At 64.5% G+C, this 54718-nt stretch carries 54 protein-coding genes and 4 tRNA genes (2 of these 58 running past the window's edge); 39 read left to right on the forward strand and 19 right to left on the reverse strand.

Going from position 1 to position 54718, the window contains the following annotated elements:
* Both ACSX1D_RS07800 and ACSX1D_RS07805 read right to left on the reverse strand, forming a co-directional pair.
* Nucleotides 1–293, reverse strand: the 5' portion of a protein-coding gene (locus tag ACSX1D_RS07800) for a glutathione S-transferase family protein (RefSeq protein ID WP_439861702.1). Its footprint begins 370 nt before the window's first position; only the first 293 of its 663 coding nucleotides appear in the window; it begins with the start codon at nt 291–293; its stop codon lies beyond the left edge, outside the window.
* A 40-nt stretch (nt 294–333) separates the two neighbouring features.
* Nucleotides 334–1095 carry a hypothetical protein gene (locus ACSX1D_RS07805; RefSeq protein WP_439861703.1) on the reverse strand — a complete coding sequence of 254 codons (762 nt, stop codon included), beginning with the start codon at nt 1093–1095 and terminating at the stop codon, nt 334–336.
* 222 nt (nt 1096–1317) lie between these two features.
* On the opposite strand from ACSX1D_RS07805, the gene ACSX1D_RS07810 reads away from it, so the two are divergent.
* From ACSX1D_RS07810 to ACSX1D_RS07825, 4 genes are all read left to right on the forward strand, one after another.
* A tRNA-Glu gene (locus ACSX1D_RS07810) sits at nt 1318–1393 on the forward strand.
* 29 nt (nt 1394–1422) lie between these two features.
* Nucleotides 1423–1498: transfer RNA gene (locus ACSX1D_RS07815), tRNA-Gly, on the forward strand.
* A 75-nt stretch (nt 1499–1573) separates the two neighbouring features.
* Nucleotides 1574–1649, forward strand: a tRNA-Glu gene (locus ACSX1D_RS07820).
* Between the two features lie 16 nt (nt 1650–1665).
* A tRNA-Gly gene (locus ACSX1D_RS07825) sits at nt 1666–1741 on the forward strand.
* 125 nt (nt 1742–1866) lie between these two features.
* Here ACSX1D_RS07825 and ACSX1D_RS07830 read toward each other — a convergent pair.
* Both ACSX1D_RS07830 and ACSX1D_RS07835 read right to left on the reverse strand, forming a co-directional pair.
* On the reverse strand, nt 1867–2277 hold the full coding sequence (locus ACSX1D_RS07830) for a PA2817 family protein (protein ID WP_208709412.1): 411 nt from the start codon (nt 2275–2277) through the stop codon (nt 1867–1869).
* 62 nt (nt 2278–2339) lie between these two features.
* Nucleotides 2340–4787, reverse strand: coding sequence for an acyl-CoA dehydrogenase (locus tag ACSX1D_RS07835; protein ID WP_439861704.1), 2448 nt, complete (start codon nt 4785–4787; stop codon nt 2340–2342).
* A gap of 428 nt (nt 4788–5215) precedes the next feature.
* Here ACSX1D_RS07835 and ACSX1D_RS07840 point away from each other — a divergent pair, with 428 nt between their 5' ends.
* The 4 genes from ACSX1D_RS07840 to ACSX1D_RS07855 all read left to right on the forward strand — a co-directional run bounded on the left by ACSX1D_RS07840 (nt 5216) and on the right by ACSX1D_RS07855 (nt 11114).
* Nucleotides 5216–6151: an ABC transporter ATP-binding protein gene (locus tag ACSX1D_RS07840; RefSeq protein ID WP_208709416.1), complete on the forward strand. Its 936-nt coding sequence runs from the start codon at nt 5216–5218 to the stop codon at nt 6149–6151.
* On the forward strand, nt 6148–6942 hold the full coding sequence (locus tag ACSX1D_RS07845) for an ABC transporter permease (protein ID WP_208709418.1): 795 nt from the start codon (nt 6148–6150) through the stop codon (nt 6940–6942). Before ACSX1D_RS07840 ends, ACSX1D_RS07845 begins: the two co-directional genes overlap by 4 nt.
* 84 nt (nt 6943–7026) lie before the next feature.
* On the forward strand, nt 7027–8058 hold the full coding sequence (locus ACSX1D_RS07850; RefSeq protein WP_439861705.1) for an efflux RND transporter periplasmic adaptor subunit: 1032 nt from the start codon (nt 7027–7029) through the stop codon (nt 8056–8058).
* Nucleotides 8055–11114: an efflux RND transporter permease subunit gene (locus ACSX1D_RS07855; protein ID WP_439861706.1), complete on the forward strand. Its 3060-nt coding sequence runs from the start codon at nt 8055–8057 to the stop codon at nt 11112–11114. The genes ACSX1D_RS07850 and ACSX1D_RS07855 overlap by 4 nt, the downstream gene beginning before the upstream one ends.
* A 122-nt stretch (nt 11115–11236) precedes the next feature.
* On the opposite strand, the gene ACSX1D_RS07860 is transcribed toward ACSX1D_RS07855, so the two are convergent.
* Nucleotides 11237–12142 carry a LysR substrate-binding domain-containing protein gene (locus ACSX1D_RS07860; RefSeq protein ID WP_439861707.1) on the reverse strand — a complete coding sequence of 302 codons (906 nt, stop codon included), beginning with the start codon at nt 12140–12142 and terminating at the stop codon, nt 11237–11239.
* Between the two features lie 140 nt (nt 12143–12282).
* Here ACSX1D_RS07860 and ACSX1D_RS07865 point away from each other — a divergent pair, with 140 nt between their 5' ends.
* The 10 genes from ACSX1D_RS07865 to ACSX1D_RS07910 all read left to right on the forward strand — a co-directional run bounded on the left by ACSX1D_RS07865 (nt 12283) and on the right by ACSX1D_RS07910 (nt 23052).
* Nucleotides 12283–13293 (forward strand): D-cysteine desulfhydrase, encoded by a 1011-nt coding sequence (locus ACSX1D_RS07865; protein ID WP_439861708.1) that lies wholly within the window; start codon nt 12283–12285, stop codon nt 13291–13293.
* 22 nt (nt 13294–13315) lie between these two features.
* On the forward strand, nt 13316–14338 hold the full coding sequence (locus ACSX1D_RS07870; protein ID WP_439861709.1) for a YeiH family protein: 1023 nt from the start codon (nt 13316–13318) through the stop codon (nt 14336–14338).
* 38 nt (nt 14339–14376) lie between these two features.
* Complete coding sequence (gene hisD, locus ACSX1D_RS07875) at nt 14377–15690, forward strand: histidinol dehydrogenase (RefSeq protein ID WP_439861710.1); 1314 nt, start codon at nt 14377–14379, stop codon at nt 15688–15690.
* 45 nt (nt 15691–15735) lie between these two features.
* Complete coding sequence (locus ACSX1D_RS07880) at nt 15736–16929, forward strand: DegT/DnrJ/EryC1/StrS family aminotransferase (protein WP_439861711.1); 1194 nt, start codon at nt 15736–15738, stop codon at nt 16927–16929.
* A 109-nt stretch (nt 16930–17038) separates the two neighbouring features.
* On the forward strand, nt 17039–18025 hold the full coding sequence (locus ACSX1D_RS07885) for a TRAP transporter substrate-binding protein (protein WP_439861712.1): 987 nt from the start codon (nt 17039–17041) through the stop codon (nt 18023–18025).
* 103 nt (nt 18026–18128) lie between these two features.
* Nucleotides 18129–18710: a TRAP transporter small permease gene (locus ACSX1D_RS07890; protein ID WP_439861713.1), complete on the forward strand. Its 582-nt coding sequence runs from the start codon at nt 18129–18131 to the stop codon at nt 18708–18710.
* Nucleotides 18711–18748: 38 nt separating this feature from the next.
* Nucleotides 18749–20029: a TRAP transporter large permease gene (locus ACSX1D_RS07895; RefSeq protein WP_439861714.1), complete on the forward strand. Its 1281-nt coding sequence runs from the start codon at nt 18749–18751 to the stop codon at nt 20027–20029.
* 136 nt (nt 20030–20165) lie between these two features.
* Nucleotides 20166–20864 carry an aspartate/glutamate racemase family protein gene (locus ACSX1D_RS07900; protein WP_439861715.1) on the forward strand — a complete coding sequence of 233 codons (699 nt, stop codon included), beginning with the start codon at nt 20166–20168 and terminating at the stop codon, nt 20862–20864.
* 385 nt (nt 20865–21249) lie between these two features.
* Nucleotides 21250–22011, forward strand: a complete 762-nt coding sequence (locus ACSX1D_RS07905; RefSeq protein ID WP_439861716.1) for an SDR family oxidoreductase — start codon at nt 21250–21252, stop codon at nt 22009–22011.
* A 153-nt stretch (nt 22012–22164) separates the two neighbouring features.
* The gene (locus ACSX1D_RS07910; protein WP_439861717.1) at nt 22165–23052 is read left to right on the forward strand and encodes a bile acid:sodium symporter family protein; all 888 of its coding nucleotides are present in this window, start codon (nt 22165–22167) and stop codon (nt 23050–23052) included.
* A gap of 48 nt (nt 23053–23100) precedes the next feature.
* Here the strand turns inward: ACSX1D_RS07910 and ACSX1D_RS07915 are convergent, their stop codons facing one another.
* From ACSX1D_RS07915 to ACSX1D_RS07925, 3 genes are all read right to left on the reverse strand, one after another.
* Complete coding sequence (locus ACSX1D_RS07915) at nt 23101–24294, reverse strand: benzoate/H(+) symporter BenE family transporter (protein ID WP_439861718.1); 1194 nt, start codon at nt 24292–24294, stop codon at nt 23101–23103.
* Nucleotides 24294–24908, reverse strand: coding sequence for a LysE family translocator (locus ACSX1D_RS07920; protein WP_439861719.1), 615 nt, complete (start codon nt 24906–24908; stop codon nt 24294–24296). Before ACSX1D_RS07920 ends, ACSX1D_RS07915 begins: the two co-directional genes overlap by 1 nt.
* Nucleotides 24909–24995: 87 nt before the next feature.
* Nucleotides 24996–25463, reverse strand: a complete 468-nt coding sequence (locus ACSX1D_RS07925) for a MarR family winged helix-turn-helix transcriptional regulator (protein WP_439861720.1) — start codon at nt 25461–25463, stop codon at nt 24996–24998.
* Between the two features lie 82 nt (nt 25464–25545).
* Here ACSX1D_RS07925 and ACSX1D_RS07930 point away from each other — a divergent pair, with 82 nt between their 5' ends.
* The 3 genes from ACSX1D_RS07930 (at nt 25546) to ACSX1D_RS07940 (ending at nt 28472) form a co-directional block, all read left to right on the forward strand.
* The gene (locus ACSX1D_RS07930) at nt 25546–26712 is read left to right on the forward strand and encodes a PLP-dependent aminotransferase family protein (RefSeq protein WP_439861721.1); all 1167 of its coding nucleotides are present in this window, start codon (nt 25546–25548) and stop codon (nt 26710–26712) included.
* 359 nt (nt 26713–27071) lie between these two features.
* On the forward strand, nt 27072–27416 hold the full coding sequence (locus ACSX1D_RS07935; RefSeq protein WP_439861722.1) for a hypothetical protein: 345 nt from the start codon (nt 27072–27074) through the stop codon (nt 27414–27416).
* Between the two features lie 399 nt (nt 27417–27815).
* Nucleotides 27816–28472, forward strand: a complete 657-nt coding sequence (locus ACSX1D_RS07940) for a transglutaminase-like cysteine peptidase (protein WP_439861723.1) — start codon at nt 27816–27818, stop codon at nt 28470–28472.
* Nucleotides 28473–28615: 143 nt separating this feature from the next.
* Here the strand turns inward: ACSX1D_RS07940 and ACSX1D_RS07945 are convergent, their stop codons facing one another.
* A complete protein-coding gene (locus ACSX1D_RS07945; protein ID WP_439861724.1) occupies nt 28616–28987 on the reverse strand; it encodes a glutathione S-transferase N-terminal domain-containing protein in 372 nt (123 codons plus the stop codon).
* Nucleotides 28988–29157: 170 nt separating this feature from the next.
* Here ACSX1D_RS07945 and ACSX1D_RS07950 point away from each other — a divergent pair, with 170 nt between their 5' ends.
* Nucleotides 29158–29379: a DUF3820 family protein gene (locus ACSX1D_RS07950; protein WP_439861725.1), complete on the forward strand. Its 222-nt coding sequence runs from the start codon at nt 29158–29160 to the stop codon at nt 29377–29379.
* Between the two features lie 53 nt (nt 29380–29432).
* On the opposite strand, the gene folE is transcribed toward ACSX1D_RS07950, so the two are convergent.
* The 5 genes from folE to nhaD form a co-directional block, all read right to left on the reverse strand.
* Nucleotides 29433–29981, reverse strand: a complete 549-nt coding sequence (gene folE, locus ACSX1D_RS07955; protein WP_208709443.1) for a GTP cyclohydrolase I FolE — start codon at nt 29979–29981, stop codon at nt 29433–29435.
* Between the two features lie 82 nt (nt 29982–30063).
* Complete coding sequence (locus ACSX1D_RS07960; protein WP_439861726.1) at nt 30064–30621, reverse strand: Smr/MutS family protein; 558 nt, start codon at nt 30619–30621, stop codon at nt 30064–30066.
* 58 nt (nt 30622–30679) lie between these two features.
* The gene (locus ACSX1D_RS07965) at nt 30680–31000 is read right to left on the reverse strand and encodes a hypothetical protein (RefSeq protein WP_208709446.1); all 321 of its coding nucleotides are present in this window, start codon (nt 30998–31000) and stop codon (nt 30680–30682) included.
* Nucleotides 31001–31138: 138 nt separating this feature from the next.
* Entirely contained in the window at nt 31139–31735 is a 597-nt protein-coding gene (locus ACSX1D_RS07970; RefSeq protein ID WP_439861727.1) for a cysteine hydrolase family protein, read from the reverse strand.
* Nucleotides 31736–31910: 175 nt separating this feature from the next.
* Nucleotides 31911–33107 (reverse strand): sodium:proton antiporter NhaD, encoded by a 1197-nt coding sequence (gene nhaD, locus ACSX1D_RS07975; RefSeq protein WP_439861728.1) that lies wholly within the window; start codon nt 33105–33107, stop codon nt 31911–31913.
* A gap of 269 nt (nt 33108–33376) precedes the next feature.
* On the opposite strand from nhaD, the gene prmB reads away from it, so the two are divergent.
* Nucleotides 33377–34309, forward strand: a complete 933-nt coding sequence (gene prmB, locus ACSX1D_RS07980) for a 50S ribosomal protein L3 N(5)-glutamine methyltransferase (RefSeq protein ID WP_439861729.1) — start codon at nt 33377–33379, stop codon at nt 34307–34309.
* 19 nt (nt 34310–34328) lie between these two features.
* Here the strand turns inward: prmB and ACSX1D_RS07985 are convergent, their stop codons facing one another.
* A complete protein-coding gene (locus ACSX1D_RS07985; RefSeq protein ID WP_439861730.1) occupies nt 34329–35126 on the reverse strand; it encodes a hypothetical protein in 798 nt (265 codons plus the stop codon).
* Nucleotides 35127–35424: 298 nt separating this feature from the next.
* On the opposite strand from ACSX1D_RS07985, the gene aroC reads away from it, so the two are divergent.
* From aroC to ACSX1D_RS08020, 7 genes are all read left to right on the forward strand, one after another.
* Nucleotides 35425–36516, forward strand: a complete 1092-nt coding sequence (gene aroC / locus ACSX1D_RS07990) for a chorismate synthase (RefSeq protein WP_439861731.1) — start codon at nt 35425–35427, stop codon at nt 36514–36516.
* Between the two features lie 88 nt (nt 36517–36604).
* Nucleotides 36605–37756: an MFS transporter gene (locus tag ACSX1D_RS07995; protein WP_439861732.1), complete on the forward strand. Its 1152-nt coding sequence runs from the start codon at nt 36605–36607 to the stop codon at nt 37754–37756.
* Nucleotides 37753–38373, forward strand: coding sequence for a methylthioribulose 1-phosphate dehydratase (locus tag ACSX1D_RS08000; RefSeq protein ID WP_439861733.1), 621 nt, complete (start codon nt 37753–37755; stop codon nt 38371–38373). Before ACSX1D_RS07995 ends, ACSX1D_RS08000 begins: the two co-directional genes overlap by 4 nt.
* Before the next feature lie 34 nt (nt 38374–38407).
* Nucleotides 38408–38953 carry a 1,2-dihydroxy-3-keto-5-methylthiopentene dioxygenase gene (locus tag ACSX1D_RS08005; RefSeq protein ID WP_439861734.1) on the forward strand — a complete coding sequence of 182 codons (546 nt, stop codon included), beginning with the start codon at nt 38408–38410 and terminating at the stop codon, nt 38951–38953.
* 81 nt (nt 38954–39034) lie between these two features.
* Nucleotides 39035–39718, forward strand: a complete 684-nt coding sequence (gene mtnC, locus ACSX1D_RS08010; protein WP_439861735.1) for an acireductone synthase — start codon at nt 39035–39037, stop codon at nt 39716–39718.
* A gap of 83 nt (nt 39719–39801) precedes the next feature.
* On the forward strand, nt 39802–39993 hold the full coding sequence (locus tag ACSX1D_RS08015) for a PLD nuclease N-terminal domain-containing protein (protein ID WP_439861736.1): 192 nt from the start codon (nt 39802–39804) through the stop codon (nt 39991–39993).
* A gap of 3 nt (nt 39994–39996) precedes the next feature.
* A complete protein-coding gene (locus ACSX1D_RS08020) occupies nt 39997–40560 on the forward strand; it encodes a histidine phosphatase family protein (protein ID WP_439861737.1) in 564 nt (187 codons plus the stop codon).
* A gap of 10 nt (nt 40561–40570) precedes the next feature.
* Here ACSX1D_RS08020 and ACSX1D_RS08025 read toward each other — a convergent pair whose 3' ends face one another.
* The 4 genes from ACSX1D_RS08025 to ACSX1D_RS08040 all read right to left on the reverse strand — a co-directional run bounded on the left by ACSX1D_RS08025 (nt 40571) and on the right by ACSX1D_RS08040 (nt 43664).
* Nucleotides 40571–41101 (reverse strand): hypothetical protein, encoded by a 531-nt coding sequence (locus ACSX1D_RS08025; protein WP_439861738.1) that lies wholly within the window; start codon nt 41099–41101, stop codon nt 40571–40573.
* Nucleotides 41091–42146: a DUF3179 domain-containing protein gene (locus ACSX1D_RS08030; RefSeq protein WP_439861739.1), complete on the reverse strand. Its 1056-nt coding sequence runs from the start codon at nt 42144–42146 to the stop codon at nt 41091–41093. The genes ACSX1D_RS08025 and ACSX1D_RS08030 overlap by 11 nt, the downstream gene beginning before the upstream one ends.
* Before the next feature lie 132 nt (nt 42147–42278).
* Nucleotides 42279–42773 carry a methylated-DNA--[protein]-cysteine S-methyltransferase gene (locus ACSX1D_RS08035; RefSeq protein ID WP_439861740.1) on the reverse strand — a complete coding sequence of 165 codons (495 nt, stop codon included), beginning with the start codon at nt 42771–42773 and terminating at the stop codon, nt 42279–42281.
* Nucleotides 42774–42776: 3 nt separating this feature from the next.
* Nucleotides 42777–43664, reverse strand: a complete 888-nt coding sequence (locus tag ACSX1D_RS08040) for a DNA-3-methyladenine glycosylase family protein (RefSeq protein ID WP_439861741.1) — start codon at nt 43662–43664, stop codon at nt 42777–42779.
* A gap of 170 nt (nt 43665–43834) precedes the next feature.
* On the opposite strand from ACSX1D_RS08040, the gene speE reads away from it, so the two are divergent.
* The 9 genes from speE to ACSX1D_RS08085 form a co-directional block, all read left to right on the forward strand.
* Entirely contained in the window at nt 43835–44695 is an 861-nt protein-coding gene (speE, locus tag ACSX1D_RS08045) for a polyamine aminopropyltransferase (RefSeq protein WP_439861742.1), read from the forward strand.
* Between the two features lie 157 nt (nt 44696–44852).
* On the forward strand, nt 44853–45713 hold the full coding sequence (locus ACSX1D_RS08050) for a hypothetical protein (protein WP_439861743.1): 861 nt from the start codon (nt 44853–44855) through the stop codon (nt 45711–45713).
* Between the two features lie 5 nt (nt 45714–45718).
* Complete coding sequence (locus ACSX1D_RS08055; protein ID WP_439861744.1) at nt 45719–47794, forward strand: LTA synthase family protein; 2076 nt, start codon at nt 45719–45721, stop codon at nt 47792–47794.
* Between the two features lie 174 nt (nt 47795–47968).
* A complete protein-coding gene (locus ACSX1D_RS08060) occupies nt 47969–49333 on the forward strand; it encodes a pyridoxal-phosphate dependent enzyme (protein WP_439861745.1) in 1365 nt (454 codons plus the stop codon).
* 29 nt (nt 49334–49362) lie between these two features.
* Complete coding sequence (locus ACSX1D_RS08065) at nt 49363–50520, forward strand: trans-sulfuration enzyme family protein (protein ID WP_439861746.1); 1158 nt, start codon at nt 49363–49365, stop codon at nt 50518–50520.
* 229 nt (nt 50521–50749) lie between these two features.
* Nucleotides 50750–51409 carry a hypothetical protein gene (locus tag ACSX1D_RS08070; protein ID WP_439861747.1) on the forward strand — a complete coding sequence of 220 codons (660 nt, stop codon included), beginning with the start codon at nt 50750–50752 and terminating at the stop codon, nt 51407–51409.
* 7 nt (nt 51410–51416) lie between these two features.
* Entirely contained in the window at nt 51417–52472 is a 1056-nt protein-coding gene (locus ACSX1D_RS08075; protein WP_439861748.1) for a hypothetical protein, read from the forward strand.
* A 35-nt stretch (nt 52473–52507) separates the two neighbouring features.
* A complete protein-coding gene (locus ACSX1D_RS08080) occupies nt 52508–54130 on the forward strand; it encodes an ABC transporter transmembrane domain-containing protein (RefSeq protein ID WP_439861749.1) in 1623 nt (540 codons plus the stop codon).
* Nucleotides 54117–54718, forward strand: partial view of an alpha/beta hydrolase gene (locus ACSX1D_RS08085; protein ID WP_439861750.1) — the 5' portion only. The gene runs 169 nt beyond the window's last position; the window shows 602 of its 771 coding nt (coding positions 1–602); the start codon lies at nt 54117–54119; the stop codon falls past the right edge of the window. The genes ACSX1D_RS08080 and ACSX1D_RS08085 overlap by 14 nt, the downstream gene beginning before the upstream one ends.

The following is a 54718-nucleotide window of genomic DNA, read 5'->3' on the forward strand; positions in this document are numbered from 1 at the left end:
TATTTCTCCAGCCAGTTCACCTGTGCCCGCTGTTCGGCACCAGCGCCGATCAATTCGGCAACTTCAGGGTATTTGTCGCTCAGGTAATGGCAGATGACGCTGGAGTCGGCGAGGCTGAAGTCGCCGTCCTTGAGCGCCGGAATACGGCCAAGCGGATTGAGGTCGTAGTACCAGGCCGGCTGGCCGAAGGGCAGGACGATCTCCAGTTGATAGTCCAGGCCGCCTTCCAGCAGAAACAGGCGGACTTTGCGTACGAATGGCGAGAGTGGCGCGCCATAGACAGTCAGGCTCATCGGTTGTGCCTATCGGGTGGGGAGAAAGCGTGGCGACTGCTTAGTCGTAGATGTTCTTCTTCTTCCAGTCATCGTCCAGCTCCTCGAGGCCCTGGGTCAACTCGCTGGCCTCATCGCTGGCCGGCTTGACGGTTTCCAGCACCATGGCATTGGCGCGGGCGAGCTGGTTTTCCAGTTGCTTCAGCTGGGCCTGGTAGCGACCCGGGTCCGTTTGTTTGCGCAGATACTGCACGCCGCGCTCGAAGGCCAGGCGCGCCTGACCAGGATGGTTCTGCTGCAAGGCCTGCTGGCCCAGGTTGTTGAAGAATTCGATATGCAACTGGGCGAGCATGTGGCGGACTTCGTTCAGCCAGTGCTTGCCTTCGTTGCTATTGAGAATGCCTTCTTTGGCGCAACGGCTGATCTGGCCATGCAGGTTTTCCAGCTGAAAACGGACTTCCTTGGCCTTGGCCTCATTGAGCACCGGTTGCGGAGGGTTGCGCACCGCGATCGACTCGCCGAGGGCAGTCAGCTGTCGCAGCTCGTCGACGCGGGTTCGGCTGGCGGCACTCTTGTCCAGCGCCAGCAGGTGTTCGCTGAAATGCAACTGCAGGCGGCTGAGCAGCAGCTTCAGTTGGGGTGTCATCAGCTGCCCCGGCATGGATTCCGACAGGTCGGCGCAGCGCCGCAGGCGGTCATTGAGATCGGCCTTGAGGCGCGCCTTCTTGAGCTTGCTCTGCTCGACCATGTGATTGATGTAGGCAATAGCGATCAAAATGAAGATGCCGCCGACAATCAGCAAGGTAATCACCAGGGGGGACATAGTTTCTATCTCTCGGCGGCCTGAAATTCGCCCGAGTGTAGTGCCTTGGCCGTCAAGCTCATAGACGTTCATCAGCTTCTGGACTGAAGTCGTTGATTTTAAAAAAAAATTACAGAGAGGTTGACGATCCCCGAAAGGCTCCCTAGAATGCGCGCCACTTCCAGGGCAATGCCGATAGGCAGGGCCAGGAAGCCGGAAAGTCTGTTGTAGGTTCCGGTCTGGGTCCCCTTCGTCTAGTGGCCTAGGACACCGCCCTTTCACGGCGGTAACAGGGGTTCGAGTCCCCTAGGGGACGCCACTTTCCCAGTGGAAGTGCGTTGCAGTAATGCGGGAATAGCTCAGTTGGTAGAGCACGACCTTGCCAAGGTCGGGGTCGCGAGTTCGAGTCTCGTTTCCCGCTCCAAATTTCAACGAATATCGCTCGTAGGGCGCTGTTCGGGTCGGGCGTCTGGCAACGCCGCGACAGGTAGAGTTCCAGGTCCCCTTCGTCTAGTGGCCTAGGACACCGCCCTTTCACGGCGGTAACAGGGGTTCGAGTCCCCTAGGGGACGCCAATTTGTTGTAGCAAATGCGGGAATAGCTCAGTTGGTAGAGCACGACCTTGCCAAGGTCGGGGTCGCGAGTTCGAGTCTCGTTTCCCGCTCCAAATACACGAAAACGCCGCTCATCGAGCGGCGTTTTCGTTTGCGCCGTGCTGGCGCTCATGAAAAAGCCCGCCGGCGATGCCGAGCGGGCTTTTTTCGTTTCTGGCGTCCCTTGGGTGACTCGCGCTCAGTGCTTGCTGCTCTGCGGCGGCAGGGCCAGTAGCTGCTTTTCCTGGTTCCAGTCGAAGGGTTCGTCGTTCTGCTCGGCTTCGAAGCGGCGCTCGTCGAGGCGCTGGAACAGTTCGATCTCCTCGTCCGGCATGAAGTGCAGGCAGTCGCCACCGAAGAACCACAGCAGGTCGCGCGGCACCAGGTGGGCGATCTGCGGGTAGCGGTGGAAGATCTGGCTGATCAGGTCCTGGCCGAGGTAGAGGCTGGCTTCCGGGTCTTGCGGCAGTTCCCTGAGCAGTTCATCGAAGCGTTCGAGGAACAGTGCATGGCTGTCGTCGAGAATCTGCTCGGCCTCGCCCAGGGCGACCAGGATGCCGCGCAGGTGTGCGAGCAGGGCGAGGTGGTGATCGAGGTAGGCGCTGGCCATGAGGTGGGTCCTATCAGTGAAACGGGCGCGGGAGTATAGAGCTCCCGGCGCCCGCTGTCCCGTCAGCGCACCTTGCCGCGGCTGAGCTTCAGCTCGTCCGCGGCGAAGTCGTCGACATCGATCACCGCCCGCCGCGCGGCTTGCGCCTGTTCCAGTTGTCGCGCCTCCTCGTCGCTCAGCAGGTCGGCACTGCGCGCCGCATCGAACAGGTTCTGTCCGGGGGCCTCGCGCAGCTGTCCGGACTTGAGCGCCCGGTCCAGTTTTTCCTGGGCCGCTCGAGTGCTGTCGCGCAGGTCCATGGCGTGTTGCAGGGCGGCCACCGGGTCCTTCTCGCCCCGCGGCCGGTAGCAGCCTTCGAGCAGCTCCTCCAGGGCCGCATCACCGCTGTTGCGACCGATGATTGCCGCCACCTGGGCATCCAGCTCGTCGCTCGGTCCCTTGTGGCGGCGACCGAAGGGCAGCACCAGGGCGCGCAGGGCATAGCCGAGCAGGCGATTGGGGAAGTTGCCAAGCAGCTCCTCCAGCGCCTGTTCTGCCTGTGCCAGGCATTCCTCCTGGGCCCAGCTCAGCAGGGCGCGCGAGTGTTCCGGGCAGCCCAGGTCGTGGTAGCGCTTGAGCGCCGCCGAGGCCAGGTAGAGGTAGCTGAGCACATCGCCCAGGCGCGCCGAGAGGCGCTCGCGGCGTTTCAATTCGCCGCCCAGCAGCATCATGCTCAGGTCGGCGAGCAGGGCGAAGGCGGCGGCCAGGCGGTTCAACGCGCGGAAGTACGGTTGGCTGAGGCTGTCGCCGGGCACCTGGCCGAACAGGCCGAGGCTCAGGCTCAGCAGCAGGCTGCTGGCGGCATTGCTGACGGCGAAGCCGATGTGCTGCAGCAGCAACCCATCGAACTCCTCGAGCGCCTCCTCGCTGTCTTCGCGGGTGGCCAGGGCCATTTCCTTGAGCACGTAAGGATGGCAGCGGATCGCCCCCTGGCCGAAGATCATCAGGTTGCGCGAGAGGATGTTGGCGCCTTCCACGGTGATGAAGATCGGCGCGCCTTGCCAGGAGCGCGCCAGGTAGTTGTTTGGCCCCATGATGATGCCCTTGCCGCCGTGCACGTCCATGGCGTGGCGGATGCACTCGCGGCCACGCTCGGTGAGGTGGTACTTGAGCACCGCCGAGAGCACCGAGGGCTTCTCGCCCAGGTCCACCGCGTTGGCGGTGAGAATGCGGGCGCTGTCCATCAGCCAGGCGTTGCCGGCGATGCGCGCCAGGACCTCCTCGATGCCCTCGAATGCCGCCAGGGGCACGCCGAACTGCTCGCGCAGCTGGCTGTACTGGCCGCTGGTGAGGCTGGTGAACTTGGCCGCGCCGGTGCCGACTGCTGGCAGGGAAATGGAGCGGCCCACCGACAGGCAGTTCATCAGCATCATCCAGCCCTTGCCGAGCATTTCCTGGCCGCCGATCAGGTAATCCAGCGGGATGAACACGTCCTTGCCGGAGTTCGGGCCGTTCATGAAGGCGGCGCCGAGGGGCAGGTGGCGGCGGCCGATCTCCACCCCGGGGGTGTCGGTGGGCACCAAGGCCAGGCTGATGCCCAGGTCCTTCTCCTCGCCGAGCAGGTGGTCGGGGTCATAGGCCTTGAAAGCCAGGCCGAGCAGGGTGGCCACCGGCCCCAGGGTGATATAGCGCTTCTCCCAGGTCAGGCGCAGGCCGAGGACCTCCTCGCCGTTCCACTGACCCTTGCAGACGATGCCGCTGTCCGGCATGGCGCCGGCGTCGGAGCCGGCCAGGGGGCCGGTGAGGGCGAAGCAGGGAATGTCCTCGCCGCGGGCCAGGCGCGGCAGGTAGTGCTGGCGCTGTTCGTCGGTGCCGTAGTGCAGCAGCAGTTCGGCCGGGCCGAGGGAGTTGGGCACCATGACCGTGGAGGCCAGGTCGCCGCTGCGGGTCGCCAGCTTCATCGCCACCTGGGAGTGGGCGTAGGCGGAGAAACCCTTGCCGCCATACTCCTTGGGAATGATCAGGGCGAAGAAGCCGTGCTGCTTGATGTGCTCCCAGGCCTTGGGCGGCAGGTCCATCTGCTGGCCGATCTCCCAGTCGCTGACCATGGCGCACAGCTCCTCGGTGGGGCCGTCGAGGAAGGCCTGCTCCTCCTCGCTGAGCCTGGCCTTGGGGTAGTCGAGCAGCTTGTTCCAGTCCGGGCGGCCGCTGAACAGCTCGCCGTCCCACCAGACGCTGCCGGCCTCGATGGCCTCGCGCTCGGTGTCCGACATGGCTGGCAATACCCGCTGGAACCAGGCGAACAGCGGCGCACTGAGCCTCTGGCGGCGTTGCTCCGCGAACAGCAGCGGCAGCAGTATGGCCAGCCACAGCAGCCAGAAAAGCGTCAGCAGCCAGCCAGGCGTGCGGCTGAAGGCGCCCATGGCGAGCAGGTAGCCGGCGGCCATGGCCAGCGCGGGGAGGGGCGCGGTGCGGCGGTGGGCCAGATAGGCCACGCCGAACACCAGTACGAGCAACCAGACGACGAGCATGCAGAATCCTCCATGACCAGGGGACGGGATTGATAGGGTGAGCTTAGCCGGCATCGGTGTGGGCGGTGACGGGCTGGCGCGTTCGAGCGGATCACGGGCAATACGCGCGAAGGGCACAGGCTATCGCCGAGAGTGACCGGCGGCGCGCCGGCAAGCTCGCCCGAAGGCAGGGGAATCCATAAAGCGGATTGATAGCTAACATCAGAAATCGTGTCTTTCTTATTGATTTCAGGGTGGTAGGGTGCATGGCTCGGCGGCCTGCGCGGACCGTGGCCCGCGTTCGAAGCCGTGCAGCTCATCGCCTGCGGCATGTGCGCTCGATCGACCACCTCAGGGCCGCGATGGCCTGGGCAACCTCGGCCGAGTGGTTGCAAATGCCCGCGTTAACCCCTATCTAAGCAATCCTCTTCATTGTGTGCGTGCCCCTCATGACTACTGCTCTGTCCATCCGGCAGCTGACCAAGACCTACGGCAATGGCTTCCAGGCCCTGCATGGCATCGACCTGGATGTGGCCGAAGGCGACTTCTTCGCCTTGCTCGGCCCCAATGGCGCCGGCAAGTCCACCACCATTGGCATCCTCTCGACCCTGGTCAACAAGAGCGGCGGTACGGTGAACGTGTTCGGCCATGACCTGGACCAGCAGCCGGCGGCGCTCAAGCGCTGCCTCGGCGTGGTGCCCCAGGAGTTCAACTTCAACCAGTTCGAGAAGGTCTTCGACATCGTCGTCACCCAGGCGGGCTACTACGGCATCCCGGCGAAGATCGCCAAGGAACGCGCCGAGCAGTACCTCAAGCAGCTGGGCCTGTGGGACAAGCGCAACGTCGCCTCGCGCGAGCTGTCCGGCGGCATGAAGCGCCGCCTGATGATCGCCCGCGCCCTGGTCCATCAGCCGCGCCTGCTGATCCTCGACGAGCCGACCGCCGGGGTGGACATCGAGTTGCGCCGTTCGATGTGGAACTTCCTCACCGAACTCAACCGCCAGGGCATCACCATCATCCTCACCACCCACTACCTGGAGGAGGCCGAGCAGCTGTGCCGCAACATCGGCATCATCGATCACGGCCGCATCGTCGAGAACACCAGCATGAAGGACCTGCTGAAGAAACTGCACGTGGAGACCTTCCTGCTCGACCTCAAGGAGTCCCAGCTGGTGCCGCCGCAGCTGGTGGGCTATCCGGCGCAGCTGGTCGACCATCACACCCTGGAGGTGCAGGTGGACAAGAGTCAGGGGGTAACCGAGCTGTTCCGCCAGCTGGCCCAGCAGCGTATCGAGGTGCTCAGCCTGCGCAACAAGACCAATCGCCTGGAGGAGCTGTTCGTCTCCCTGGTGGAGAAGAACCTGGCCAAGGAGCCGGCGCTATGAACACCGCTTACCTCAACAGCGAGCTGGCCGCCAACCTGGTGGCCCTGCGCACCATCGTCTACCGCGAGATTCGCCGCTTCACCCGCATCTGGCCGCAGACCCTGCTGCCGCCGGCGATCACCATGGTCCTGTACTTCGTCATCTTCGGTAACCTGATCGGCCGGCAGATCGGCGACATGGGCGGCTTCAGCTACATGGAGTACATCGTGCCGGGGCTGATCATGATGTCGGTGATCACCAACTCCTACGGCAACGTGGTGTCGAGCTTCTTCGGCAGCAAGTTCCAACGCAACATCGAGGAATTGCTGGTGTCGCCGGTGTCGCCGCACATCATCCTCATCGGCTTCGTGGTCGGCGGCGTGCTGCGCGGCCTGCTGGTCGGCCTGATCGTCACCCTGCTGTCGCTGTTCTTCACCAAGCTTTCGGTGCATCACCTGGGGCTGACGGTGCTGGTGGTGCTGATGACCGCGACCATCTTTTCCATGGGCGGCTTCGTCAACGCCGTGTTCGCCCGCAGCTTCGACGACATCTCGATCATCCCGACCTTCGTGCTGACGCCGCTGACCTACCTGGGCGGGGTGTTCTACTCGATCGCCCTGTTGCCGCCGTTCTGGCAGACGGTTTCGCTGGCCAACCCGATCCTGCACATGGTCAACGCCTTCCGCTACGGCATTCTCGGTGTCTCGGACATCGGCATCGGCGTGGCCATCGGCTTCATGCTGCTGGCCACGGTGGTGCTCTATACGGTGTGCATCCGTCTGCTGGTTGGCGGTCGCGGCATGCGTCAGTAGGCGCTAGATTCACCTCGGCGCGGCGGAACGCTGGCGCGCCAGGCGGGCGGCTAGACTTAGCTCTTCAGGAGTCAGGGGGCCGCCATGCCAGCCCATGTGCGTCGCTACGCCGTTGCCATCGCCCTGTCGCTGGTCGGCGCATTCAGTCAGGCCGACGAAGGCCAGGGCCCCCTGGTCGAGGTGGTGCGCCCCGAGCGCACCCTGGTGCGCGACGAACTGGTCACCTTCGGCAGCCTGCGCTCCGACGAGTCGGTGATGATCCGCCCGGAGATCGAAGGGCGTCTGGCCCGCCTGCATTTTGCCGAGGGCCAGGTGGTGGCGGCCGGCGACCTGCTGGTCAGCCTGGACGATGCCATCGCCCGCGCCGAACTGGCCCTGGCCCGGGCCAATCTGGACCTGGCGGAGAAGAGCTTTCGGCGCCTCCAGCAGCTATTCCAGCGCGGCGCCAGCAATGCCCAGGCCCGCGACGAGGCGCAGTCACGCCAGCAGGCGGCGCGGGCCGGCCTGGCCCTGGCCCAGGCGCGCCTGCACAAGACCCGGCTTCGCGCGCCCTACGATGGCGTTCTCGGCCTGCGCCAGGTCAGCCCCGGTGACTACCTCGAAGCCGGCCAGGACATCGTCAACCTGGAGGTGCTCGACCCGCTCAAACTGGATTTTCGCGTGCCGCAGAAGGCGGTCGGCAAGATCCATCCCGGCCAGGCGGTGGAGATCCGCCTCGATGCCTTCGCCGACGAGCTGTTCCACGGCACGATCAGCGCCATCAATCCGCAGCTGGACGAGGCCGGGCGCAGCCAGGCGATCCGCGCGCGCCTGAGCAACCCCGGGCTGCGCCTCAAGCCCGGGCAGTTCGTGCGGGTCACGGTGATCCTCGCCGAACGCCCGCAGGCCCTGGTGATTCCGGAGGAGGCGGTGATGCCCCTGGGCGAGCGGCTGCTGGTCAACCTGGTGGTGGACGGCAAGGTCGTACAGCGCGAGATCAGGCTCGGGCGGCGCCTGGATGGGCGCGTCGAGGTGCGCGAAGGGCTGAATGGCGATGAAACCCTGATCAGCGCCGGCTGGCACAAGGTCAGGCCGGGCATGGCGGTGCGCACCCGCGCCGCCGCGGAGGGCGCGTGAGCCTCCCGGAGCTGTGCATCCGCCGTCCGGTGCTGGCCTGCGTGCTGTCCCTGGTGCTGGTGCTGCTCGGGCTGATGGGCTATCAGCGCCTGACGGTGCGCGAGTACCCGAACATCGACGTGCCGATCGTCACCGTCAGCGTCGGCTATCCGGGGGCCAGCCCGCAGATCATGGAGTCCCAGGTGGCGCAGCCGATCGAGGATGTGCTGTCGGGCATCGAGGGGCTGGACTTCGTCAGCTCGGTCAGCCGCACGGAAAACACCCAGATCACCGCGCGGTTTCGCCTCGGCAGCGACGCCGACGTGGCGGCCAATGACGTGCGCGACCGCCTCGGTCGGGTGCGTGGGCTGCTGCCGGACGAGATCGACGAGCCGGTGGTGCAGAAGGTCGAGGCCGATGCGCAGCCGGTGATGTTCCTGGCCTTCTACAGCGAGCGCCATTCGCCGATGGCCATCACCGACCTGCTCGAACGCCTGGTCAAGGATCGCCTGCAGGTCATTCCCGGGGTCTCCGAGGTGCAGATTCGTGGCGCACGCAGCCCGGCCATGCGCATCTGGCTGGACCCAGAGCGCCTGGCCGCCCATGGCCTGACGGTGCAGGACGTGGAGGATGCCCTGCGCCGGCAGAACGTGGAGATTCCCGCCGGGCGCATCGAGTCGCGCCAGCGCGAGTTCAACCTGCTGTCGGAGACCGACCTGCGTAGCGCCGAGGCGTTCGAGCAGCTGATCCTCGACGATTCGCGCGGCTACCTGCTGCGCCTGGCCGACGTCGGTCGCGCCGAGATCGGTCCGGCCAGCACCCGCAGCGTGGTGCGCTTCAACGGTCAACCGGCGGTGGTGATCGGCATGGTCAAGCAGGCCACGGCCAATCCGCTGGACATCTCCGACGGGGTCCAGGCGGCGCTGGCGGACGTGCGCGCGCTGCTGCCCGAGGGCATGCAGATGGCCGTGGCCCACGACAGCTCGCTGTTCGTGCGCGAGTCGATCGACAACGTCTACACCACCATCTGGGAGGCGGTGGCGCTGGTCATCCTGATCATCTTCCTGTTCCTCCGCTCGCTGCGCGCCACCCTGATCCCGCTGGTGACCATCCCGGTGTCGCTGATCGGCGCCTTCGCCCTGATGGCGCTGATGGGCTTTTCCATCAACACCCTGACCCTGCTGGCCATGGTCCTGGCCATCGGCCTGGTGGTCGACGACGCCATCGTCATGCTGGAGAACATCCACCGCCACCTGGAGCGAGGGCTGTCGCCGATGCAGGCGGCCTTCAAGGGCAGCCGCGAGATCGCCTTCGCGGTCATCGCCATGACCTTGACCCTGGCCGCGGTCTATGCGCCGATCGGCTTCATGCCCGGCACCACCGGCAAGCTGTTCACCGAGTTCGCCTGGACCCTGGCCGGCGCCGTGCTGGTCTCCGGTTTCGTCGCCCTCAGCCTGTCGCCGATGATGTGCGCACGACTGCTACCGCCGCACCGGCCGAACCAACGGCATAACCGTGCCTACAACCTGATCGAGGACGGGCTGCATGGGCTGAGCCTGGGCTACCAGCACTTGCTGGCGCGCACGCTGGAGCGCTGGTGGCTGATCCTGGCGCTGCTCGCTGCGGTGCTGCTGGCCTGCCTCTGGCTGTTCGCCGGGCTCAGGTCGGAGCTGGCGCCGACCGAGGACACCGGCACCCTGATCGGCGTATTCAGCGCCCCGGAAGGCGCCACCATCGACTACACCAGCCGCTATGCGCGGCAGATCGAGGCGGTCTACGACGGCATCGCCGAGACCAATCGCCATGTGGTGATCACCGGCTTTCCCACCGTGACCCAGGGCATCTCCTTCATGAAGCTGGAGGACTGGGACCAGCGCCGGCGCAGCCAGTTCGCCATTCGCCAGGAGTTGCTGCCCAGGCTGCAGGAGATTCCCGGCATCCGCGCCTTTCCGGTCAATCGTCCGCCGCTGGGGCAGAGCGTGCGCAGCCAGCCGGTCAACCTGGTGATCCGCTCGTCCCTGGAGTTCGCCGAGCTGGAGGGCTACGTCGAGGCGCTGCTGGAGCGGGTGCGCGACTACCCGGGGCTGGAGAGCCTGGACAGCGACCTCAAGCTCAACACGCCGCAGCTCAAGGTGTCGGTCAACCGCGAGCAGGTGGTGGCGGTGGGCAGCGACGTGGCGACCATCGGCCGCAGCCTGGAGAGCCTGTTCGGCAGCCGCCAGGTGACCCGCTTCCAGCGCCTCGGCGAGCAGTACGAGGTGCTGGTGCAACTGGCCGATGTCGACCGCAGCAATCCCGCCGACCTCGACCGCGTCTACGTGCGCGGGCGCGACGGCGGCATGGTGCAGCTGTCCAACCTGATCGAGGTGCGCGAGAGCGTGGCGCCGCGCGAGCTCAATCACTTCAACCAGCTGCGCGCGGTGACCCTGAGCGCCAACGTCGGTGCCGGGCATACCCTCGGCGAGGCCCTCGAACACCTGGAGGGCGAGGCCCGCGAGCTGTTCCCGGACGGCACCCTGTTCGACTACGCCGGCACCTCGCGCGAATTCAAGGAGGCCAGCGCCGGCATCGGGTTGATCTTCGCCCTGGCCCTGGCGTTCATCTACCTGGTGCTGGCGGCGCAGTTCGAGAGCTTCATCGACCCGCTGATCATCCTGTTCAGCGTGCCGCTGTCGATGGCCGGCGCCCTGCTGGCCCTGTACCTGTTCGGCGGCACCCTGAACATCTACTCCCAGGTCGGCCTGGTGACTCTGATCGGCCTGATCACCAAGCACGGCATCCTCATCGTCGAGTTCGCCAACCAGTTGCTGCGCCGCGGCGAGGTGCTGCGCGAGGCGGTGCTGCATGCGGCGCAGCAGCGCCTGCGGCCGATCCTGATGACCACCGGGGCGATGGTCCTCGGCTCGCTGCCCCTGGCCCTGGCCGACGGCGCTGGCGCCGAGAGCCGCCAGCAGATCGGCCTGGTGATAGTCGGCGGGCTGCTGCTCGGCACCTTCTTCACCCTGCTGGTGATTCCCACCCTGTACCTGCAGCTGCGGCGCTGGCGGCCGCTGCCACGGGAAACTGTTTCAACCTGATTGTCGGCGCCTGGCCTGATTACGCACTGGCCACGCGGTTCTTCGCCGCCTGATTTAGGCGAGAGAGTGTTGAGCTCAGCTTGTCGGGAGCAGTGCTTGCCGCGGACCGATCGGAGGCAGTTTCATGAATAGCCAGGGTTATACAGTTCGCGAATGTACTTCCAGAAGCCTGCTGCTTCCGGTGTCCGCGGGGTCTGATAGCGGTACAGCAGTATCTTCAGTGACAGGCCCTCCGCTGGGGCGGGAAGGGCGATCAACTGTCCGCCTTCGAGCTCGTGTTGCACCAGGCTGGCCGGCAGCCAGGCGACGCCATACCCCTGCATGACCAGGGCCTTCAAGCCTTCGGCCAGGGCACTCTCGAAGATTGGCCGAAAGCTTAGGCCAGATGGCGTCCGCGGCAGACATTCGCGCTTGATCAGTTGCCCCATGAACGAGTCGTCCGGATAGGTCAATAGCTTCAGCGGCTGCTCGAACTGCAGTGGATGCAGGGGCTGCCCTGCTCGATCCGCGGCAGACACCAGAACGAGCTGGTCGCTGCCGACCTGAATGCAGTCGATATCGTCCCGTTCCAGTTGCGCGATAGGGCAGGCGAAACACAGGAGAAAGTCTCCGCTGCCTGAAAGAAAACTCTCAACCGCATCCAGCAAATTGCCCGCTTGAATGCGAACCAGATTGTCGCCAACCAACGACTCGACGTTCTGGATCCATTTGGGGAAGAAAGAAACGGCCAAGGTGTGCTGGGCAAAAAAATGCAGGCTCTCGCGCTGCTGGTTGTGCAGGCGCAGCTGATCTCTATTCCCATAGATTTCGCTGATCAGGTGTTTTGCTTCGTCGACGAACTCCTGGCCGACCTGGGTCAACGCCATGGGGTACTGACCGCGGTCAACCAGGCTCACGCCGAGCCAGTTCTCCAGCGCGCGAATTCGTCGGCTAAACGCAGGCTGGGTCACGTAGCGCGCGTCGGCCGCCTTGGAAAAGCTGCCGTATTCGGCCAGCGCAACAAAGTCCTTAAGCCACTTCAATTCCATATAAGCACCTTGAAAGGCCCATGGGGAAAGGGGTATGCCGAAAAGTAACCGGTGCCTGAGAATACAGCATTGGTCGCTGCCGGGGGGCTTGCATATTGTCTGACGACGTCAACGACAGCACCCTGTAAAGGAGCGACACCATGCATCTTTCCCGTTTTCCTCGCCTTCATTTCGCCCACCTGCCGACCCCTCTCGAGCCGCTGGAGAAGCTGTCCAAAGCCCTCGGTGGCCCGAACATCTGGATCAAGCGTGATGACTGCACCGGTCTGGCTGGCGGCGGCAACAAGACCCGCAAGCTGGAGTTCCTGATGGCTGACGCCGTCGAGCGCGGTGCCGATACCATCATCACCCAGGGTGCTACCCAGTCCAATCACGCCCGCCAGACTGCGGCCATTGCGACCAAGCTGGGCATGGCATGCCACATCCTGCTCGAAGATCGGACCGGCTCCAAGGCGGTGGATTACAACTACAACGGCAATGTGTTGCTGGACCAGCTGTTCGAGGCGCCGCTGCGCAAGTTCCCTGCAGGCACTGACATGAATGCCGCCATGGAAGAACTCGCCGCAGCGCTTCGTGCTGAGGGCAAGAAGCCCTACATCGTTCCAGGCGGCGGCTCCAACGAAATTGGTGCCCTGGGCTACGTCAACTGTGCGCTGGAGATGCTCAACCAGGCCAACTCTACTGGTCTGCGTATCGACAGCGTCGTGCACGGCACCGGCTCCGCCGGCACCCAGGCAGGTCTGGTCACCGGTTTCAGCGGTAGCAACAGCCTGATTCCCGTACTTGGTATTGGCGTGCGTGTGCCCCGTGAACAGCAAGAGACCAACGTGTTTCGTCTGGCTGAACGGACCGCCGAGAAGCTTGGTATTCCTGGTGCTGTCAAGCGCGAGGACGTGGTCGCCAATTGCGATTACGTCGGCGAAGGCTACGGGATTCCGGCGGCCAGCACGATCGAGGCGATCGAGATGTTTGCCCGCCATGAAGGCATCCTCCTCGATCCGGTCTATTCGGGCAAAGGCGCCGCCGGCCTCATCGACCTGATCCGCAAGGGCCACTTCAAAAAGGGCGAAAACGTGGTGTTCCTGCACACCGGTGGCAGCCAGGCGCTGTTCGGCTACCGCGAAGCCTTCGACCTGCCGCAGTACGACTGAGTCCGGAGCGGGAGTGAACAGCATGAAAGGACTGGCCGTGAGCTACGTCGATCGCCTCGGCGAATTCAAGCAGCGTTTCTTTCCGGGACTCTGTGTCGCCGTGACGATCGGCATCGCGGCGACCTTTCTCTCGCAGCGTTACGGCGCTCCGGCGATGCTGATGGGATTGCTGCTGGGACTGGCCTTCAACTTTCTCAGCGAGGAACCCAGGGTCACTCCAGGCATCGAGCTGGCAGCCAAGCAGCTGCTGCGCCTGGGGGTGGCCATGCTCGGGCTGCGCATCACCTTCTCCGATGTACTGACTCTGGGATGGCCGCCGTTGCTGATGGTGTGTTCGGCGGTGCTGTTGACCATCGGCTTCGGCATCGTCATGGCGCGAGTGCTGGGTTTCAGCAACCGTTTTGGCACGCTTACCGGCGGCTCGGTGGCCATCTGCGGCGCCTCGGCGGCGATGGCCATCAGCAGCGTCATGCCGCAGAACGAGCAAACCAAGAAGGACACGCTGTTCACGGTCATCAGCGTCACCACGCTCAGTACGCTGGCGATGGTGCTGTACCCCATGATTAGCCATCACTTGGGCCTGACCGCGGCCGAAACCGGGCTGTTCCTTGGCAGCACCATTCACGATGTCGCCCAAGTGGTGGGCGCCGGCTACAGCGTATCGAGCGACGTCGGCGACCTGAGCACTTTCGTCAAGTTGCTGCGCGTGGCCATGTTGGTACCGATCGTGCTGGTGATCGGGGTCTTCATTCGCCGCTCGATGGCCAGCCGCGGCGAGATCGGCGGCGCCGGGGTCTCCGTTCCCGGTTTCCTGATCGGCTTCGTCGCGCTGTTCACTCTGAACAGTCTGGGGTGGATTCCGCAAGTGATCGTGCAGCCAATGGCCGATAGTGCCTCTTGGTTGCTGTTGACCGCCATTGCCGCGTTGGGGGTGCGGACCTCGCTGAAAGAGATCATGACAGTCGGTCTGAAACCCGTACTGCTGGTGGTCAGCGAAACCATTTTTATCGTTGTACTGATATTGAGCTTTATCGCGATAAGTTGAGTAGAACAATTAACCAATACTGAGTTGAGGTGGATCTGATGGAGTATCTCAAGCGCGCGGCTGCAGAAGCTGAAGTAGCCCTAGAAGACGAGCGTATCCAGGCGGCTGTCAAGGACATGCTGACGAAGATCAAGCGCAATGGCGAGTCGGCAGTCCGCGAGTACGCCAAACAATTCGATAGTTGGCAGGGTGACTTTGTTCTTACTGAAGATAAAAAGCAGGCCTTGATCGCCCAGGTGCCGCAGCAAGTCAAAGACGATATCGACTTTGCCCATCGTCAGGTCAGGCGTTTTGCCGAAGCGCAGCGTGACAGCCTGAAATCCTTCGAAATTGAAACTGAAGAAGGTGTGCGCCTGGGCCAGCAAGTGCTCCCGGTTCAAGTTGCCGGCTGTTATGTTCCAGGCGGCCGCTATGCCCATGCCGCTTCTGCGCTGATGAGTGTGGCCACGGCCAAGGCTGCGGGCGTGCCCTTTATCGTCGCCTGTTCGCCTCCGCGTGGTGACAGCATCAACCCGGCCGTAGCCTATGCCATGCATGTGGCCGGCGCCGACGTGATCCTGGAGATGGGAGGCGTGCACGCTGTCGCTTCGATGGCCTTTGGCCTGTTTACCGGCCGGCCTGCGGACATCTTGGTGGGTCCGGGCAACGCCTATGTTGCCGAAGCCAAGCGCATGCTGTTTGGTGAGGTTGGGATCGATGTGTTTGCCGGCCCCACCGAGTCCGCGATCATTGCCGACAAGACCGCCGATCCAATGACCATCGCCGTCGACCTGGTGTCACAGGCCGAGCATGGTACCAACTCGCCGGTATGGCTGTTCACTGACAGCCGCGAGCTCGGGGAAAAAGTGCTCGAAATCATGCCTAAGGTCATCGCCGATATGCCCAACGCTGACGTCTGCGAGGCGGCGTGGCGCGACCATGGTGTCGTGATTCTTTGCGAGAGTCGCGAAGAAGTGGTGCAGATCAGCGATGAGTATGCCTGTGAGCACCTGCAGGTAATGACCGCGGACCTGGAGTGGTGGAAAGCCCACCTGAAAAACTACGGGTCGTTGTTTCTGGGCGAAGGCAGCACCGTAACCCACGGCGACAAATGCTCCGGCACCAACCACATCTTGCCGACCAAGAAGGCTGCACGTTACAGCGGCGGCCTGAATGTGCAGAAGTTCATGAAGGTACTCACCTACCAAGAACTCAGCGAAGAAGCCAATCTGGTATTCAGTGCCGCCGGTTCGCGTATCTCGCGTATCGAAGGTATGGAGGGTCACGCCCGTGCGTGCGACTGGCGTCTGCGCAAGTTCTATCCGAATGCCCAGTGGGATTTCGAAGTATTCGATCAACAGCGCTACGACTAACCATTTCCGCTGCCAGCTGCATTACGCCTGTTGTGGAGAAGTGTAATGACTAGATTTACCAAATCGTTTACCCAGCAGGAGCCGATTCCTGAAGAGGGAATTGAGCATGCGCTGGAAGTGATGCGCAGTGGGCGCCTGCACCGCTATAACGCAGTGGGCGATGAGTACACCGAAACGGAACTGCTCGAGCGGGAGTTCGCCGCATACACCGGAAGTAAATACTGCCTCGCCTGCGCCTCTGGTGGCTATGCCCTGCACATCGCAATGCGCGCGGTCGGGGTCAAGGCCGGCGATAAGGTGCTGTGTAATGCCTTCACCCTGGCCCCGGTTCCCGGTGCCATCCATAACGCCGGCGCAGTCCCGGTGCTGGTCGAAACCAGCGAAGATTTCACCATAGATCTGGTCGACCTCGAAGCCAAGGCAGCGCCTGACGATGTTCACTATCTGATGCTCTCTCACATGCGCGGCCATCTGGTGGATATGGATCGGCTGATGGACATCTGTGAGCGTCATGGCATCTGCGTGATCGAGGACTGCGCCCACACCATGGGCGCAACCTGGAACGGTCGTAAGAGTGGCACCTTCGGCAGGGTTGGTTGCTTCAGCACCCAGACCTACAAACACATCAACTCCGGCGAGGGCGGCCTGCTGATCACCGATGACGACGAGTTGATGGCCAGGGCGATCATGCTCTCCGGCTCCTACATGCTGTACGGCCGTCATCCGGCAGCCCCGGGTCGTGAAACCTTTGAGCGGATTCGCTTCGAGACTCCCAACTACAGCGGGCGCATGGACAATCTGCGCGCGGCGATTCTGCGACCACAGCTGCGCAACCTCGATGCGCAGTGCGGACGCTGGAACGAGTTGTATCGGGTGGTGGAGGAGGGCCTGCGCAAGATCCACGGAATCCGCGTACCGCACCGCGCCGAACCTGAGTACTTCGTCGGCAGTTCGATCCAGTTCTCCCTGCCGCAGCTCAGTGCGGAAGCGGTGTGCGGCTTCATCCAGCGCTGCGAAGAGAATGGCGTCAACATCAAGTGGTTCGGTGATGCCGACCCCAAAGGCTATACCAGCCGCTTTGACAGTTGGCAGTACTTTGACTGTACACAGCCATTGCCCAAGACCGTAAAGGTCCTGGAAACCATGTGCGATATGCGTCTGCCGCTGACGTTCGACGTCGAGGATTGCAAGACGATAGTGGCCGTCATCGCGCAGGCACTGGATTCAATACAAGGCTAAGCAGCAGTTTATCCGGCAACGGTAAACACGCGCGTGGGCCGCCAGCCTTGATGGGTGGCCCGAAAGACTCAACTTTCAACAAAGCGAGAGAATAACAATGAACCGTCTAATGAAACTGACCCACGCGTTTGCTATATCCGCAGCGATTATCGCGGCGTCGGTGCCAGCCCTGGCACAAGCCAAGACCTTCAAGCTGGGTATGGGCGACCCTCTGGATTCGGATCAAGGGGCGCTGGCCAGCCGTTTCAAGGATCTGGTCGAGTACTATTCCAAAGGCGAACTCAAGGTCACGCTGTATCCGAACGGTTCTCTGGGTTCGGAAACCGAAATGGTTCAGAACGCACGCCTCGGATCATTGGATATGGCCCTGGTGGGTATCGGTAACGTCACGCCGTTCTCCAAGGAGCTGGGCGTGTTGACCATGCCCTATGTGATGCAGAGTCACTCGGATGCGGTGGCCATGACCACCGGTGAGCTGGGCGACCGTTGGAACACGCTGGCGCAGAAGCAGGTCGGCGTCAACATCCTGGGTTGGACCTACTCGAACTTCCGTTTCCTGACCAATTCAAAACGCCCGGTCAAGAGCCTGGCTGATGTCAACGGCATGAAGGTTCGAGTTCCACAGAACCCCATCATGCTCGCCTCCTGGGAAGCATGGGGCGCAAACCCGATTGCCATGTCGTGGAATGAAACCTTTACCGCCCTGCAACAAAAGGTGGTGGACGGTCAGGACAACCCCTACATCGTCAACAACACGATGAAGTTCTATGAGGTGCAGGACTATCTCACCGAAGTGCATTACATGTATTCGTTGCAGCCGCTGATCATTGGCAACGGTACCCTGAAGAAACTGAGCGATGAGCAGCGCACTATTGTGATGCGTGCCGGACTGGAAGCTCAGCAGCATGCGTTAATGTTTCAAATTTCCGAGTCCGGCAAAGCCAAGGGAAACATGATTGCTAATGGCATCCAGGTCTCCACGCTGGAGGACGAAGACAAGTGGATTGCAATTGCCAAGGAGAAGGTCTGGCCGCAGTTTTACGAATCGATTGGCGGCAAAGAGAACTTTGATCATGTGCTGGAGCAACTGAAGTAAGACTTGGTGTTGCCACCTGCCGGTTGCTGGCAGGTGGCAATGCTCGGGATAATACTGCAGGTCGTAATACCCCGGTCTGGCAGTTAGTGAGGGGAGTGATCAAATGTTTAAGAAAATAATTAACCTGCTGGATCATGCCGAGAACTATATCTGCCAACTTCTCTTATGCGGCTTTGTCGTTCTTTTGTTTGCCCAAGTGGTGTTGCGGGTCGGTTTTAACTACGGTATTCCGTGGAGCGAAGAGCTGTCACGCTTTGCCTTTGTCTGGTTTGTTTTCTTGGGGGCTTCCTATGCGGCCCGGGTGGCGGCGCACAATCGTGTGACCTTTCATCTCAGGATGATGCCCGAAAAATTGCGCAATGGCGTTGAACTGTTCGCGGACCTGTTTTGGATTGCATTCAACACACTGATGACCATCAAAAGCATCGAGGTGATCGAGTCGATGATGGAGTTTACCTATCACTCGCCGGCGCTGGACTGGTCGATGGCCTACCTGTATTTGATATTTCCAATTTCCTTTACGCTGACATCAATCCGCATTGTTCAGGTAAATTACCTGAAGATAGTTATGGGCGTTAAATTTCACGATGTCGACGAACCGGACTTGGAGGCGCTGGAAGCTGAGGTGCTAGAAAAGAAAGAATTGCACCTCCAGGAGTCGAGCAAGGCTTCTCAAACGCGCTGAGTGTTTATTCTTTGCGGGCATACAGGAGAACAAAAATCATGGCGGCGCCCCTTATACTTTTTGGAATGTTTGGTTTTTTGCTGTTGATTGGCGCACCTATTGTGGTTGCGCTGGGCGCCTCGGCGCTCACCGTGTACCTGGCCGCGGGTGATGACTTTGTCTCCCTGGTGCAAATAGCCTGGAACGCGGTCGACTCGTTCCCGATCATGGCCTTGCCGGCCTTCATTTTGTCGGGAGCATTGATGCAGTGCGCAGGGATCTCGCGGCGCTTGGTGCATATCGCGGAAGTGCTGGCCGGGCCAATGGCGGGCGGGCTGGGTTTCTCGGCGATCCTGGCCAGTATGTTCTTTGGCGCCATCTCAGGCTCGGGGCCGGCGACCACGGCGGCCGTGGGAATGCTGATGATCCCGGCGATGGTCGACCGGGGCTACAGCAAGAGCTATTCGGCCGCATTGACCGCGTCGTCTGGCGGTCTGGGCGTGGTGATTCCGCCCAGCATCCCAATGGTTATCTACGGCGTTACCGCCAGTGAGTCCATTACCAAACTGTTCCTGGCCGGCATTCTGCCGGGCGTTCTACTCGCCATGGGGCTGATGATCGGAAATTACCTGATCAGCAAGCAAAAGGGCTATGCCTCAGGTGAAAAGCACGCCCCTGGCACTTTGGGCAAGGCTTGCAAGGATGGCATTTGGGCGATCATGGCACCGGTAGTGATTCTGGGCGGTATCTACTCCGGTCTGTTTACCCCAACCGAAGCTGCAGTGGTGTCCGTGTTCTATACGCTTTTTGTCGGCATCTTCATTCACAAGGAATTGAGTTGGAAAGGACTCAAGGAGTCGCTCAACTCCACGACCTGGCTGACGGGTCGCGTGCTGATCATCATGTTCGCCGCAACGGCGTTCGGGCGGATTCTGGTTGAAAATGACATCCCGGGGATGATCGCGCAGTCACTGCTTGACGTGACGGGTAGCTTGGTCTTGATCTGGATCATCGTCATCATCTTTCTCATCTTCGTCGGCATGTTTATGGAAACGCTGGCAACGATCATGATCGTGACGCCTGTGTTGTTACCGGTGATGGTCAGTCTCGGGGTGGACCCTATTCATTTCGGCATTGTGCTGGTTTGTTGTTGTGAGATCGGCTTCTCAACGCCTCCGCTCGGCGAGAACATGTTTATAGGCTCAAGTATTGCGAAGGTCTCGATCGAGGAGATATCGGTAAAGGCTCTGCCCTTTGTGGCGATTGAAATTCTCATCGTTCTGCTGATTGCATTCGTCCCTGAAATATCACTCTGGATTCCAGAGCTATTAGGGTACTGACGGCAGTGGCTATGCGACATTCACCCACAATAGGCAAGCGGCTTGTACGCTGATTGATTGTCGGTCCTGTCTCAGTCGGCATGAGACAGGATGCCGTAGGAAGTATCGGTCGATTTTTTCTGTTCGAGAGGCAAAAATGCGCGAAAAGATAGTTGGGATCATTGGCGGGATGGGGCCGGAGGCTACAGTAGACTTAATGCGGCGAGTCATTGAGGCAACGCCTGTTGAGGACGATGCAGACCATATCCGCATGCTCATCGACAACAATCCAAAAATACCGTCGCGGATAAAGGCGTTGATTGAGGGTACGGGGGAAAGTCCTGCACCGTGCATGGCTCAAATGGCCAAGAGCCTGCAGGGGCAAGGGGCTGATTTTCTGGTCATACCTTGTAATACCGCGCACCACTACTACTCCGAAGTGGCTGCCGAGGTCTCAGTTCCGATCATCAATTTGATCGAGTTGACCGCGCAGACGGTTCAGCGCCGGCAGCCGGGCATACGTAAGGTTGGCTTACTGGCTTCCAGCGCATTACGAATGATCGAACTTTATGAGCCCTGGTTCGGCGCGCTGAATATTGAAATTGTCTATCCGGATGCCGACAGCCAAGCGTCGATCATGCAGTTGATACGGGATGTCAAGGCTCGCCGTTGTTCCGATGCCCAGATCGAAGAATACAATGCGGCCGCGAGGCGGCTTGAAGTGCAAGGGGCGCAGTGTCTTGTGGTCGCATGTACCGAGCTTTCAGTGATCAATGAAAAACTCAGGTCAAGCATGCCGGTGTATGACGCGGCAGATATATTGGCTTCAGAAATTGTGAGGCTGGCGAAGCCCTGAATGTTGTTGTGGAGGTGCAGTTGAGCGTCGAGCAACTAGTGGCAATCAGTCCTGCATCGTACAACAAGGCTTAGCTGCTGATGCGCGATAGCGGCATTGGAGGGTGTCACTTCAAAGCGCCGGTCGCGCTAAGCAGCGATGCTCTGGCGGCCCCGGCGGTCGCCTGAAAATCTGTTGCGCACCACTTCATGCCCTTCTCCTTGTGCGTCCCTGGCAGCGACTGCTACTTGTAGCGTTCTCCGTCGATTGATCTTGCTGATGGTTTGTCTGGTGTCTTATCAGTAAGCCAGATAGGGCAATAACCGCTGTTCTGATAGTGCTGCCGTGTTCGCCTCGAGGCTGACTAGACTCGAGCCTGACTTTTCCGTCTTGCGAGGACACACAGATGAGCTTGAGCTTTTCCGGCCAGGTTGCCCTGGTCACCGGCGGCGCCGCCGGCATCGGTCGCGCCACCGCCCTGGCATTCGCCAGCGAGGGCCTCAAGGTGGTGGTTTCCGACGTCGATGTGGTGGGCGGCGAGGGCACCGTCGAGCTGATCCGCGCGGCGGGCGGCGACGCCAGCTTCAGCCGCTGCGACGTGACCCGCGACGCCGAGGTGCAGGCGCTGATGGCCTTCACCCTGGAGACCTACGGGAGCCTGGACTACGCCTTCAACAACGCGGGCATCGAGATCGAGAAGGGCAAGCTGGCCGATGGCAGCGAAGCCGAGTTCGACGCCATCATGGGGGTCAACGTCAAGGGCGTGTGGCTGTGTATGAAGCACCAGATCCCGCTGCTGCTGGCTCAGGGCGGCGGGGCCATCGTCAACACCGCCTCGGTCGCCGGCCTCGGCGCGGCGCCGAAGATGAGCATCTACTCGGCGTCCAAGCATGCGGTGATCGGCCTGAGCAAGTCGGCGGCGATCGAGTACGCGCGCAAGAACATCCGGGTCAACGCGGTGTGTCCGGCGGTGATCGATACCGACATGTTCCGCCGTGCCTATGAGGCCGATCCGAAGAAGGGCGAGTTCGCCGCCGCCATGCATCCGGTCGGGCGTATCGGCCGGGTCGAGGAGGTGGCCAGTGCGGTGCTCTACCTGTGCAGCGACCATGCGGCCTTCACCACCGGCCAGGCGCTGGCGGTGGATGGCGGTGCCACGGCGATCTGAGTCCGGCCTGCCTGGGTCGCTAAAGGCGTCGGAGCCGGCGCCTTTTCCCTCGTTGCGATAGCTGGCCGCTGCTTTGGCCGGTAAAGTCACTGCGCTATACGGCGCTGTCTGGCCAGAATCGCCCATCGAGTTTCCACTCCAGGAAGAGTACCCATGACTGCAGACCCCTTACTGACGCTGTTCCTGCCCGTTGCACTGGGCATCATCATGCTCGGCCTGGGCCTGTCGCTGAGCGTCGCCGATTTCGCCCGGGTGGTGAAATTTCCCAAGCCGGTGCTGATCGGCCTGGGCTGCCAGCTGCTGGTGCTGCCGCTGCTGTGCTTCGGCCTGACCAAGCTCTTCGGCCTGGCGCCGGCGCTGGCGGTGGGCCTGATGCTGCTGGCCGCCTCGCCCGGTGGCACCACGGCGAACCTCTACAGCCACCTGGCCCACGGCGATGTGGCGCTGAACATCACCCTGACCGCGGTCAACTCGGTGATCGCCATCCTGACCATGCCGCTGATCGTCAATCTGGCGCTGCTGCACTTCATGGCCGCCGACCAGGCCATTCCCTTGCAGTTCGGCAAGGTGCTGCAGGTGTTCGTCATCGTCCTCGGCCCGGTGGCCATCGGCATGTGGCTGCGCAGTCGCTTCGCCGGTTTTGCCGAACGCATGCAGAAACCGGTGAAGATCGCCTCGGCGTTGTTCCTGCTGCTGATCATCCTCCTGGCCCTGGTCAAGGATTGGCAGACCTTCGTCGACTATGCGCCACTGGTGGGCGGTGCGGCGCTGGCCTTCAACCTGGTCAGCCTGTCGGTCGGCTACTGGGTGCCGCGCCTGTTCAAGCTGAGCCTGCCCCAGGCCATCGCCATCGGCATGGAGATCGGCATCCACAACGGCACCCTGGCCATCGCCCTGGCCCTGAGCCCGGTGCTGCTGAACAATTCGACCATGGCCATGCCGGCGGCGATCTACAGCATCATCATGTTCTTCACTGCGGCGCTGTTCGGTTGGTGGGTCAACCGGGTCCATGGCCGGGAACTGACGGCCGAAGCCGCCTGAGCGGACACGCAGGAAAAAGGCGCCGGGAGGCGCCTTCTTTTTTGTCGCTCAGGCCTTGCGCCAGTTGAGGATGAACAGGCATAGCAGGCCGGCGACTATGCCCCAGAAGGCCGAGCCGATGGACAGTAGGGTCATGCCCGAGGCGGTGACCAGGAAGGTGATCAGCGCCGCTTCGCGCTCCTTGGGTTCGCTCATGGCCTGGGTCAGGCCGCCGATGATCGAGGCGAACAGTGCCAGGGCGGCGACCGACAGGATCAGCGCCTTGGGCAGCGCGGCGAACAGCGCCGCCAGGGTAGCGCCGAAGATCCCGGCGATGACGTAGAACACCCCGCACCAGACTGCCGCGGTGTAGCGCTTGGCCGGATCCTCGTGGGCCTCCGGGCCGGCGCAGATGGCCGCGCTGAGGGCCGCCAGGTGGATGCCGTGGGAGCCGAACGGCGCCAGCAGGATCGAGGCCAGGCCGGTGACGTTCAGCAGCGAGGAGGCCGGCACCTGGTGGTAGCCGTTGGCCCGCAGCACGGCCATGCCGGGCAGGTTCTGCGAGGCCATGGCGACGATGAACAGCGGGATGCCGATGCTGATGGCCGCCTCCCAGGAAAAGGCGGGGGTGGTCCATTCGGGCGTGGCCACCTGCAGTTCGAAGTCGGAAAAATCCAGCAGGCCGGACCAGCTGGCTAGCGCGCAGCCGACCAGCAGCGCGGCCAGCACCGCGTAGCGCGGCAGCAGGCGCTTGCCCATCAGGTAGGCCAGCAGCATGGCGATTACCAGGATGGGCTGCTGCTCGGCGGCGCCGCTGATTTCCAGGCCGATCTTGAACAGCACCCCGGCCAGCAGGGCGGCGGCGATGGAGGCGGGAATGCGGCGCATGATGCGATCGAAACTGCCGGTCAGGCCGATCAGTACGATCAATCCCGAGGCGAGGATATAGGCGCCGATCGCCTCGCCGTAGGCTACTCCCGGCAGGCTGCTGATCAGCAAGGCGGCGCCGGGGGTCGACCAGGCGATCATCACCGGCGCGCGGTAGCGCAGCGACAGGCCGATGCAGCACAGGCCCATGCCCACCGACAGGGCCCAGATCCACGAGGAAATCTGCCCGTCGGACAGCCCGGCGGCCTGGCCGGCCTGGAACATCAGCACCAGGGAACTGGTGTAGCCGGTGAGCATGGCGATGAAGCCGGCGACCACCGCCGAGGTCGAGCTGTCGGCCAGCGGGCGCAGGCGCGCCTGGGTTGCTTCGCTCATCACAGGGCTCCCTTGGCGTCGAGCAGGATAGGGTAGAGCGAGGCGACCAGCAGCAGGGCCATGCCGATATTGAAGCGGCGGAGCACGCGCGGGTCGTTCAGCCAGTTGCGCAGCAGGCTGCCGGTCACAGTCCACAGGCCGACGCTGGGGCAGTTGACCAGGGCGAACAGGGCGGCGATCAGCACCACGTTGACCAGGAAGTCCTCCTGCGGGGTGTAGGTGGTGATGGCGCCGATGGCCATCACCCAGGCCTTGGGGTTGACCCACTGGAAGGCCGCCGCCTGGAGGAAGCTGAACGGCTTGGCGCTGCGAACTCCTGTGCTGTCTGGCGCGCCGGCCTGGGCGATTTTCCAGGCCAGGTACAGCAGGTAGGCCGCACCGGCATAGCGCAGAATTCCGTACAGCGCCGGCAGCTGCTCGAACAGCTGGCCCAGGCCCAGGCCGACCGCCAGCACCAGGACCATGAAGCCCAGGCTGATGCCGAGCATGTGCGGCACGCTGCGGCGCAGGCCGAAGTTCACCCCGGAGGCGAGCAACATCATGTTGTTCGGCCCGGGGGTAATCGAGGTGACGAAGGCGAAGAGGACGAAGGCGAGCAGCAGTTCGGCGGTCATGGCGGGTACTCGTGGGCAATGACTGCAAGCCTATGCCTCGCCACCCAGGGCGTCGCGGTACAGCAAGCGCTGCGTTGACCGATACAGCTATGGGCTTTCTTGCTCTGGATCGGAACTGACCTGCCGATTGCCGCTCAAGGCCAGGTTGACCCCCAGCCAGCCCCTGACCGCCTCTTCGCCGGCCTCGGCGAAGGCGCGCTGCAGCAGCTTGGCCTGCTCGCGGCGCAGGGCCTGCTCCAGCTTGGCCCCCTCGGCGGTGATGCCGAGCAGGCGCTTGCGCTTGTCGTCCACGGCGGTGACGCTGCTGACTAGGTGCATCTCCTGCAGCTGGCGCAGCGGCGTGCTCAGGGCCTGCTTGCTCACGCCCAGATAGCCGAGCAGTTGCTTGACGCTCAGACCCGGGTATTTGGCGATGAAGAACAGGATGCGCTGGTGCACCCTGGAGAGGCCGCGGCGCGCCAGCATCTCGTCGGCCTTGGCGGTGAACGCCTGGTAGCCGAAGAAGAAGGCCTCCATGGCGGCCTGCTGAGTGGTTGGGTTTTTAAGGTCAAGCATATTGACGTATATGTGCGGGACATCGTAGTTTCGGTCAAGCAGTTTGACCCAAATTCCTCGACTTAGCACCCCGGTGACACCCATGGCCTTCTCCGAACGCGTTGCCCGCCTGAAAAGCTCCCTGATCCGTGAAATCCTCGCCGCGGCGCAGCGTCCCGAAGTCATGTCGTTCGCCGGCGGCCTGCCAGCCGAGCCCATGCTGCCCAAGGTGGAGTGGGCCGCGATGCCAGCGAGCATGGGCCAGTACGGCATGAGCGAGGGCGAGCCGGCCCTGCGCGAGGCGATCGCCGCCGAGGCCCGTGCCCTGGGCGTGCCCTGCGAGGCCAGCCAGGTGCTGGTCGTCAGTGGCTCGCAGCAGACCCTGGACCTGGCCAGTAAGCTGTTTATCGATCCGGGCACCGAGGTATTGCTCGAGGCGCCCACCTACCTGGCGGCGCTGCAGGCCTTCCAGTTGTTCGGCGCTGACTGCATTGGTGTGCCCCAGGAGGCCGACGGCCCCGAGCTTCAGGCCCTGCGTCAGCGCCTGGAACAGCACAAGCCGGCCTTCGCCTACCTGATCCCGACCTTCCAGAATCCGTCCGGCACCCGCTACAGCGAGGCCAAGCGCGAAGCGGTGGCGGCACTGCTGGACGAATTCGGCGTGACTCTGATCGAGGACGAGCCGTATCGCGAGCTGGTGTTCGACGAGGGCCAGGCCAGCCCGATCGTCAGCCGCCTGCAGAAGGCCAGCTGGATCTACACCGGCACGGTATCCAAGACCCTGTTGCCAGGCCTGCGCGTCGGCTACCTGATTGCCACCCCCGACCTGTTCCCCTATCTGTTGCGCCTGAAGCAGTCGGCCGACTTGCACACCAACCGCATCGGCCAGTGGCAGGCCCTGCAGTGGCTGGGCAGCGAGCGGTATCGCGGTCACTTGGCCGAGCTGCGCGATTTCTACCGGATTCGCCGCGATGCCATGCAGGCGTCCTTGCTGGAGCACTTCAGCGAGCTGGCCGACTGGGAGATCCCTCAGGGCGGCCTGTTCTTCTGGCTGACCCTCAAGCAGCCGCTGGATACCCGCAGCTTGCTGGGGCCGGCACTGGAGCAGAACGTTGCCTTCATGCCGGGCGAACCGTTCTTCATCGAGCCGGATCGCCATCCGGGGCACCTGCGACTGAACTTCAGCCATGTCGCACCAGAGCGCCTGGGTGAAGGGCTCAAGCGCCTGGCAGGGGTGATCCGCCAGGCCATGGCTGACCGGCAAGCCTGATCGCGAGCGGCCGCCTACCCGGCCTACCGGGCCTGGCTGCAGCGAGTCGCCAGCTATCCGCGGCCTGTAAGCATGCTTGGCTGAGCCGCGGTTCGTTCAACCGAGTCTGGCTATGCCCGGGGCGGCGAACCTAGAACCAAGTTGTCGCGGTTGAGGTCAACCCTGTTAGGCGTCATGCCTTCCGGGCGAGGGGCCGTTAATCGACGGTACTGTGGCCAGGCGCTCTTGTTACCCAGCCCGCTGCCTCATGGCCTTCAGCCATGTACAGGGCCGCCCGTCTGGATGCGCGAAACCTGCGTAACAAACAGCAGGGTCGCTTATCCAATGACTGGGGATCGGGGGAAGAAGAGGATGGCATCATGAAAACCACAATCAGTACCCTGGCGGTTGGCGGTGCGATGCTGGTACTCGCCGCCGCTATATCCGGGCAAGCAGTCAGCGCCCCTGTGCCGCAGGTCGAAGCGCAGGCTGCCATGTTGTTAGCAGAGAACGGCAGTGCGCGTCTGTTGCAATACCACAGTCAGCGGCTCGACGGATTACAAGGCATGGAAGACGAAAGTGAGCGCTTCGTGCAGATGCTCGAGCGTAAACCTACCGCTGCAGGCCCTGAATTTGAGCGTGAAGATCGTCAATCCATTACACAACCCAAGAAGCAATATCGCTCACCCATTCAGCGAGATAGGGCTGAGTACGGGTGGCACTAAGTGAAAATGTTTGCCGTTCCGGGTGCATCAGGTCGATGCCTGAGCCCCCGGCAACGGGCATGACCCTATCGTTTCGTTCCCGCAAGTAAAGTCGTCCCCGGTAGTGATCGGGGGCGCGCACTTGTGCGTTTTATAACCAAACAATCTTGATGGAGTCTCTGCCAAGACGTTAGTCTGGATCGGCGGGTGGTTTCACCGTGCCCGGGGCGGGTAGTGCGTGAGAGCTGCCAGTCGCCATTGCAGCTTGAGTAGGATTAGCCGCTCGAGCCTTATCCAGATTCAGTACCTCAACGGAATGATCTACTCGACTGAGTCCGGCTGCTGCCGGGCTCGCGGAGATCTAGCGTGTTGCTCAGACAGTTTTTGAAATCCAAGTGCGCCAGCGCCGTATGCCGAGCGATGGCGATCACCACCTTCAGCGCGGGCATGGTGTTCGGTGCGTCCGAGGCCAAGGCCAGCTGGAGCTTCGATCAGATCATGCGCAAGGCGGAAAAGCGTTACGGCCGCCAGGGGCCGGCGAAAGACCGCCTGCTGTCCTGGAACCAGCTGATCGAGGACAGCCGCTATCTTCCCGAGCGACAGCAGCTTGCCGCGGTGAATCAGTATTTCAATCGTGAGCTGCGCTTTGTCGACGATGTGGCGTTGTGGAAGCAGAGTGACTACTGGGCCACACCGATCGAGACGCTGGTGCAGGGGGCGGGCGACTGCGAGGACTTTTCCCTGGCCAAGTATTTCACCCTGCGCAAGCTCGGAGTGCCGGAGGCGCGTTTGCGCATCACCTACACCCGCGAACTGACGCGCGGCCAGGCGCACATGGTGCTCAGTTACTACGCGGAACCGGGCGGCGAGCCCTTGATTCTGGATAACCTGACCAGCAGCATGCTCCCGGCATCGCAACGACCGGACCTGCTGCTGATGTATGCCTTCGATGCCATTGGCCTCTATCGGGTCGAGAAGGACGGCCTGCGGCGTACTGGCAACACCGAGCGTCTTCCAGGCTGGCAGGCGCTGATGACCAGGATGCGCCAGGAAGGCTTCTCCCTCGAACAGGGCTAGGCGTAGCGCGCAAGCGCCGCCTCTCGTTCAGATACGCAGTTTCCCGCTTTTCAGCTGGGTGCGACGCTCGGCGGCCCGGGTCGGGCCCAGGCCGGAATGGCGATTTCTGGATGGTCGATTGCCGAGGCTGGGTCGTTGTTCGGTCAGCTATCGGCGAAGCGCTGATTCAGGTAGGCGATGATCGCCTTCGACTCATACAGCCAGGTGCTCTGGCCGCTTTCCTCGATGCGCAGGCAGGGAACCTTGATCTTGCCACCCTGCTCCAGCAGGGTCTGGCGATGCTGCGCGTCATTCTTGGCGTCGCGCAGGCTGACCGGCACGTTCAGCCTGTGCAGGGTGCGTCGGGTCTTCACGCAGAAGGGGCAGGCGTGGAACTGGTACAGCGCCAGGCCGGCGGCGGCCTGCTCGACCACGGCTTGGGCGGCCGGCGTGCGCTGCTGCTTGCGCGGGCGGCTGATGAAGTCGAGAAAGATGATCAGTTGGCCGAGGCCGATTCTGAGTGCCTTGATAAGCATCGTGCAAAGAACCCTGGGTTGAGAATAGCGGGCGCGCAGCTTACCCGAGTTTGCCGTTTCTGGCCCGAGTGCGCTGAATGGCGGCAGGCTGCGCCGGCTTTGGGCATAATTCACGCCCAACCGAATGCCGGTCGGCGATGAATGCTGTGCCTGTCCTGAGTGAGTGCCGAATGAAGCCGCAAGACCTGCGCCTGCTGGTAACCCGTGAAATGCCCTTCGGCAAGTACAAGGGGCGGCTGATTGCCGACCTGCCGGGGCACTATCTCAATTGGTTCGCGCGCGAGGGCTTTCCCGTCGGGGAAATCGGTCGCCTGCTGGCATTGATGCAGGAAATCGATCACAACGGTCTTTCGCCCCTGCTGGAGCCCCTGCGCAAGCAATCGAGTGACTAACTCGCGCGCTAAAAAAACCGGCACAGGGCCGGTTTCTTTATCACTGCCTTCAATCAGTCCTTGATCAGGCTGAGGAACTCGCTGCGGGTGGCGGCATTCTCGCGGAATTCGCCGAGCATCACCGAGGTGATCATCGAGGAGTTCTGCTTCTCCACGCCGCGCATCATCATGCACATGTGCTGGGCCTCGATCACCACGGCCACGCCGAGGGCTCCGGTGACCTCCTGGATCGCCTCGGCGATCTGCCGGCTGAGGTTCTCCTGGATCTGCAGGCGACGGGCGAACATGTCGACGATCCGCGCCACCTTGGACAGGCCGAGCACCTTGCCATCGGGGATGTAGGCCACATGGGCCTTGCCGATGAACGGCAGCAGGTGGTGTTCGCACAAGGAGTACAGCTCGACGTTCTTCACCAGCACCATTTCGCTGTTGTCGGAGCTGAACAGGGCACCGTTGGTGACTTCTTCCAGGGTTTGCTGATAACCGCGGCAAAGGTACTGCATCGCTTTGGCGGCACGCTTGGGCGTGTCGAGCAGACCTTCGCGGGAGGCGTCCTCGCCGAGTTGGCCGAGAATCGCGGTGTAATGCTGTTCCAGGGACATGGATCTACCTGTGGACCTTCAGATGGGGAGCAGAGGCGCAGGGTAGGGCGCGGCAGGCTCGCTGGCAAGGGTGGCGCGGTCGCTATTCGTCGCGGCCGTCCATCATGGTGCGCTTGAGCATTACATAGACCGCGCCTGTGCCGCCGTGCTTGGCCAGGCAGGAGGTGAAGCCGAGTACCTGCGGGTGCTGGCGCAGCCAGGTGTTGACGTGGCTCTTGATCATCGGCTTGCGGCCATCCATGCGCACCGCCTTGCCGTGGGTGACGCGCACGCAGCGAACTTCCAGCTTGGCGGCCTCGGCGAGAAATTCCCACAGGGTGTCGCGTGCCTTCTCGACGTTCATGCCGTGCAGGTCGAGGCTGCCGTCGAAAGCTATCTGGCCGAGCTTGAGCTTGCGCATCTGGCCTTCCTGGACGCCGTTGGCGGCCCAGTACAGGGGCTCTTCGGCCCCTACGTCGATGACGAACTGGTCGGACAGGCCGTCGACCTTGATTCCGTCGACGCGTTCCGTGGCGGCCTGGCGCAGGGAGTTCAGGCGGGCGCGGTCGGGCTTGGCCTTGCCGGTGTCGGCACGGTCGTGCTTGAGCGGCTTGACGCCGCGCAGCTGGGCTTGGAACAGGGAAAAATCGTCGTCTTGCATCTGGGCCTCCGCGAAGGCCGCTAGTTTAACCAAGCTAGGGCCCGCTGTGCTGCGCCGATCAGCCGCGCTTCTTCATCAGGTGCGGCGCCAGGCTCAGGTCGCTGGGGCGGCGCAGGCGCCGCCGGCACATGCGCCAGACTGCGACGCCGACCCAGAGCAGCAGCAGGCCCAAGCCCAGCAGCAGCGAGGCGGCGGCGGGCGAGTCGTTCAGCGCGCCCAGCGCCGGCGGGCGGCCCAGCAGCGTGGCCGCACCGGCCATCGCCAGCAGTACACCGAAGGCGGCGAACAGCGCGGCCAGCATGGCGGCCAGGCGCAGGCGCCAGTTGCGGTGGCTGCGCGGTCGCAGGTGGCGGGCGTTGAAACCATCGGATAACTTCATCCCGACTTCCTCTGTGGCTATCGGCGGTAGGACCGGCAGGTTACCCCCGGGTTCCGCCGATTGCCGTGCGCGGGTCGGCGGATGGCGCTGTTCGACGCCGCCGCGGGGCCGTGGGGCGCACAGGCCGGAGGCGGCGCCTCAGATCAGCGCGCTGGCCTGGGGCACCAGGGCGGCGAAGTTGTCGGCCAGGGCGATCATCTCGATGCGATGCACCTCGGCGGCGGCGATGACCTGGCCGTCCGGGGTCGGCAGATCGCGGGTGGCGCAGGCGGCGTCGACCAGGGTGCAGCGGTAGCCGTAGTCCTTGGCTGCGCGCACGGTGGTACTGATGCTCGAGTGAGTCATGAAACCGCAGATGATCAGGTCGAGGTGACCCAGCGCCTGCAGGCGCTCATGCAGATCGGTGCCGGCGAAGGCGTTCGGCAGGCGTTTTTCCACCACGGCTTCGCCGGGCAGTGGCACGACCTCCGGCAGATGCTGCCCGCGCGGGCCACGCGGATCGAGCAGGCCGCCGGGAATACCCAGGTGTTTGACGTGGACGATCGAGGTGCCGGCGTCACGTGCCGCCGACAGCAGTTTGGCGATTTCCGCGAGTGCTTCGTCCAGGCCGGGCAGCTGCAGCACGCCGCTGCGGTACTCCTCCTGGGCATCGATGATCACCAGGGTCGAATTGCTCAGATTGGCCGGCGCGTGGGCGCGGCCGGTGAGTTGGAACAGGGTTTGCGGATGAGACATGGCGGAGCTTCCTCGCTGGCGCGGACCACAGGCTTCATTGTCCTCTTCTACGGCGTCGCTGTGAACCTCTGCGCGGGGGCGCAACGAGTCGCCTGGCGGGTGGCGGCGCCCACCCCGGTGGCAATGCCACGAGGGCGGGCGCTTGCGGCCGGCGGGGTTGCACCGCATGCGGGCGTCAGTAGAGGCCGAAAACCTGGAACTGCAGGTACCAGACGCCCAGCGAGCCGAAGAAGTTGACCAGAATGGCCGGCAGGAACTTCAGGTGCACGCCGAAGCTGTAGCTCTTGTCCAGCGACATGGCCATCACCCCGGCGGCCGAACCGACCACGGTCAGCGAGCCGCCGATCCCCACCATCAGCGCGTTCAGCGCCCACTGATCCAGGCCCAGCTGCGGATTGGACATCAGCGCCGCGGCTTCCACCGGTACGTTATCCATCACCCCGGAGGCGACGCCGAGGATCATGTTCACGGCCGTCGGGCTCATCAGCTCGAACAGTTGCGAGATGTAGGTCAGCCAGCCGACGTGATTCAGCGCCGAGACCGAGGTGATGATGCCGATGAAGAACAGCAGGGCGTTCCATTCCACCTTCTGCAGCTGGTCCTGCCAGGGCAGCTCGATGCCGCGGTGCATCAGCAGCCAGGCATACAGGGCGACCATGCCCAGGGCGATGCCGATGGCGAACTCGATGCTGACCTTAAGCAGGATGTTGCACAGCACTGCGCCGACGATGGACACCAGGCCGACCACGGCCAGGCCAGCGCCGCCGGGCTTGAGCGCGGTCTCCGACTGGTCCGCCCGGTGGATCAGCTTCTCGCCATCGAGCTTGCGCAGGTAGAACAGGTGCAGGGTGGCGGCGAACAGCAGCCAGCCGATCAGCGCCGAGGGAATCAGCAGCAGCAGGCCGGCGATGCTGATCTTGCCGGCCAGTACCACCATCAGGCTGGTGGACGTGCCGAGAAACCACACACCGCTGTTGGAGGCGACCACGATATTGCACAGCGCCACATGGGTGTAGCGCTGGTGGACGGAGATGCTCTTGACCGTCTTGCCGAAGATCATCGCCGTGGTGATGTTGTTGAGGAAGGGCGAGAGCAGCGCCGACAGCGCGCCGGTGGCCCAGAACATGCCCCTGGCGCCCAGGCCCTTGCGCATCAGGTAGCCGTTCAGCGCGGTAAACACGTTCCGCTCGTTGAGCAGTTCCACCACCATCCACATGAAGGCCATGAAGGCGATCAGGCCGAACAGCTCCTCCTTGGTCTCGCTCTGGGCGTGGAGGAAATACTGGAAGCCGTTGGGGTCGGTGAGGGCGTAGTGAGCGCCAATTACGATCAAGCCGGACATCATGAACATGGCCGGCTTGAATTTATCCATCTCTAGTTGTGCTTCAAAAATGATAAGCGTCATTCCAATCAGGAATATCGCCAGCACGAGCAAGCCCGTGAGCGAGAAGGGTTCTATGACCATTTAGGGGGAGTCTCGAGGGAAGGGATAGGAAGGGTTAAAAAATCGTTTCAAATTATATCGGTGCGCCCTGGGCTTTGGCAGCGGTACTTGAGGGGCCGTGCGGCGTTTTCGTTCGGCAATGCGTCGCGGCTGAGTCGTTCGGCTAAACTGCACGCTCTTTTTTCCGGAGACAGCCTGTGACCGCCCCTTCGCCCGCCAGCAAAACCCGCCTGCGCACCCTGCGTGATTACATCCGTTGGGCGGTCAGCCGCTTCCATGGCGAAGGGCTGTTTCATGGGCATGGCACCGACAATGCCTGGGACGAGGCGCGCCAGCTGGTGCTGGGCGCTCTGCACCTGCCCTGGGAGATCGCCGACAGCTACCTCGATTGCCGCCTGGAAGACGACGAGCATGCGCTGCTGCATGACCTGCTCGAGCGGCGTATCGGCGAACGCGTGCCGACCGCCTACCTGCTGGGTGAGGCCTGGTTCTGCGGCCTGCCGTTTCTGGTCGACGAGCGCGTGCTGATCCCCCGGTCACCCATTGCCGAGTCGATCGAGCAGCGTTTTCAGCCCTGGCTGCCGGCTGAGCCGGCGCGCATCCTCGACCTGTGCACCGGCTCCGGTTGCATCGGCATCGCCTGCGCCTACGAGTTTCCCGAGGCGGAGGTGGTGTTGGCCGACCTGTCCTTCGAGGCGCTGGAGGTGGCCAATCAGAATATCGAGCGGCACGGCCTGGAGGAGCGCGTCTACACGGTGCAGGGCGACGGCTTCGCCGGTCTGCCGGGGCAGCGTTTCGACCTGATCGTTTCCAACCCGCCCTATGTGGACGCCGAGGACTTCGCCGACATGCCGGCCGAATACCAGCACGAGCCGGCGCTGGGCCTGGCCTGCGGCGACGATGGCCTGGACCTGGTGCGGCGCATGCTGGCCGAGGCCGCCGACCACCTGACCGAGCAGGGCCTGTTGATCGTCGAGGTCGGCAACAGCCAGGTGCATGTCGAGGCGCTGTACCCGGAGGTGGACTTCACCTGGCTGGAGTTCGAACGCGGCGGGCACGGCGTGTTCCTGCTGGCGGCCCGGCAGTGCCGGGAGCATCAGCCACTGTTCCGTCAGCGTCTCAAGCCCTGAGGGCGAAGGCAGCGTCGATCTAGCGCACCGACATCCAGATCAACAGTCCGGCCTGGAACAGGCTGAACGCCACCAGGCAGCCAATGGTGAAGCGCAGGTTGCTGTCCTCGCGCCTGAGGCGGTCGATGCGTTCTTCCAGCTTGCGGATCTTCACCGCCTGCTCGTGTAGCGTCTGGTCGGCCTGCTGCAGCATGGCGGCGGTTTCGAGGGTGTCGACTATCTGCACCTTGTCGACATTCCAGTCCTCATGCAGCGTGGCGACCCGCGGTGCGCCATAGAACGCCATCAGTTGCAGCGGGTCGAGGTAGTCGAGGGTGAACCCCTGGGCCAGCAGGCAGCGATCACGGCGCGCCTTGGCGTCTTCGCTGCCCACCGTCTTGGCCGGCAGCAGGCCCCCCTGGACCTGATAGTGACCACAATGCTGCTTGGCCCAGGCGATGCCCTGGGCCAGCAGGAGGCGGCCGAGGCCGCGGTTGCCCGGTTCCACCTGCAGGCCGCCTTCGGGGCCGAAGCGCACTTCCTTGTTGCGGTGGTCGATCCACACCTCCAGCAGGTTCTGTTCGGGGCGCAGGCGCTGTCCGTGCAGTTGCACCTGCAGGCGCAGCAGGCTTTGCGCCTTGCTATGGCGCACCACCCGGCCCAGTTGGGCGAAGCGCAGCGGCCGCAACCCGGTATTGCGGTCGGCCGGCAGTGGCGCCAGGCGCAGCAGGCGGAACTGCTCGGAGTCGAGATTCGCCCAGGGGTGGGGCGTTGCCTCTGTCGCCGGCGTATCGGCCGGGCGCTCGGGCGTGGGCTCCTGGGGTTGGGGCTCGGTCATGGCTGGCAATCCTGTGCGCACGGTGGAACGGGTAACCGTCTTATCGGCCGACCTTGTCCGGGCTGGAGGTCGGTACGGCGCCGGTCGGTGGAGTACAGGCAGCGTCTCCGTCGGGCGGTCGGGCCAGCGGCACTATCGGCCGGCGCCGCGGGCGTGGCAAGCCTGGGCCGCCGTCGACGGCTCCAGCTTCGAGGGTGAACTGAACCGGCGCCGCGGGTATACTCGCCGGCTTTACTGAGTGGGGCCTGGCGCGCTGTGGCGGCCGGTCCGGAGTCGATTTCCGCGGAGCCTTTTGCACATGTCCGGCAATACCTACGGCAAGCTGTTCACCGTCACCACCGCCGGCGAAAGCCATGGTCCGGCCCTGGTCGCCATCGTCGACGGCTGCCCGCCGGGGCTGGAGCTGAGCCTTGCGGACATGCAGCGCGACCTCGACCGGCGCAAGCCCGGCACCAGCCGCCACACCACCCAGCGTCAGGAAGATGACGTGGTGGAGATCCTCTCCGGGGTGTTCGAGGGCAAGACCACCGGTTGTGCCATCGGTCTGCTGATCCGCAACACCGACCAGAAGTCCAAGGACTACTCGGCCATCAAGGACCTGTTCCGCCCGGCCCATGCCGACTACAGCTACCACCACAAGTACGGCATCCGCGACTACCGTGGCGGCGGCCGCAGTTCGGCGCGCGAGACCGCCATGCGCGTGGCGGCCGGCGCCATCGCCAAGAAATACCTGGCCACCCAGGGCATCGTCGTGCGCGGCTACATGAGCCAGCTCGGCCCCATCGAGATTCCGTTCAAGAGCTGGGACAGCGTCGAGCAGAATGCCTTCTTCAGCCCAGATCCGGACAAGGTGGCGGAGCTCGAGGCCTACATGGACCAGCTGCGTCGCGACCAGGATTCGGTCGGGGCCAAGATCACCGTGGTCGCCGAGGGCGTGATGCCCGGCCTCGGCGAGCCGATCTTCGACCGCCTGGACGCCGAACTGGCCCATGCCCTGATGAGCATCAACGCGGTCAAGGGTGTGGAGATCGGCGCCGGTTTCGCCAGCGTGGCCCAGCGCGGTACCGAGCACCGTGACGAGCTGACCCCGGAGGGCTTCCTGTCCAACAACGCCGGCGGCATCCTCGGCGGCATCTCCAGCGGCCAGCCGATCATCGCCCACCTGGCGCTCAAGCCGACCTCCAGCATCACCACCCCTGGGCGCTCGATCGATATCGATGGCAACCCGGTGGAGATGATCACCAAGGGCCGCCACGACCCCTGCGTGGGCATCCGCGCCACGCCTATCGCCGAGGCGATGATGGCCATCGTGCTGATGGACCACCTGCTGCGTCACCGCGGCCAGAACGCCGGCGTCAGCGTCGCCACGCCGGTGCTGCCGCAACTGTGATGAGCGCTTGCGGCCGGGCCGTGTGCCGCACGGCCCGGTACCGGCTCCCCCGGCTGACGCCGTGTTCTGCCCCGGTGGGCCTCTGGCCATGAGTGCGCCCATGCCGTACTGGCGCCTGTCCGGCTTCTACTTCTGCTATTTCTCCCTGCTCGGCGCCGTCGCGCCGTTCCTGGCGCTGTACTTCGATCATCTGGGGTTTTCTGCCGCGCGTATCGGCGAGCTGGTGGCCATCCCCATGCTGATGCGCTGCATCGCCCCCAACCTGTGGGGCTGGCTGGGCGACTACAGCGGGCGGCGCCTGGCCATCGTGCGCTTTGGCGCGATCTGCACCCTGCTGTGCTTCGCCGGCATCTTCGTCAGCCAGAGCTATGCCTGGCTGGCGCTGATCATGGCCAGCCACGCGTTCTTCTGGCACGCGGTACTGCCGCAGTTCGAGGTGATCACCCTGGCCCATCTGCGCGAACGGGCGACCCGCTACAGCGAGATCCGCCTGTGGGGCAGCATCGGTTTCATCGTCGCGGTGGTCGGCCTGGGCAAGCTGTTCGAGTTCGTCAGCCTGGACGCCTTTCCCTGGGCCCTGGTGCTGATCATGGCCGGCATCGTCATCAGCAGCTTCTGGGTGCCCAGCGCCGAGCCGCAGATGCGCCCGAGCGACCCGGCCCTGGGCGGCTTCCTCAAGCAGCTGCGGCGCCCCGGCATTCTGGCGTTCTATTGCAGCGTCGGCCTGATGCAGCTGAGCAACGGTCCTTACTACACCTTTCTCACCCTGCACCTGGAGGCCCTGGGTTATGCGCGTGGCCTGATCGGCCAGCTCTGGGCCCTGGGCGTGGTCGCCGAGATCGTGCTGTTCCTGTTCATGGCCCGCCTGCTGGCGCGCTATTCGCTGCGCAGCGTGCTGCTTGCCAGCTTCCTGATCACCGCGCTGCGCTGGCTGCTGCTCGGCAATCTCGCCGATCACCTGGTGGTGCTGCTGTTCGCCCAGCTGATGCACGCGGCGACCTTCGGCAGCTTTCATGCCGCCGCCATCCACTTCGTCCAGCGCAGCTTCGCCGACCGCCAGCAGGGCCAGGGCCAGGCCCTCTACGCCACCCTGGCCGGGATAGGCGGCGCCCTCGGCGCGCTGTACTCCGGTTACAGTTGGAACAGCCTGGGGCCGGCCTGGACCTTTGCCATCGCCAGCCTGGTAGCCCTGGCGGCTGCCGTCATCACCGCCACCCGCTTGCAAGAGGAGAGGCCATGAGCCCGACCCGCGAACAACTCGCCCAACAGATCATCGACGCCGGCCGCTTCCTTTACGGTCGCGGCTGGTCGCCGGCCACCAGCAGCAACTATTCGGCGCGGCTGTCGGCCAGCGAGGCGTTGCTGACCGTGTCCGGCAAGCACAAGGGCGAGCTGGGGCCGGACGACGTGCTGGCCACCGATATGCAGGGGCGCAGCCTGGAGGCGGGCAAGAAGCCCTCGGCCGAGACCCTGCTGCATACCCAGCTGTACAACTGGAAACCGGAGATCGGCGCGGTGCTGCACACCCACTCGGTCAACGCCACGGTGCTGTCGCGCCTGTGCCTGAGCGAGTCGCTGGTGTTCGCCGATTACGAGTTGCAGAAGGCCTTTTCCGGCGTCACCAGCCACGAATCCCAGGTCGAGGTGCCGATCTTCGACAATGACCAGGACATCGCCCGCCTGGCGGCCAAGGTGCAGCCCTGGCTGGACGCCCATCCGGACTGCGTCGGCTACCTGATCCGCGGCCACGGCCTGTACACCTGGGGCGCGCGGATGAGCGACGCCCTGCGCCAGATCGAAGCCTTCGAGTTCCTCTTCGAATGCGAGTTGAAGGTGCGTGCCCTGCACAAAGCCTGACCCTGTCCATCCCCCTCACAGCGAGAGCCCGAGCATGAGCAGCCTGAGCGTCTACCACGAATTCTCCCCCGAACAGCCGAACAAGGTGCTGACCCACCTCGAGGACATCGCCAGCACCCTGGCCGCGGTCGGCGTGCGCTTCGAGCGCTGGCAGGCCGTGGCGCCGATCGCCCCCGGCGCCAGCCAGGACGAGGTGATCGCCGCCTATCGTCCGCAGATCGAACAGCTGATGAGCGAGCGCGGCTACGTCACGGTCGACGTGGTCAGCCTCAGCGACGATCACCCGCAGAAGGCCGAGCTGCGCGCCAAGTTCCTCGACGAACACCGCCATGCCGAGGACGAGGTGCGCTTCTTCGTCGCCGGCCGCGGCCTGTTCACCCTGCACATCGACGACTACGTGTATGCCGTGCTGTGCGAGAAGAACGACCTGATCTCGGTGCCGGCCGGGACCCGCCACTGGTTCGACATGGGCGAGCACCCGCACTTCGTGGCGATCCGCCTGTTCAACAATCCCGAGGGCTGGGTCGCCCAATTCACCGGCGAGGACATCGCCAGCCGCTTCCCGCGTCTGGACGACTGAACCGCTGCTGGCGGCGACGTCCGTCGCCGCCATTGCCGAGTCACGGGGGCTGGCGCCCTCCACCCCATGTTTGGAGTTTGCATGCCGATCAAAGCCATCCTTACCGATATCGAAGGCACCACCAGCGCGGTGAGCTTCGTCTTCGACGTGCTGTTTCCCTATGCCGCCAAGCACCTGCCGGAGTTCGTCCGGGCGCATGCCGACGAGCCGCAGGTGGCCGAGCAGTTGGCCGCGGTGCGCGCCGAAGCCGGCGAGGCCGATGCCGATGTCGAGCGCGTGATCGAGATTCTCCTCGGCTGGATCGCCGCCGATCGCAAGTCCACGTCACTCAAGGCCCTGCAGGGCATGGTCTGGGCCGAGGGCTACCGCGCCGGTCAGCTCAAGGGGCATGTCTACCCCGATGCGGTGGAGGCGCTCAAGCGCTGGAAGCAGCGGGGCTACGACCTGTACGTCTATTCCTCCGGGTCGATCCAGGCGCAGCAGCTGATCTTCGGCTGTTCCGAGGCGGGCGACCTGACGCCGCTGTTCAGCGACTATTTCGACACCACCAGCGGGCCCAAGCGTGACGCCCAGTCCTACCGCAGCATCACCCAGGCCATCGGTTGTCCGGCCGAGGAGATCGTCTTCCTTTCGGATATCGTCGAGGAACTGGACGCCGCCCGGGCAGCCGGCATGCAGACCGTCGGCCTGGCCCGCGAGGGCGGCGAGCTGGCCGGCCACGAGACCGTCGCCAGCTTCGCGCAGATCGACCTCGAGCGCCTGTGAGGCGTCGCGCGGTCGTCCTCCGGGCGGCTTGCGCGAATCGCCGGCTATCCTTCGGGGGCAACCCTCAACACAGGAGTGTCCCCATGGGTTCCACCATGAATGGCCTGCTTGGCCTGATCATCCTGGCTCTGGATATCTGGGCCATCATCAACGTGGTCAAGAGCGGCGTCGACACCGGCAAGAAGGTGCTGTGGGTGCTGTTGATCATCTTCCTGCCGGTGATCGGCCTGATCATCTGGGCGTTGGCGGGGCCGCGGGGCAACGTCAGCCTCTGACCCGTGGCGCGTGCGTTAGCGTTCCTGCTGCTTGCCTGGCTGGCTGTGCCGGGCTGGGCCCAGGCCGACCAGGCGACGGCCTGGGATGCCCTGCGCGCGGGCCGTGCCGTGCTGCTGCTGCGGCATGCCACTGCGCCGGGCATGGGCGACCCGGCGGATTTTCGTCTGGGCGACTGCGCGACCCAGCGCAACCTCGATCGGCGTGGCCGTGCCGAGGCGCGGCGCTGGGGGCAACTGCTGCGCAGCCAGGGCATCGAGCGGCCGCGCCTGTTCAGCAGCCGCTGGTGCCGGGCCCGCGACACCGCCGTGGAAATGAACCTGGGGCCCGTCGAGCCATTGCCGGCGCTGGACTCCTTCTTCGGCGATCGTTCGCGGGCGGCGGGGCAGACGGCGGAGCTGGTCGAGGCGGTCAACGGCTATATGCCCGGCACGGTCATGGTGCTGGTTTCCCACCAGGTCAATATCGCTGCGCTGACCGGCGTCTATCCGGCCTCGGGCGAGGGGCTGATTCTGGCCCGCCCGCTGCGGGTGCCGGCGCGGGTGCTGGGGCGCATCGCCCCGCCCTGATGGGCGCCGCTCAGAGCGGCCCGAACAGGGCCGGGGCGCCGCGCCTGCGTTGCCACAGGCGGCTGCCAAGCAACAGCGCCAATGACAGCGGCAGTAGCCAGGCAAACAGGCCGATGAAGGCGCCCAGTCCGGGGATGCCCAGCAGCAGGAGCAGGCTGGGTGCGCAACAGGCGCCGCCGGCCAGCAGGGCCGGCCACAGCCCGGCGCTCCAGGCGACATCCGCCCCCGTGGCGCAGGTGCGGCGCTGCCGTAACACCAGGGCGCCGTGCAGGTTGCCGGCCAGCAGCAGGCCCAGCAGTGCGGCCAGGAGCAGGTTGAGCGGGCTGAGCAGCAGCACCAGGTAACCCAGTTCGAGACTGGCCACCGCCTCGAAATGCCAGGGCGAACGCTGCGTGAGCAGGCGTTGCCATTGCCAGGGCAGGCTGGACCACCCCCAGCCAGCGGGGCCCAGGTCGAGATCGCCGATGGCGTAGAGGTAGAACAGCGCGTAGCAGCAGGCCACGCCGCCGATCAGGATCGCCCGGCTGCGCCTAACGCCCATCGAGCACCACCGTGTCGGGGTAGAAGGCGTACCAGGCGAACCACATGGCCTCGAACGCGTTGAGCGGCTCCAGCGCGTCTAGTCCGGGTGCCTGCGGACCGTCGGCCTCGAAGCGGATCTCGCGTCGATCGATCTGCACCGGTTGCTCGGCGCGAAACACCCAGCCGGTGTCCAGGCCGGGATCGTCGATGATGACGAAATGTTCGTTACCCAGCGAATGTTGAATGACCCCCTGTTCGCGCAGATGGCGCTTGTCCACGGCGACGGCGGCATGGGCGGTGCGGAAGCCGAGGATGCTGTGTTTGGCGGGGTAGCGGGGGTGCTGGTGCATCACCGGAAACATCAGCTGCGGGTCGGCATAGTAGCCCCGCAGCGGGTTGTAGCTGCCGTAGGGATCGCGCCGGTAGTTGCGTAGCGCGCCGGTGTCGCGGGTCAGTACCTGGGTCTCGGGGTGGCGGGCCTGCCAGTTGGCCCAGGTGCTCCAGAACACGCGAATTTCCTGCAGCCGCCGGCCGGTGGCGGGGCCGCTGATGGCCGCGCCGGCGATCTGCGACCACTGGCTGTCGCTGCCGCGGTCATACATCACCACATTGCTGTTGAGCAGGCGCCCGGATACGCCGAACCGGCTGTCGCCCCGCATGAAGCCGAGCGCCGTGGCGGTCAGCGGGCAATAGGTGATGCTCAGCGGCTCGCCGGCGATGCTGTCGTTGACGATCTCGTGCCACACCAGGATGCGCTGCGGGTAGGCGCGGGCCTGGCCGCGGTGATGGACGCCGAAGACAATGTCGTCGTGGCGCAGGTACTGCGCGGCCCCCGCGGCGTCGCTGAAGAGCGGCTGATCGATGGCGGGAATGCCATCCTTGCCGGGCCCACCGGACAGGGTCATGTCGGCGTAGGTCTGCGCTGTAGCCGAGAGCAGGCGCTCCGGGCCCGGTGGCGGCAATGCGACCTGGCCGGCGTAAGCCAGTGCGGTCCATAGGCTCAACAGGCCGAGCAGGGTGCCGGCTCGCCGGCATGGCGGTCGGCGCGAGCGTTGCGTGGACATCGGCGGTCACCTCCCACTTCTGCAGGGCGCGGCCATGTCAGAAGGATGAGTGTCTTCCGAACTTAGATGGCCGGCTGCCGGCGCTGTTACAGCCTGCGACCGCGCAGCCTGCCGGGCGTGACGCGCTATCGCTCAAAGCGCCAGTTGTTGCTGGGGTGCCAGTACCCCTTCGAGCTGCAGGAGCAGGGCCTTGCGCGCCAGGCCGCCGGCGTAGCCGGTGAGGCTGCCGTTGCGGCCGATCACCCGATGGCAGGGCACGACGATGGCGAGGGGGTTGGCGCCGTTGGCCGCGCCCACCGCGCGCACCGCCCTGGGTCGGGCGATCTGCGTGGCCAGCTGGCTGTAGCAGCGGGTCTGGCCGAAGGGAATCTGCTGCAGGGCCTGCCACACGGCCAGCTGGAAGGCCGTGCCCTGCGGCGTCAGACGCAGATCGAAATGCCGCCGGCGGCCGGCGAAATACTCGTCGAGCTGGCGGCAGGGCGCATCCAGCTCGGCGCCGGCCAGGCGCCAGTGTTCGCCGATCTGCCAGGGTTTTCCGTCGATCTCCAGCAGCAGTTGCTGCAGACCGCCTGCATCGCCGACCAGCAGCAGGCGACCGAGGGGGCTGGGGTGGTCGCGATAGAACATCGTTCAGCCTCCGGCATAGTCGTGCCATAGGTGCGCCGCGGCATAGGCGCGCCACGGGCGCCAGGCTTCGGCGCGGGCCTCGAGCTGCCTGGCGGCGATGCCGTCTGCGCCCCACAGCGGCGCCTTGAGCAGGCCCAGGTCGCTGGCGGGGAAGGCATCGGCCTCGCCGAAGGCGCGCAGGGCGATGTATTCGGCGGTCCAGGGGCCGATGCCGGGCAGGGCGCAGAGGCGCTCGATCAGCGCGGCACTGCCGTCGCGCAGGTCCAGGTGCAGCGCGCCGCTGGCGACCTGGGCGGCGAAGTGCTGCAGCGTCTGTACCCGCTTGCCGGGCATGCCGATGCCGTCCAGGTTGGCCTCGGCCAGTGCCTCGGCGCTGGGGAACAGGCGCTCAAGGCCGCCGTCGGTCGCTTCCTGCAGGGGCTCGCCGAGCCGCGAGACCAGGCGTGCGGCAATGGTCACCGCGGCCTTCACCGTGACCTGCTGGCCGACGATGGCGCGCACCGCCTGCTCGAACGGGTCGAAGGCGCAGGGCACGCGCAGGCCGGGATTGCGCGCCACCAGGGGCGCCAGCAGCGGGTCTTCGGCCAGGTGCGCGGCGATACGCTGTGGCTCGGCATCCAGGTCGAACATGCGCCGCACTCGGGCGGTCAGGGCCGGCAGGCAGGCCTCGGCCGAGGCGCAGTGATGCAGTTGCAGGGCAGATTGGCCGGGCACCGGGCGCACGGCGAACCAGCCGCTGACCCCGTCCAGGCGAAAGCTGCGGCGATAGCCGTCGGCGTCCAGTCGCTCGACCCCAGGCAAGGCGCGCAGGGCGTAGTGGGCGTGGAACTGTTGCCAGTGCCAGGGCGGCTGGTAGGGCAGGAGCACGGGGTGCGGAGCGGCGGCGGTCATGGGGGGCACGATAACCGCCTGGTGCACGCCTGTCAGTGCGCAAGTGACTTTCAAACACCCGAGGTTCGACCTGTCATCCTCGGCAACGTAGAATGCCCGCCTTTCTTTCAGACGGCGGGCGCCGAAAACGGTGTCCGTGCGCATTCAGACGCATTGATGAGGAATTGCCCATGAGCGATTACCAAGAGACCCTCTACGACGGCTACGGTCAGCGTTTTCGCGTGGACAAGCTGCTGCACGAGGTGCGCACCGAGCACCAGCACCTGGTGATCTTCGAGAATGCCCGCATGGGCCGGGTCATGGCCCTGGACGGCGTTATCCAGACCACCGAGGCCGACGAGTTCATCTACCACGAGATGCTCACCCACGTGCCGATCCTCGCCCATGGCCTGGCCAAGCGCGTGCTGATCATCGGCGGCGGCGACGGTGGCATGCTGCGCGAGGTGTGCAAGCACGCCAGCGTCGAGCACATCACCATGGTCGAGATCGACGGCACCGTGGTCGACATGTGCAAGGAATTCCTGCCCAACCACTCCAGCGGCGCCTTCGACGATCCGCGCCTGAACCTGGTGATCGACGACGGCATGCGCTTCGTCGCCACCTGCGCAGACAAGTTCGACGTGATCATCTCCGACTCCACCGACCCGATCGGCCCGGGCGAGGTGCTGTTCTCCGAGAACTTCTACCAGGCCTGCCGCCGCTGCCTGAGCGACGGCGGCATCCTGGTCACCCAGAACGGCACGCCCTTCATGCAGCTGTCCGAGGTGCAGACCACCGCCGGGCGCATGCGCGGCCTGTTCGCCGACTGGCACTTCTACATGGCGGCGGTGCCGACCTATATCGGCGGCAGCATGACCTTCGCCTGGGGCAGCACCGACAGCGGCCAGCGCAAGCTGTCGGCGGAGACCCTGCGCCAGCGTTTCGCCGGCAGCGGTATCGTCACCCGTTACTACAACCCGGACATTCACCTCGGCGCCTTTGCCCTGCCGCAGTACGTGCTGCAGGCGATCAACAAGCCCAGCAACGACTGAGCCGCCAGCTGATTCGAGAAAAGGACCTGCGGGTCCTTTTTCTTTGCCGGCGGCTTGCCAACGACCCACGCTATCTCGACATATTTTTCACACCCTCTTTTGCACACTCCCGCCGCTCGGTTTGCGAGCCGTTCGAAGTCGATGGGAGTCTGTACCGATGCTGCTGCGCGAAAAAATCCGCTACTGGCTGATGCTGTTTATCGGGGCCGCCCTGGTCCCGGCGGTGGCCTATCCGGCCTGGCGCCACCTGTATCCGGTGGAAGCCTGCGGCGGCTGGGGCTACCAGGTGTTCCACAGGGACATCCCGCGGGTCAGCGCCCTGGTCCGTGATGCCCAGGGCACGCTGTTCATCAGCCAGGAGTTCGACGACGGCAAGGGCACCATCCTCCGGCGCGACGCCGACGGCCGCCTGAGCACCTTGCTCGGTGGCCTGTCCAAGCCCGACGGCCTGGCGTTGCTGGGGGACGGCGTGGCCGTGAGCCAGGAGGGCGGGCGCCTGCCGGTGCTGTTGCTGCAGGGCGAGCAGGCCAGGCCGTTGTTCGAGTCGGACAGCGTCGAGGGCGTGACCAGCGATGGGCGTTACCTCTACGCCATCGAGGACCGGCGCCAGGGCCGTCTGCTGCGCTACGACCCGCTAAATGGCGAGCTGCTGACCCTGCGCGATGGCCTGGACGAAGGCGAAGCCGTCGCCGCCTGCGCCGACGGCCGGCTGTTCTACACGGAGAAGAAGCGCGGCTGGGTCAAGCAGTGGCAGGCTTCCGGCGCGGACGTCCTGGTGCAGGCCGACCTCCAGGACCCGGGCTTTCTGCTGTGCAGCGCCGACGGCCTGTGGATCACCGAGGACGCCACCCATATGGCCCGGCTGCTGCTGCTCGATCCGGCGGGACAGTTGCAGGTCGTGCTCGATCACCTGCGTTCCGCGCAGAGCATCATCGCCCTGGCGCCGGGCCGCTACCTGCTGGCCGAGCAGGGCCGCAACCGCATCCTGCAACTCGACCGCCTGCCTGCCGGATCTTGATCGCCATGACCACTGCCAACGCCCGCAGCATCCCATCGTCCCCTTCGCAGCTGGCCAGCCCCAGCATCCGCCATCATCTGCAGTTCGCCCTGTGCTGTGGCCTGGCGCTGCTCGCGCTCTACGCGCTGCTGCGGGTCGCCCTGCTGGTCTACAACCGGGAACTGATCGGTACCACGCCGGCGGCGACCTTTGCCGAGGCCTTCTACAACGGCCTGCGCTTCGACCTGCGGGTGGTGGTCTACGCCCTGGTGCCGTTGCTCTTGTCGCTGCTCAGCCTGCGCGCCATGGCGGCTCGTGGCCTGCAGCGCCTGTGGCTGACCGGCTTCGCCAGCATCACCCTGTTTCTCGGCCTCGGCGAGCTGGACTTCTACCGCGAGTTTCATCAGCGCCTGAACAGCCTGGTATTCCAGTACTTGCAGGAAGACAGCCAGACCGTGCTGAGCATGCTGTGGAACGGCTTTCCGGTGGCCCGCTACCTGCTGGCCTGGGCCTTGGCGACCTGGCTGCTGGCCAGGCTGTTCAAGGCGCTGGACCGCTTCAGCCGTCCGTCCGAGCAGCCGCCAGGGGCAGGCCGCTCGCCAAAGCCGCCGGCCTGGTACTGGCGACTCGGCGCCTTCGTCCTGTGCCTGCTGCTGGCGCTGATCGCCGCCCGCGGCCATCTGCAGCAGGGGCCGCCGCTGCGCTGGGGCGATGCCTACACCACCGATTCGATGTTCGCCAACCAGCTCGGCCTCAACGGCACCCTGACCCTGGTCTCGGCCGCCCAGGCCAGCTTCTCCTCACACCGCGACAACGCCTGGCAATCGTCGCTCCCCGAGCAGCAGGCGCTGGAGACGGTGCGCAAGCTGCTGCTGACCCCCCACGACCAGCTGGTCGACGCCAATAGCGCGGCCATGCGCCGTGATTTCACCCCGCCACAGGAGCGCACCCTAGCGGTGCGCAATGTGGTGGTAATCCTCATGGAGAGCTTCGCCGGTCACTTCGTCGGCGCCCTGGGCTCGGCGGCCAATATCACCCCGAACTTCGACAGGCTGGCGCAGGAGGGTCTGCTGTTCGACCGCTTCTTCTCCAACGGCACCCATACTCACCAGGGCATGTTCGCCACCATGGCCTGCTTCCCCAACCTGCCGGGCTTCGAGTACCTGATGCGCACGCCGGAGGGCGCGCATCAGTTCTCCGGCCTGCCGCAGCTGCTCGGCGCCCGGGGTTACGACAACCTCTACGTGTACAACGGCAATTTCCAGTGGGACAACCAGTCCGGTTTCTTCAGTAACCAGGGCATGACGAACTTCATCGGCCGCGAGGACTTCGTCGACCCGGTGTTCATGGACGCCACCTGGGGTGTGTCGGATCAGGACATGTTCGACCGCGGCGCTGCGGAGCTGGCCGGCAACTCCGGCGACAAGCCGTTCTATGCGCTGCTGCAGACCCTGTCCAACCACACGCCCTACGCGCTGCCGGAGGACCTGCCGGTGCAGCCGGTCACCGACCAGGGGGCGCTGAACGAGCACCTCACCGCCATGCGCTATGCCGACTGGGCCCTCGGCCGGTTCTTCGAGCAGGCGCGCCGGGCGCCTTACTTCAAGGACACCCTGTTCGTGGTGGTCGGCGACCATGGCTTCGGCAGCACCGAGCAGCTCACCGAAATGGACCTGTATCGCTTCAACGTGCCGCTGCTGCTGATCGGCCCGGGCGTGCAGGAAAAATTCGGCAAAACCAGCCATGTCCTCGGCACCCAGATCGACATCGTGCCGACCATCATGGGCCGCCTGGGCGGCGAGGTGCGCCACCAGTGCTGGGGCCGCGACCTGCTCAACCTGCCGGCCGGCGACCGCGGTATCGGCGTGATCAAACCCTCGGGTGGCGACCAGACCGTGGCCATCCTCACCCCCGAGCGCATCCTGATCCAGCCTAAGGGCTTCGAGCCCCGTCTGTATGCCTACCAGCTCGGCACCCAGGCCAGCGCCGAGCGGCTGCCTGGTGAGATCGATCCGCAGCTGCAGCGGGACCTCGACGCCTTCCTGCAGACGGCCACCAGGAGTCTGCTGGACAACACGGCCGGGGTGCGCGACGGCAACTGAGCGAGTCGGCCGCAGGGCTGTTCCGCGCGTCGGGCGCCGAGGCCGAGGCGGCCCCGCGGCTGGCCGCGAGCCGGCCCAGTGCCTATAACTAACCCATGGCCGATCCGCAGCCCGCGGCACCACAGGAGTCGCTTCGGGCGCGACGCTATGGCCGCTCCGCGGAGGGACACGCCCATGCCCAGCAGCCCCATACTCGAGATGATCGGCAACACGCCGATCCTGCCGCTCACCCGTCTGGACACCGGCCCCTGCGAGCTGTTCGTCAAGCTGGAAAACCAGAACCCCGGCGGTTCGATCAAGGACCGCATCGCCCTGACCATGATCGAGGCGGCCGAGCGCAGCGGCGAACTCAAGCCCGGCGGTACCATCATCGAGGCCACTGCCGGCAATACCGGCCTGGGCCTGGCCCTGGTGGCCGCGCAGAAGGGCTACCGCATGCTGCTGGTGGTGCCCGACAAGATGAGCCGCGAGAAGATCTTTCACCTCAAGGCCCTGGGCGCCGAGGTGCGCCTGACCCGCTCGGATGTCGGCAAGGGCCATCCCGAGTACTACCAGGATCTGGCACGCAGCCTCGCCGGGTCCATGCCCGGCGCCTTCTACATCGACCAGTTCAACAATCCGGCCAATGCCTGGGCCCACGAGAGCGGCACCGGCCCGGAGATCTGGCGCCAGCTCGAGCAGCGAGTCGACGCGGTGGTGGTGGGCGTCGGCTCGGGCGGCACCCTGGGCGGTCTGACGCGCTTCTTCCAGCGGGTGGCGCCGCAGGTCGAGATGGTCCTGGCCGATCCGCAAGGCTCGGTGCTGGCCGACTACGTGGAAACGGGCCAGTTCGGCGAGGCCGGCAGCTGGCTGGTGGAGGGCATCGGCGAGGACTTCGTGCCGGCGATTGCCGATTTCGCCCTGGTCAAGCGCGCCTACCGCATCAGCGACGCCGAGAGCCTGCACACCGCGCGCCAGTTGCTGCAGGAGGAGGGCGTACTGGCCGGTTCCTCGTCCGGCACCCTGCTGGCGGCCGCCCTGCGCTTCTGCCGCGAGCAGACCACGGCGAAACGGGTGCTGACCTTCGTCTGCGACAGCGGCAACAAGTACCTGTCGAAGATGTTCAACGACTACTGGATGATCGACCAGGGCCTGATCGAAAGGCCCAGGGAGGGCAACCTGCGCGACCTGATCGCCCGTCGCTACGACGAGGGCGCCACCGTCACCTGCAAGCCGGGTGAGACCCTGGCGGCGGTCTATGGGCGCATGCGTTTTCACGATATCGACCAGGTGCCGGTGATGGAGGGCGACCGGGTGGTGGGTTTGATCGACGAATGGGACCTGCTGCGCGCGGTCAAGGACGCCCCCGAGCACTTCCAGCTGCCTGTGTGCGAGGCGATGGTGACGCACCTCGAGACCCTCGACCCCGATGTGCCGCTCGAGCGCCTGTTGCAGACCTTCGATGAGGGCCATGTGGCGCTGATCGTCGAGCACGGCCGCTTTCTCGGTTTGATCACCAAGAGTGACGTGCTGAGCCTCTGGCGCCGCACCCTGCGCTGACGTCCGGCCGACCGTCCACAGGAGTCCCCATGAACGAGTTCGAAACCCTCACCGTGCATGCCGGCTACGAGCCGGACTGGACCGGCGCGGTGATGCCGCCGATCTACGCCACCTCGACGTTTCGCCAGCAGTCCCCCGGGGTGCACGCCGGCTACGAGTACGGGCGCAGCCAGAACCCGACGCGCCAGGCGCTGGAACGGGCCATCGCCGACCTGGAGGGCGGCGCCCAGGGCTTCGCCTTCGCCTCCGGGCTGGCGGCCTGCGCCACGGTGTTGGAATTACTGCCGGCGAACAGCCATCTAGTCGCGGTGGACGACCTCTATGGCGGTACCTACCGCCTGTTCGAACGGGTGCGCAAGCCCGGCGCCGGCCTGCAGATCAGCTATGTGCCGGCGGACGCCGACGCCGCCACCCTGGCCGCCGCGCTCAGGCCCGAGACCCGGATGATCTGGGTCGAGACGCCGACCAATCCGACCCTGAAACTCTGCGATCTGGCCCAGGTCGGCCGGCTGGGCCGGGAGCGCGGCATCCTCACCGTGGCCGACAATACCTTCGCCTCGCCTTACCTGCAGCGTCCGCTGGAGCACGGCTTCGACATAGTCGTGCACTCGGCGACCAAGTACCTCAATGGTCACTCGGACGTGATCGCCGGGCTGGTGGCGATTGCCGATCGCCCGGAACTGGCCGAGCAGCTGGCGTTTCTGCAGAACTCGGTGGGCGGCATTCTCGATCCCTTCTCCAGCTTCCTCTGCCTGCGCGGCATGCGTACCCTGGCCCTGCGCCTGCAGCGGCACGTCGCCAACGCCGCCGAGCTGGCGGCCTGGCTGGAGCGCCAGCCCGAGGTGACGTCGGTGCTCTATCCCGGCCTGGCCAGCCATCCGCAGCATGCGCTGGCCAGGCAGCAGATGCGCGGTTTCGGTGGGCTGATCAGTCTGTACCTGGCCGCCGATGGCGAGGGCACCCGGCGTTTCCTCGAGGCCACGACGCTCTTCACCCTGGCCGAGAGCCTCGGCGGGGTGGAGAGCCTGATCAGCCAGCCGGCGAAGATGACCCACGCCTCCATCCCCGCCGAGCGTCGTGCCCAGATCGGCATCGGTGACAACCTGGTGCGCCTGTCGGTGGGCATCGAGCACGTCGAGGATTTGCGTCGTGACCTACAGCAGGGCCTGGCGGCAGTCGCCGGTTGATCCGTTGGCAGAGGGTTCCCCGAGGTGCCGTCGGCGAGGGCGAACGGGGCCGTGCGCAGCCGCATTGGTCGATAGGCCAGCGGGTGCCGTTCCTCGGGTAACGCGAGATACCACTTGAATACCTCGGACCATGGTCCACACTTTTTCAGACCATGGTCTTATCCAAGCTAGAGGTCGGTCATCGATTCGGCCCTATGAACCGCAAATGACCCAGTAGCGGGAGAGACCCATGTCAGTGACAAAAATTTTACTTCTGATTATCTGTTCGTCGCTGCTGGCGCTGGGCGCCCATGCCAGGCCGGCGGTCGGGACGGTGGCGCTCTATTCCGATGGCTCGGTGGAGAAGCTCGTTGCTTATGACGGCAACCGTGCTGTCTGGGAGGATACCCGCAAGCGCCGCTATACCTACGGCAACAACCCTCTGTCGCTGGTTCTGGCCCGTGAAGATCTGCTGCGCCCGACGCGCAGCTACACGGTCGACGTGAAGTCCGGCGACCCTGCGCGTCTGCTCGGTGCCGCCGCCGGACGCGCTGAACATTTCGTGCTGAGACGAATCTATCGTGATGGTCGAAGGAAGCTGCGCGAGTGGCAATGCGAGTCCTTGGGCAGGGGTTCCTTTGCACTCGAGGGGCAAACGCTGGGCACCGAGCGCTATAGCTGTCTGCGCAGTTATCGCAACAGCAGCGGCTCCTCGCGCAAGGACGAGCGCCTGATCACCTATGCCCCCAGCCTGAACCTGATCGTCGCGCTGGAGCGGACCAAGACCAAGATCTATCGAAAACGCGCAAACAAGACCACTACCACGAACCGCACACTGAAGCATCTGCTAGCCCCCCAGGAAGCCAATGCCAAAAGGATCAGGCAAATCCACCGCCAATTGGCGAAGTGAGCAGGCCATGATCGATTCATCAGCGTCACTTCAGCAGCGTTTGCAGAAGGCCAAACAGAGTTATGTCACCCGCCACCTTGAGCTTTCCGCCTGTCACGCGCTGCTACCCGTTCAGCCGGTATCCCTGGGCGATCTGTTGCTCGCCCGTGTCACCAAGATCCGCCAGCACCCGCGCATCGAACTGCCTTGCGGGCGGCGTGCCAATCTGTTCGTCGACGACGAAGTGATCCTGGCGGCCGGCAACCGATACGCCACCGACCAGTTCGCCGCGACGTTGCCGACCGGCAGCAGCGCTCATCTGGTCGCCGGCGGCGGTATCGCCGCCGAGGTCGTCAGTCGTCATGCGTCGGTCAAGCCGGCAACCGAAATCGAGATCCTCGGTCTGCTGGCGGATGAGCAGCAGCAGGTCCTCAATCTCGGTCGCTTCGTCACCCTGGCGGACGCACCGGATCAGTTGGCAGCGGGCGGCATGCGCATCTTGCTGGTGGTCGGCACGGGCATGAACAGTGGCAAGACCACCTTGGCCACTGCCCTGGTCTCCACCCTCAGTCGCCAGGCTTGCCGAGTGGTGGCGGCCAAGCTGACCGGCACCGGCTCGGGACCCGACGTCTGGCGCTTCCGCGATGCCGGGGCGATCGCCGCCTACGACTTTACCGATGCGGGGCTGCCGGGGACCTGGAAGCAGCCGACCGAGCGCCTCTTCACTATCGCCAGGCAGATCATCAACGTGTCCTGCACCCACGAGGCGCAATACCTGGTGATCGAGTTGGCCGATGGCATCTTGCAGGAGGAAACCAAGGCTCTGATCGAGCATCAGGGCTTCATGTCCCTGTGCGATGGCTGCTTCGTCGCCGCCGATTGCGCGCCAGGTGCGCTGATGCTGGTCCAGCAGCTGGCGTCGAGCAGGGTCCCGGTGCTGGCGATCAGCGGAACCCTGACCAGGGCGCCTCTGCTCATTGAGGAGGTCCGCCATTACACGGGCTTGCCCACTCTCACCCTGGAGCAGATCTACGACCCGCGCACAGTGGATATCGTCCTTGGGGAACTGAGTCCGGTGCGATGAGCAGGCTGGCCGAGGTCACCGGTAATCGGCGCTGGTTGGGCCTGGTCGGGCTGAGCCTGATCGGCATGCTGCAGTCCCTCTCGCTGCTGTTCTTCATCATGCAGATCCGCAACCGGATAATGGCGCAGGACGGCCCGTTCCTCGAGGGCTTGCTGCTGCTCGTGCCCCTGGTGTTCTTGCTGTCGGCCGGCCGCTTCATGGAACGGACGGTGGCGGAAAAGTTGGCCCAGAGCTATGTCCACGAGGTCCGCACGCAGATCTTCGAGCATTTCCTCTGCCTGCCCACCGCGGACGCCTTGCGCGTCGGACGGGGTACCCTGCTGATGCGCCTGACCGGCGACCTGCTGGCGCTGCGTAACTGGTTGGTCGAGGGGGTGGCGCGTCTTACGGTGTTGACTGTCTGGCTGTCGGTGGCGCTGGTCACCTTGCTGGTGCTCGATCCGCTGCTGGTCGCGGTGCTCGGCGGCCTGGCGGTCGCCGCCGTGCCGATCTACTGGCTGGGCGGGCGATATTTCTACGACGCCAGCAGCAATACGCGCAAGCATCGTTCGCGGTTGATGAACTATATGAGCCAGCGCATTGCCGCCGTGACGCTGATTCAATCGGTGAATCAGGCCGGTCGCGAGGCGCGGCGTTTTCGCCGGCTGAGCAACGACATGCACCGCTGGCAGCTCAAGCGCGCACAAGGCGGCGGTTGGCTGCGGGCCGGCACCGAGTTTATCAGCCTGACCCTGGTGGGCTTGCTGGCATTGGTAGGGCACAGTCGTGTGCTTAGCGGCCACTTGTCGGCGGATGAGTTCGTCATGGTGATCATCGTCTCCCTCTACATGTTGCCGCAGATGCGCCGTCTCGGGCGAATCTACGAATACTGGACCCAGTACCAGCTGGCGTGCTTCAAGCTGCAGCGGTTTCTGCGTCGGAGCCCAGTTGCCTCAGGCGGGCGCCGGCTCAAGTTGCCCGTCGGCGCGCCGGTTTCCGTCACACTGTCCATCGCTGCGAAGGGGGGCGCCGAGCGCCGGTTGTCTGCGCCTGGCGGCGCACGGGTGCTGCTCTCGGGCGCCTCGGGGAGCGGCAAGAGCCGCCTGCTGCGTGCGATGGCCGGCATCGAACCCATGCCTGGACTGAGCGGCAGTCTCGATGCGATTTCCCTGGATGAGCTGGCCGCGAGCGAGCGGCAGCGACGCATCGTCCTGATCGGTGAGCCGGCGACCTTCTGGCATACCTCCATTCGGGAGAACCTGATTTATGGCATGCGCCGGGGTGAGCAGCCGGACATCGAGCAGGTCATTGACCTCTGCGGTTTGCGCAGCCTGGCCGATAGATTGCCCAACGGCCTGGATAGCCGCCTGGGCGCCAAGGGAATCCAGCTGTCGAGCGCGGAAGAGTTCAGGTTGATGCTTGCGCGCGGTTTGCTGAGGCGTCCCTCGTTGCTGCTTATCGATCACGCCTCGGTGTCGAGTGATTCGACGATCGATGAGCTGCTGGCCAAGGTCAGCAGCATCTTTCCCGGAACCATGATTGTCGCCCGTTCCGACGCGAGCAAGCCGCAGTGGGCGACCAAGCACTGGACCCTGTCTGCGCCGCCTCTCGGTGTTGTGGAGCCGATTCCGACGACGGTGCGGACCGCCAACGGGGAGACTCACCATGAAAACAGCTGAGCTCTACAGCACGCGTGAACTGTCGGCATGGCTCTATGAGCCGGCCACGCTGAGGGACACCAACCGCTTGTTCGTCTGCGTTCACGGCATCTCGCGCAACGCCCGCCAGCAGCAGGAGGCCTTCAGGGCGACGGCCGATGAACTGGGGGTGCGCCTGTTGGCCCCGGAGTTCAGCCACGACCGCTTTCCTGGCTACCAGCGCTTGGACAATGGACTCGGATTGACCCGCGCCGACCTTGCCTTCAACCGCATGCTGATGAGCTTGGGCAGTGACCTGCGGGTGCTGGGTTGGACGCTGGACATGTTTGGCTACTCGGGCGGTGCGCAGTTCTGTCACCGTTATGCGCTCTGTTATCCCGCGCGCATCCGCAGCCTCGTGCTCACCGGCGCCGGTTGGTACACCTTTCCCGACCGCGCGGTGAAGTACCCGCGCGGGTTGGCCAACTGGCCATCCGTGCTGCCGGGGCCGGCCGCGATAGAGACGATGACCAGGATTCCCACGCTGGTGCTGGTCGGCGATCGCGATACGCTGCGCGATGCCAGCCTGCGCAAGGGCGAGCGCATCGACAAGCAGCAGGGCCGCAATCG

It is taken from the genome of Pseudomonas sp. MBLB4136 (assembly GCF_051904765.1).
Lineage (GTDB): Bacteria > Pseudomonadota > Gammaproteobacteria > Pseudomonadales > Pseudomonadaceae > Aquipseudomonas.

Coding starts and splice junctions, on each gene's coding strand:
- ACSX1D_RS07950 (WP_439861725.1), top strand. CDS start 29,158: ATGAAGCCGCAAGACCTGCGCCTGCTGGTAACCCGTGAAATGCCCTTC.
- ACSX1D_RS07935 (WP_439861722.1), top strand. CDS start 27,072: ATGAAAACCACAATCAGTACCCTGGCGGTTGGCGGTGCGATGCTGGTA.
- ACSX1D_RS08015 (WP_439861736.1), top strand. CDS start 39,802: ATGGGTTCCACCATGAATGGCCTGCTTGGCCTGATCATCCTGGCTCTG.
- ACSX1D_RS07865 (WP_439861708.1), top strand. CDS start 12,283: ATGCATCTTTCCCGTTTTCCTCGCCTTCATTTCGCCCACCTGCCGACC.
- ACSX1D_RS08035 (WP_439861740.1), bottom strand. CDS start 42,773: ATGTTCTATCGCGACCACCCCAGCCCCCTCGGTCGCCTGCTGCTGGTC.
- ACSX1D_RS07910 (WP_439861717.1), top strand. CDS start 22,165: ATGACTGCAGACCCCTTACTGACGCTGTTCCTGCCCGTTGCACTGGGC.
- ACSX1D_RS07940 (WP_439861723.1), top strand. CDS start 27,816: ATGGCGATCACCACCTTCAGCGCGGGCATGGTGTTCGGTGCGTCCGAG.
- ACSX1D_RS08075 (WP_439861748.1), top strand. CDS start 51,417: ATGATCGATTCATCAGCGTCACTTCAGCAGCGTTTGCAGAAGGCCAAA.
- ACSX1D_RS07905 (WP_439861716.1), top strand. CDS start 21,250: ATGAGCTTGAGCTTTTCCGGCCAGGTTGCCCTGGTCACCGGCGGCGCC.
- ACSX1D_RS08055 (WP_439861744.1), top strand. CDS start 45,719: ATGACCACTGCCAACGCCCGCAGCATCCCATCGTCCCCTTCGCAGCTG.
- ACSX1D_RS08025 (WP_439861738.1), bottom strand. CDS start 41,101: ATGGGCGTTAGGCGCAGCCGGGCGATCCTGATCGGCGGCGTGGCCTGC.
- ACSX1D_RS07880 (WP_439861711.1), top strand. CDS start 15,736: ATGACTAGATTTACCAAATCGTTTACCCAGCAGGAGCCGATTCCTGAA.
- ACSX1D_RS07930 (WP_439861721.1), top strand. CDS start 25,546: ATGGCCTTCTCCGAACGCGTTGCCCGCCTGAAAAGCTCCCTGATCCGT.
- hisD (WP_439861710.1), top strand. CDS start 14,377: ATGGAGTATCTCAAGCGCGCGGCTGCAGAAGCTGAAGTAGCCCTAGAA.
- ACSX1D_RS07995 (WP_439861732.1), top strand. CDS start 36,605: ATGAGTGCGCCCATGCCGTACTGGCGCCTGTCCGGCTTCTACTTCTGC.
- ACSX1D_RS07960 (WP_439861726.1), bottom strand. CDS start 30,621: ATGCAAGACGACGATTTTTCCCTGTTCCAAGCCCAGCTGCGCGGCGTC.
- ACSX1D_RS07805 (WP_439861703.1), bottom strand. CDS start 1,095: ATGTCCCCCCTGGTGATTACCTTGCTGATTGTCGGCGGCATCTTCATT.
- ACSX1D_RS07845 (WP_208709418.1), top strand. CDS start 6,148: ATGAACACCGCTTACCTCAACAGCGAGCTGGCCGCCAACCTGGTGGCC.
- ACSX1D_RS08030 (WP_439861739.1), bottom strand. CDS start 42,146: ATGTCCACGCAACGCTCGCGCCGACCGCCATGCCGGCGAGCCGGCACC.
- ACSX1D_RS08050 (WP_439861743.1), top strand. CDS start 44,853: ATGCTGCTGCGCGAAAAAATCCGCTACTGGCTGATGCTGTTTATCGGG.
- ACSX1D_RS07945 (WP_439861724.1), bottom strand. CDS start 28,987: ATGCTTATCAAGGCACTCAGAATCGGCCTCGGCCAACTGATCATCTTT.
- folE (WP_208709443.1), bottom strand. CDS start 29,981: ATGTCCCTGGAACAGCATTACACCGCGATTCTCGGCCAACTCGGCGAG.
- aroC (WP_439861731.1), top strand. CDS start 35,425: ATGTCCGGCAATACCTACGGCAAGCTGTTCACCGTCACCACCGCCGGC.
- ACSX1D_RS07840 (WP_208709416.1), top strand. CDS start 5,216: ATGACTACTGCTCTGTCCATCCGGCAGCTGACCAAGACCTACGGCAAT.
- ACSX1D_RS07965 (WP_208709446.1), bottom strand. CDS start 31,000: ATGAAGTTATCCGATGGTTTCAACGCCCGCCACCTGCGACCGCGCAGC.
- ACSX1D_RS07830 (WP_208709412.1), bottom strand. CDS start 2,277: ATGGCCAGCGCCTACCTCGATCACCACCTCGCCCTGCTCGCACACCTG.
- ACSX1D_RS08005 (WP_439861734.1), top strand. CDS start 38,408: ATGAGCAGCCTGAGCGTCTACCACGAATTCTCCCCCGAACAGCCGAAC.
- mtnC (WP_439861735.1), top strand. CDS start 39,035: ATGCCGATCAAAGCCATCCTTACCGATATCGAAGGCACCACCAGCGCG.
- ACSX1D_RS07870 (WP_439861709.1), top strand. CDS start 13,316: ATGAAAGGACTGGCCGTGAGCTACGTCGATCGCCTCGGCGAATTCAAG.
- ACSX1D_RS07895 (WP_439861714.1), top strand. CDS start 18,749: ATGGCGGCGCCCCTTATACTTTTTGGAATGTTTGGTTTTTTGCTGTTG.
- ACSX1D_RS07900 (WP_439861715.1), top strand. CDS start 20,166: ATGCGCGAAAAGATAGTTGGGATCATTGGCGGGATGGGGCCGGAGGCT.
- ACSX1D_RS07885 (WP_439861712.1), top strand. CDS start 17,039: ATGAAACTGACCCACGCGTTTGCTATATCCGCAGCGATTATCGCGGCG.
- ACSX1D_RS07970 (WP_439861727.1), bottom strand. CDS start 31,735: ATGTCTCATCCGCAAACCCTGTTCCAACTCACCGGCCGCGCCCACGCG.
- ACSX1D_RS07925 (WP_439861720.1), bottom strand. CDS start 25,463: ATGCTTGACCTTAAAAACCCAACCACTCAGCAGGCCGCCATGGAGGCC.
- ACSX1D_RS07850 (WP_439861705.1), top strand. CDS start 7,027: ATGCCAGCCCATGTGCGTCGCTACGCCGTTGCCATCGCCCTGTCGCTG.
- ACSX1D_RS07985 (WP_439861730.1), bottom strand. CDS start 35,126: ATGACCGAGCCCCAACCCCAGGAGCCCACGCCCGAGCGCCCGGCCGAT.
- ACSX1D_RS08060 (WP_439861745.1), top strand. CDS start 47,969: ATGCCCAGCAGCCCCATACTCGAGATGATCGGCAACACGCCGATCCTG.
- ACSX1D_RS08000 (WP_439861733.1), top strand. CDS start 37,753: ATGAGCCCGACCCGCGAACAACTCGCCCAACAGATCATCGACGCCGGC.
- nhaD (WP_439861728.1), bottom strand. CDS start 33,107: ATGGATAAATTCAAGCCGGCCATGTTCATGATGTCCGGCTTGATCGTA.
- ACSX1D_RS08065 (WP_439861746.1), top strand. CDS start 49,363: ATGAACGAGTTCGAAACCCTCACCGTGCATGCCGGCTACGAGCCGGAC.
- ACSX1D_RS08070 (WP_439861747.1), top strand. CDS start 50,750: ATGTCAGTGACAAAAATTTTACTTCTGATTATCTGTTCGTCGCTGCTG.
- ACSX1D_RS07860 (WP_439861707.1), bottom strand. CDS start 12,142: ATGGAATTGAAGTGGCTTAAGGACTTTGTTGCGCTGGCCGAATACGGC.
- speE (WP_439861742.1), top strand. CDS start 43,835: ATGAGCGATTACCAAGAGACCCTCTACGACGGCTACGGTCAGCGTTTT.
- ACSX1D_RS07920 (WP_439861719.1), bottom strand. CDS start 24,908: ATGACCGCCGAACTGCTGCTCGCCTTCGTCCTCTTCGCCTTCGTCACC.
- ACSX1D_RS07835 (WP_439861704.1), bottom strand. CDS start 4,787: ATGCTCGTCGTCTGGTTGCTCGTACTGGTGTTCGGCGTGGCCTATCTG.
- ACSX1D_RS07915 (WP_439861718.1), bottom strand. CDS start 24,294: ATGAGCGAAGCAACCCAGGCGCGCCTGCGCCCGCTGGCCGACAGCTCG.
- ACSX1D_RS08040 (WP_439861741.1), bottom strand. CDS start 43,664: ATGACCGCCGCCGCTCCGCACCCCGTGCTCCTGCCCTACCAGCCGCCC.
- ACSX1D_RS07890 (WP_439861713.1), top strand. CDS start 18,129: ATGTTTAAGAAAATAATTAACCTGCTGGATCATGCCGAGAACTATATC.